At 43.3% G+C, this 57,671-nt stretch carries 57 protein-coding genes and 1 tRNA gene (2 of these 58 cut by a window edge); 27 read left to right on the top strand and 31 right to left on the bottom strand.

Features of this window, described 5'->3' with window-relative positions; translation table 11 throughout:
• Both ACU696_RS19010 and ACU696_RS19005 read right to left on the bottom strand, forming a co-directional pair.
• On the bottom strand, positions 1 to 1,761 hold the 5' portion of the coding sequence (locus ACU696_RS19010; protein ID WP_109911696.1) for a BglG family transcription antiterminator. It extends 210 nt beyond the left edge of the window; the window shows 1,761 of its 1,971 coding nt (coding positions 1–1,761); its start codon is at positions 1,759 to 1,761; the stop codon falls past the left edge of the window.
• 135 nt (positions 1,762 to 1,896) lie between these two features.
• Positions 1,897 to 2,604, bottom strand: a complete 708-nt coding sequence (locus ACU696_RS19005; RefSeq protein ID WP_109911697.1) for a pirin family protein — start codon at positions 2,602 to 2,604, stop codon at positions 1,897 to 1,899.
• A 123-nt stretch (positions 2,605 to 2,727) separates the two neighbouring features.
• Between ACU696_RS19005 and ACU696_RS19000 the strand changes: the two genes are divergently transcribed.
• On the top strand, positions 2,728 to 3,621 hold the full coding sequence (locus tag ACU696_RS19000) for a LysR family transcriptional regulator (protein ID WP_109911698.1): 894 nt from the start codon (positions 2,728 to 2,730) through the stop codon (positions 3,619 to 3,621).
• A gap of 391 nt (positions 3,622 to 4,012) precedes the next feature.
• Here the strand turns inward: ACU696_RS19000 and ACU696_RS18995 are convergent, their stop codons facing one another.
• The 5 genes from ACU696_RS18995 to ACU696_RS18975 form a co-directional block, all read right to left on the bottom strand.
• Complete coding sequence (locus ACU696_RS18995; RefSeq protein WP_004908378.1) at positions 4,013 to 4,408, bottom strand: DoxX family protein; 396 nt, start codon at positions 4,406 to 4,408, stop codon at positions 4,013 to 4,015.
• Positions 4,409 to 4,645: 237 nt separating this feature from the next.
• Positions 4,646 to 4,945 (bottom strand): YqjK-like family protein, encoded by a 300-nt coding sequence (locus tag ACU696_RS18990; protein WP_004908381.1) that lies wholly within the window; start codon positions 4,943 to 4,945, stop codon positions 4,646 to 4,648.
• A complete protein-coding gene (locus ACU696_RS18985) occupies positions 4,932 to 5,339 on the bottom strand; it encodes a phage holin family protein (protein ID WP_109911699.1) in 408 nt (135 codons plus the stop codon). Before ACU696_RS18985 ends, ACU696_RS18990 begins: the two co-directional genes overlap by 14 nt.
• A 6-nt stretch (positions 5,340 to 5,345) precedes the next feature.
• Complete coding sequence (locus ACU696_RS18980; RefSeq protein WP_109911700.1) at positions 5,346 to 5,651, bottom strand: DUF883 family protein; 306 nt, start codon at positions 5,649 to 5,651, stop codon at positions 5,346 to 5,348.
• A 237-nt stretch (positions 5,652 to 5,888) separates the two neighbouring features.
• Positions 5,889 to 6,557, bottom strand: coding sequence for a DedA family protein (locus ACU696_RS18975; protein WP_004908389.1), 669 nt, complete (start codon positions 6,555 to 6,557; stop codon positions 5,889 to 5,891).
• 613 nt (positions 6,558 to 7,170) lie between these two features.
• Between ACU696_RS18975 and ACU696_RS18970 the strand changes: the two genes are divergently transcribed.
• Positions 7,171 to 8,130 (top strand): TerC family protein, encoded by a 960-nt coding sequence (locus tag ACU696_RS18970; protein ID WP_109911701.1) that lies wholly within the window; start codon positions 7,171 to 7,173, stop codon positions 8,128 to 8,130.
• Positions 8,131 to 8,393: 263 nt separating this feature from the next.
• Complete coding sequence (sstT, locus tag ACU696_RS18965) at positions 8,394 to 9,647, top strand: serine/threonine transporter SstT (RefSeq protein WP_209101861.1); 1,254 nt, start codon at positions 8,394 to 8,396, stop codon at positions 9,645 to 9,647.
• A gap of 109 nt (positions 9,648 to 9,756) precedes the next feature.
• Here sstT and ACU696_RS18960 read toward each other — a convergent pair whose 3' ends face one another.
• Positions 9,757 to 11,778 carry an NADPH-dependent 2,4-dienoyl-CoA reductase gene (locus ACU696_RS18960; RefSeq protein WP_164529161.1) on the bottom strand — a complete coding sequence of 674 codons (2,022 nt, stop codon included), beginning with the start codon at positions 11,776 to 11,778 and terminating at the stop codon, positions 9,757 to 9,759.
• Between the two features lie 223 nt (positions 11,779 to 12,001).
• Between ACU696_RS18960 and ACU696_RS18955 the strand changes: the two genes are divergently transcribed.
• The 3 genes from ACU696_RS18955 to ACU696_RS18945 all read left to right on the top strand — a co-directional run bounded on the left by ACU696_RS18955 (position 12,002) and on the right by ACU696_RS18945 (position 14,196).
• The gene (locus ACU696_RS18955) at positions 12,002 to 12,598 is read left to right on the top strand and encodes a GNAT family N-acetyltransferase (protein ID WP_109911818.1); all 597 of its coding nucleotides are present in this window, start codon (positions 12,002 to 12,004) and stop codon (positions 12,596 to 12,598) included.
• Positions 12,599 to 13,216: 618 nt separating this feature from the next.
• Positions 13,217 to 13,293 (top strand) — tRNA-Ile (locus ACU696_RS18950).
• Between the two features lie 408 nt (positions 13,294 to 13,701).
• Entirely contained in the window at positions 13,702 to 14,196 is a 495-nt protein-coding gene (locus tag ACU696_RS18945) for a nucleoside deaminase (protein WP_109911730.1), read from the top strand.
• 121 nt (positions 14,197 to 14,317) lie between these two features.
• Here the strand turns inward: ACU696_RS18945 and ACU696_RS18940 are convergent, their stop codons facing one another.
• From ACU696_RS18940 to ACU696_RS18870, 15 genes are all read right to left on the bottom strand, one after another.
• Complete coding sequence (locus tag ACU696_RS18940) at positions 14,318 to 15,961, bottom strand: thiamine pyrophosphate-binding protein (RefSeq protein WP_110731711.1); 1,644 nt, start codon at positions 15,959 to 15,961, stop codon at positions 14,318 to 14,320.
• A gap of 41 nt (positions 15,962 to 16,002) precedes the next feature.
• Positions 16,003 to 17,472 carry an aldehyde dehydrogenase gene (locus ACU696_RS18935; protein WP_164529130.1) on the bottom strand — a complete coding sequence of 490 codons (1,470 nt, stop codon included), beginning with the start codon at positions 17,470 to 17,472 and terminating at the stop codon, positions 16,003 to 16,005.
• Between the two features lie 13 nt (positions 17,473 to 17,485).
• A complete protein-coding gene (locus tag ACU696_RS18930) occupies positions 17,486 to 18,277 on the bottom strand; it encodes an aspartate dehydrogenase (RefSeq protein ID WP_209101866.1) in 792 nt (263 codons plus the stop codon).
• Between the two features lie 11 nt (positions 18,278 to 18,288).
• A complete protein-coding gene (locus ACU696_RS18925) occupies positions 18,289 to 19,083 on the bottom strand; it encodes an SDR family oxidoreductase (protein ID WP_004908414.1) in 795 nt (264 codons plus the stop codon).
• 10 nt (positions 19,084 to 19,093) lie between these two features.
• Entirely contained in the window at positions 19,094 to 19,933 is an 840-nt protein-coding gene (locus ACU696_RS18920) for an alpha/beta fold hydrolase (protein ID WP_004908415.1), read from the bottom strand.
• 15 nt (positions 19,934 to 19,948) lie between these two features.
• Positions 19,949 to 20,461, bottom strand: a complete 513-nt coding sequence (locus ACU696_RS18915; RefSeq protein ID WP_004257990.1) for a cupin domain-containing protein — start codon at positions 20,459 to 20,461, stop codon at positions 19,949 to 19,951.
• A gap of 25 nt (positions 20,462 to 20,486) precedes the next feature.
• Entirely contained in the window at positions 20,487 to 21,767 is a 1,281-nt protein-coding gene (locus ACU696_RS18910) for an MFS transporter (protein WP_196723855.1), read from the bottom strand.
• 20 nt (positions 21,768 to 21,787) lie between these two features.
• A complete protein-coding gene (locus ACU696_RS18905) occupies positions 21,788 to 23,005 on the bottom strand; it encodes an NAD(P)/FAD-dependent oxidoreductase (RefSeq protein WP_109911736.1) in 1,218 nt (405 codons plus the stop codon).
• A gap of 4 nt (positions 23,006 to 23,009) precedes the next feature.
• Positions 23,010 to 23,927 (bottom strand): VOC family protein, encoded by a 918-nt coding sequence (locus ACU696_RS18900; RefSeq protein ID WP_109911737.1) that lies wholly within the window; start codon positions 23,925 to 23,927, stop codon positions 23,010 to 23,012.
• A 109-nt stretch (positions 23,928 to 24,036) separates the two neighbouring features.
• Positions 24,037 to 24,813: an IclR family transcriptional regulator gene (locus ACU696_RS18895; protein ID WP_004908423.1), complete on the bottom strand. Its 777-nt coding sequence runs from the start codon at positions 24,811 to 24,813 to the stop codon at positions 24,037 to 24,039.
• Between the two features lie 40 nt (positions 24,814 to 24,853).
• The gene (locus tag ACU696_RS18890) at positions 24,854 to 25,609 is read right to left on the bottom strand and encodes an SDR family oxidoreductase (RefSeq protein ID WP_196723857.1); all 756 of its coding nucleotides are present in this window, start codon (positions 25,607 to 25,609) and stop codon (positions 24,854 to 24,856) included.
• Positions 25,602 to 26,642, bottom strand: coding sequence for an aromatic ring-hydroxylating oxygenase subunit alpha (locus ACU696_RS18885; RefSeq protein WP_004908426.1), 1,041 nt, complete (start codon positions 26,640 to 26,642; stop codon positions 25,602 to 25,604). The genes ACU696_RS18890 and ACU696_RS18885 overlap by 8 nt, the downstream gene beginning before the upstream one ends.
• Before the next feature lie 57 nt (positions 26,643 to 26,699).
• Positions 26,700 to 27,008, bottom strand: a complete 309-nt coding sequence (locus ACU696_RS18880) for a recombinase-like helix-turn-helix domain-containing protein (protein ID WP_004908428.1) — start codon at positions 27,006 to 27,008, stop codon at positions 26,700 to 26,702.
• A gap of 2 nt (positions 27,009 to 27,010) precedes the next feature.
• Positions 27,011 to 27,325: a nitrite reductase small subunit NirD gene (gene nirD / locus ACU696_RS18875; RefSeq protein WP_004908430.1), complete on the bottom strand. Its 315-nt coding sequence runs from the start codon at positions 27,323 to 27,325 to the stop codon at positions 27,011 to 27,013.
• Between the two features lie 354 nt (positions 27,326 to 27,679).
• Positions 27,680 to 28,609: an MBL fold metallo-hydrolase gene (locus ACU696_RS18870; protein ID WP_209101868.1), complete on the bottom strand. Its 930-nt coding sequence runs from the start codon at positions 28,607 to 28,609 to the stop codon at positions 27,680 to 27,682.
• Positions 28,610 to 29,094: 485 nt separating this feature from the next.
• Between ACU696_RS18870 and hypF the strand changes: the two genes are divergently transcribed.
• From hypF to hypE, 12 genes are all read left to right on the top strand, one after another.
• Complete coding sequence (hypF, locus tag ACU696_RS18865) at positions 29,095 to 31,389, top strand: carbamoyltransferase HypF (protein WP_196718184.1); 2,295 nt, start codon at positions 29,095 to 29,097, stop codon at positions 31,387 to 31,389.
• A 592-nt stretch (positions 31,390 to 31,981) separates the two neighbouring features.
• Positions 31,982 to 33,100, top strand: coding sequence for a hydrogenase 2 small subunit (gene hybO / locus ACU696_RS18860; protein ID WP_004908437.1), 1,119 nt, complete (start codon positions 31,982 to 31,984; stop codon positions 33,098 to 33,100).
• Positions 33,101 to 33,102: 2 nt separating this feature from the next.
• Entirely contained in the window at positions 33,103 to 34,089 is a 987-nt protein-coding gene (hybA, locus tag ACU696_RS18855) for a hydrogenase 2 operon protein HybA (RefSeq protein ID WP_110731714.1), read from the top strand.
• Positions 34,073 to 35,260, top strand: a complete 1,188-nt coding sequence (hybB, locus tag ACU696_RS18850; RefSeq protein ID WP_109911742.1) for a Ni/Fe-hydrogenase cytochrome b subunit — start codon at positions 34,073 to 34,075, stop codon at positions 35,258 to 35,260. The genes hybA and hybB overlap by 17 nt, the downstream gene beginning before the upstream one ends.
• Complete coding sequence (gene hybC, locus ACU696_RS18845) at positions 35,257 to 36,960, top strand: hydrogenase 2 large subunit (protein ID WP_109911743.1); 1,704 nt, start codon at positions 35,257 to 35,259, stop codon at positions 36,958 to 36,960. Before hybB ends, hybC begins: the two co-directional genes overlap by 4 nt.
• Entirely contained in the window at positions 36,960 to 37,457 is a 498-nt protein-coding gene (locus ACU696_RS18840) for a HyaD/HybD family hydrogenase maturation endopeptidase (RefSeq protein ID WP_004908450.1), read from the top strand. Before hybC ends, ACU696_RS18840 begins: the two co-directional genes overlap by 1 nt.
• On the top strand, positions 37,447 to 37,938 hold the full coding sequence (gene hybE / locus ACU696_RS18835; protein ID WP_004908451.1) for a hydrogenase-2 assembly chaperone: 492 nt from the start codon (positions 37,447 to 37,449) through the stop codon (positions 37,936 to 37,938). The genes ACU696_RS18840 and hybE overlap by 11 nt, the downstream gene beginning before the upstream one ends.
• Positions 37,931 to 38,272, top strand: a complete 342-nt coding sequence (gene hypA, locus ACU696_RS18830; protein WP_004908455.1) for a hydrogenase maturation nickel metallochaperone HypA — start codon at positions 37,931 to 37,933, stop codon at positions 38,270 to 38,272. The genes hybE and hypA overlap by 8 nt, the downstream gene beginning before the upstream one ends.
• Positions 38,273 to 38,362: 90 nt before the next feature.
• Positions 38,363 to 39,403, top strand: coding sequence for a hydrogenase nickel incorporation protein HypB (gene hypB, locus ACU696_RS18825; RefSeq protein ID WP_117162543.1), 1,041 nt, complete (start codon positions 38,363 to 38,365; stop codon positions 39,401 to 39,403).
• Complete coding sequence (hybG, locus tag ACU696_RS18820) at positions 39,394 to 39,690, top strand: hydrogenase maturation factor HybG (protein WP_109911746.1); 297 nt, start codon at positions 39,394 to 39,396, stop codon at positions 39,688 to 39,690. The genes hypB and hybG overlap by 10 nt, the downstream gene beginning before the upstream one ends.
• Complete coding sequence (gene hypD, locus ACU696_RS18815; RefSeq protein ID WP_004908463.1) at positions 39,674 to 40,786, top strand: hydrogenase formation protein HypD; 1,113 nt, start codon at positions 39,674 to 39,676, stop codon at positions 40,784 to 40,786. Before hybG ends, hypD begins: the two co-directional genes overlap by 17 nt.
• Entirely contained in the window at positions 40,787 to 41,812 is a 1,026-nt protein-coding gene (gene hypE, locus ACU696_RS18810) for a hydrogenase expression/formation protein HypE (protein ID WP_071524532.1), read from the top strand.
• A gap of 44 nt (positions 41,813 to 41,856) precedes the next feature.
• On the opposite strand, the gene ureG is transcribed toward hypE, so the two are convergent.
• From ureG to ACU696_RS18775, 7 genes are read right to left on the bottom strand one after another with little or no spacing between them, the layout of a single operon-like run.
• Positions 41,857 to 42,474 (bottom strand): urease accessory protein UreG, encoded by a 618-nt coding sequence (ureG, locus tag ACU696_RS18805; protein ID WP_004908472.1) that lies wholly within the window; start codon positions 42,472 to 42,474, stop codon positions 41,857 to 41,859.
• Between the two features lie 10 nt (positions 42,475 to 42,484).
• Positions 42,485 to 43,150: an urease accessory protein UreF gene (locus ACU696_RS18800; RefSeq protein ID WP_109911747.1), complete on the bottom strand. Its 666-nt coding sequence runs from the start codon at positions 43,148 to 43,150 to the stop codon at positions 42,485 to 42,487.
• Positions 43,151 to 43,171: 21 nt separating this feature from the next.
• Positions 43,172 to 43,648: an urease accessory protein UreE gene (ureE, locus tag ACU696_RS18795; protein WP_109911748.1), complete on the bottom strand. Its 477-nt coding sequence runs from the start codon at positions 43,646 to 43,648 to the stop codon at positions 43,172 to 43,174.
• A gap of 23 nt (positions 43,649 to 43,671) precedes the next feature.
• Complete coding sequence (ureC, locus tag ACU696_RS18790; RefSeq protein WP_117162539.1) at positions 43,672 to 45,375, bottom strand: urease subunit alpha; 1,704 nt, start codon at positions 45,373 to 45,375, stop codon at positions 43,672 to 43,674.
• 2 nt (positions 45,376 to 45,377) lie between these two features.
• The gene (locus ACU696_RS18785) at positions 45,378 to 45,701 is read right to left on the bottom strand and encodes an urease subunit beta (RefSeq protein ID WP_198641632.1); all 324 of its coding nucleotides are present in this window, start codon (positions 45,699 to 45,701) and stop codon (positions 45,378 to 45,380) included.
• A gap of 8 nt (positions 45,702 to 45,709) precedes the next feature.
• Positions 45,710 to 46,012 carry an urease subunit gamma gene (locus tag ACU696_RS18780; protein WP_004908484.1) on the bottom strand — a complete coding sequence of 101 codons (303 nt, stop codon included), beginning with the start codon at positions 46,010 to 46,012 and terminating at the stop codon, positions 45,710 to 45,712.
• A 20-nt stretch (positions 46,013 to 46,032) separates the two neighbouring features.
• On the bottom strand, positions 46,033 to 46,869 hold the full coding sequence (locus ACU696_RS18775; RefSeq protein ID WP_109911750.1) for an urease accessory protein UreD: 837 nt from the start codon (positions 46,867 to 46,869) through the stop codon (positions 46,033 to 46,035).
• Positions 46,870 to 47,316: 447 nt separating this feature from the next.
• Between ACU696_RS18775 and ACU696_RS18770 the strand changes: the two genes are divergently transcribed.
• The 7 genes from ACU696_RS18770 (at position 47,317) to ACU696_RS18740 (ending at position 55,383) form a co-directional block, all read left to right on the top strand.
• Complete coding sequence (locus tag ACU696_RS18770; RefSeq protein ID WP_245211121.1) at positions 47,317 to 48,174, top strand: AraC family transcriptional regulator; 858 nt, start codon at positions 47,317 to 47,319, stop codon at positions 48,172 to 48,174.
• Between the two features lie 240 nt (positions 48,175 to 48,414).
• Positions 48,415 to 49,968, top strand: coding sequence for an ABC transporter substrate-binding protein (locus ACU696_RS18765; RefSeq protein WP_419181785.1), 1,554 nt, complete (start codon positions 48,415 to 48,417; stop codon positions 49,966 to 49,968).
• Positions 49,968 to 50,936, top strand: coding sequence for an ABC transporter permease (locus ACU696_RS18760; protein ID WP_123382280.1), 969 nt, complete (start codon positions 49,968 to 49,970; stop codon positions 50,934 to 50,936). The genes ACU696_RS18765 and ACU696_RS18760 overlap by 1 nt, the downstream gene beginning before the upstream one ends.
• Complete coding sequence (locus ACU696_RS18755; protein WP_110731717.1) at positions 50,933 to 51,745, top strand: ABC transporter permease; 813 nt, start codon at positions 50,933 to 50,935, stop codon at positions 51,743 to 51,745. The genes ACU696_RS18760 and ACU696_RS18755 overlap by 4 nt, the downstream gene beginning before the upstream one ends.
• Entirely contained in the window at positions 51,739 to 52,515 is a 777-nt protein-coding gene (locus tag ACU696_RS18750) for an ATP-binding cassette domain-containing protein (RefSeq protein WP_109911752.1), read from the top strand. Before ACU696_RS18755 ends, ACU696_RS18750 begins: the two co-directional genes overlap by 7 nt.
• 14 nt (positions 52,516 to 52,529) lie before the next feature.
• Positions 52,530 to 53,129, top strand: a complete 600-nt coding sequence (locus ACU696_RS18745; protein ID WP_196718320.1) for an ATP-binding cassette domain-containing protein — start codon at positions 52,530 to 52,532, stop codon at positions 53,127 to 53,129.
• Between the two features lie 196 nt (positions 53,130 to 53,325).
• Complete coding sequence (locus tag ACU696_RS18740) at positions 53,326 to 55,383, top strand: TonB-dependent receptor family protein (RefSeq protein WP_198635227.1); 2,058 nt, start codon at positions 53,326 to 53,328, stop codon at positions 55,381 to 55,383.
• Positions 55,384 to 55,422: 39 nt separating this feature from the next.
• On the opposite strand, the gene ACU696_RS18735 is transcribed toward ACU696_RS18740, so the two are convergent.
• Positions 55,423 to 56,139 (bottom strand): Crp/Fnr family transcriptional regulator, encoded by a 717-nt coding sequence (locus ACU696_RS18735; RefSeq protein WP_109911756.1) that lies wholly within the window; start codon positions 56,137 to 56,139, stop codon positions 55,423 to 55,425.
• A 95-nt stretch (positions 56,140 to 56,234) separates the two neighbouring features.
• Between ACU696_RS18735 and ACU696_RS18730 the strand changes: the two genes are divergently transcribed.
• The gene (locus ACU696_RS18730; RefSeq protein WP_109911757.1) at positions 56,235 to 57,323 is read left to right on the top strand and encodes an ABC transporter substrate-binding protein; all 1,089 of its coding nucleotides are present in this window, start codon (positions 56,235 to 56,237) and stop codon (positions 57,321 to 57,323) included.
• On the top strand, positions 57,316 to 57,671 hold the start of the coding sequence (locus tag ACU696_RS18725; RefSeq protein WP_109911758.1) for a FecCD family ABC transporter permease. Its footprint extends 664 nt past the window's final position; 356 of the gene's 1,020 nt are visible here — the first part of the coding sequence; the start codon lies at positions 57,316 to 57,318; the stop codon falls past the right edge of the window. The genes ACU696_RS18730 and ACU696_RS18725 overlap by 8 nt, the downstream gene beginning before the upstream one ends.

Below are 57,671 nucleotides of genomic sequence, written 5' to 3'. Positions count from 1 at the left end.
TGGGGCCACAACGGTTGCAACCACCGTTTTATTGGCAAGTAAGCCTAAAGAGTGGGGTAATGCGATGCCTTCACCGAGCAATGTGGAAACAATTGATTCACGTTCTTGTAGTGATGGATAAAAATCGGGGGTTACATAGCCTTCTTGCTGTAATTTATGGCAAACCATTTGAAAGAGCTCTTCTTGGCTAATTTTTTCATTAATTACCATGAAGAACCGTTCATCAAAAAAACGCTCAATAATATAAGGGCGAGTTTGATCAACCATAGCTAGGCGGCCAACTTGCTCTAGCTGATAGGGCGTTGGGAAAGGCGCGATTTTAATAACAGGCTTGTTTTTCTCTGAAATTCGTACTGTGGTTATCACGAAATCTTCAGTGACTTCATCCAAGGATTCATACTCTTGTAATGTTAACCCTCGACTAAATTTGAGTTGTGGAAACTCACGCATGATTTTAGATTCAACCACGCGAAACGTGGAGTTTCCTGCATCGGTGACTACCAGTACTTCTGTTTGGCGAATTGACCCTGCGCCATAGTTACGTTCGAGGCTAACACCGATATGAACTGCAAGATAACCCAGTTCATCTTCACTGATTGGGTGGGGGAGTAATTGTTTACTTGCGCTGGTTAATGCGCTGAGTGTGACGTCATAGGCAAACGGATAGTATTGTTTAATATCAGATAATAGCGGATTTGGTGTAGAAATATGATACTGCAGGCGAGTGATTAAGGCCGCAAGATGCGTATTGAGATCTTTTTTGAGCTTTTCATCATTTCGTAAGTCATAATTATATAATTCATTAATATAATTTAAAATATATTCACATAGCTCATTATGAGTACCACTTTTTTGCGTGCTAGAGTCTTGGTTACTAATACGTTGGGCAACAATTTGGTCATGCAAATAGCTGAGTTCCGCCCCAGAAAGGTCATTGCCAAGAAAGTAGATCAAACCTTTGGAGATTTCATCGCACGCTTTACGGATCACTTCTTCACTGTCATCGTTTTTGACCGCAGTGGTGAGCTCATGGCCGCGAGTGATACGCAAAATAGTGACCGCACAATTAAAAACTAGGTATAAATGGCCTTCATTGCTAATCCGAATATCAAAACGATTCAAACTGTTATGTAATACTTTATCGATATATGACAGGTCTAAATTATCCAGACAATCGGGGCGGAAAGTGGTTAAATCAGGCGATATCTGTGCGCAATAACGACGCCATAAAGTTTCAGTCATACAAGCTCGAACTGCCCACTCGCTACCATTCAAACGAATACCTTGGTGAGGAATACTTTCTAATGCAATTTGGTATTTTTGCAGCTGTTCTCTCACCGCCCCCATATCTTGTTGTAAAGTGCCTCGGCTGATAAACCATTCCTCAGCGATATCATCAAGCTTTACGGGAAGTGATAGCATTAAGAGCTTTAATAGCAGTGCATCAATGCGCTCTTTGCTCGTTCGAGGGATATGATCGTCTTCATCATTTTGTTGAGTAAAGGTCGCAAATAGGGCTTCGTCTTCAATGTTCAACCGGTAACCACGACCTCGTTCATACACAATATGTGCACTATATGGCTGTATCAATTCATTGATTTCATTGATATCAGAACGAATAGTTCGAGTAGAAACGGAAAAGTTTTTTGCTAATTCGTCTTGAGGAACAACCTCATTCAGAATTTGAGCAAAAATTTGATTATGTCGCTGTTGAGTGAATAGAGCCACGGAAACACCTTTAAAATCAAAACGAAAAAGCATTTGAGCAATAAAATTACGTCTTTTTTGCTCGCTAATGGCAGGACTCTAACACAAGCGTGTCAATATGTAGGATATGTAAATGATGAAATTTGCGAATCCGTTCGCAAAATTCATGCTGTTATAGCAGGAAAGTGGCTAGTTTTGTTCCCCAAGGTCGATTAACAGGCCTCTAAACGGTTTATCTGCACTAATGATGATTTGATTATCATCTTGGATAAATGCCCCATCATTGCAATTCATCCCGAGTTGTTCGCCTTTTGGTGTTCGTAATGTTGCTCCACCATGTATAGACTGAAGGAATGAATTTTTTCCTTTTAGCGTGATCGCTGTTGATTCATCGGCTGCCAAGTGAATTTGAGTGATCCAAATTTGTTGACGTAATTGAATGCTTTGATCTTCCCCATCAGGAGAGGCGATAAGCTTACTCTCATTTTCACTAATGGCTATTTTTTGCAAGGGTAAAGATTCTTGCTGTGGGCAAGCATTTAGCCAGAGTTGCAAACGCGTTAGTGGTGTTTTGGGGCACACATTTTGTTCGCTGTAGCTAAGATCTGGGCGTGGTGAGAAACGCACACATTCACCTTCATCCGCTTGGATGGTATTACCTAAACTGTCTCGATATTCTGCGTGCCCTTTTAGGATGATATTTAAAATATCAACATGAGGGTAGGTTCTTGGCTGTAGCGCATTTTGTGGCGCAATAACCTCTTGATTCAGCACTCTGAGTGTTTTAAAACCCATAAAATCTGGGTCAAAATAATGGCCAAATGAAAAGGAATAACGCGCTTGCAGCCAACCATAATCAGCTTTTCCGCAATGGTTAGCGGGTCTCAGTGTCATCATAATGGTTAACCCCCATCGAAAATAAATAAGTTAATAATCTATTGTTATAATAAATAGCTGGACGTTGAATTGTTAGCCAGTTAATCTGTTTCCCTTGTTCAAATTTCCTGAAAGAGAAACTTCATGAGTAAAGAGAGAGCATTAACGCTTGAATCATTAAGGGTTATGGATGCAATCGACCGCCGTGGTAGTTTTGCTGCAGCTGCTGAAGAGTTGGGGCGAGTCCCGTCTGCACTAAGCTATACCATGCAAAAATTAGAAGAAGAGCTCGATGTCATTTTATTTGACCGTTCAGGGCATAGAACTAAATTTACGAATGTCGGTAGGATGTTACTTGATAGAGGAAGGATCCTACTTGAAGCCGCTGATAAGCTAACATCTGACGCGGAAGCCCTTGCAAAAGGATGGGAAACGCATTTAACCATCGTGTGTGAAGCTTTAGTTCCTGCTAATTCACTTTTTCCACTGGTGGAACGACTGGCGGAAAAATCAGAAACACAGTTATCTTTGATTACTGAAGTATTGGCGGGAGCATGGGAACGCCTTGAAAGCGGTAAAGCGGATATTGTCATTGCCCCTGATATGCATTTTCGATCATCTTCAGAAATTAACTCTAAATCGTTATACACCATTAATCATATTTATGTTGCGAGCCCGGATCACCCCATTCATCAAGAACCTGAACCATTATCTGATGCGACTCGAGTGAAGTACCGTGGAATTGCAGTAGCTGATACCGCACGTGAGCGACCTGTGATAACGGTGCAGTTGTTGGATAAACAACAACGATTAACCGTGTCGACAATTGAAGATAAACACAATGCTTTATTGGCTGGTCTTGGTGTTGCAACAATGCCGTATCCAATGGTTGAACAAGATATTCGTGAAGGGCGTTTAAAAGTAGTTGGCGCAGAGTATAGCCATGAGACGAATATTATTATGGCGTGGCGGCGAGATAGTATGGGGGAGGCTAAGTCGTGGTGTCTCCGAGAAATCCCCAAACTTTTCCGATTATAACTTCGTCTTACTTCGCACTGTAGCTGTGTTAGCTTCACTCACTAACCCTAGTCACATACTTATGTATGCTCCTAGGGATTAGTGAGCTTGCAGCCTTGCTACAGTACGAATTATTTAGAAGTTAACTTGAGGTTGAAAAATAAACCCATCAACATCAATTTGCTGCCTACCGACAACCCAAACTATTTAGAGCTTACGAGTCGCGTGATATTAGTGGTGATTCAACAAGAATAAATAAAGCTGCCCAGCTTAATTTTCATTTACTGATAACGATGATTTAGTTTCTATTAACTTCAAAACAATTATTTTGAATAAAAAAATACCTCCCGAAGGAGGTATAAGTTGGACAAAAAATGAAGCTAAATTAATAAGGGTGATAATGAAATCGGAATTACCATTTTTTATTTAATAAATGGTCAATACTAAATTTTCCTGGGCCGGTCACAGCTAACAGTAAGAAACCGCCGGCAATAGTAAAGTTTTTCATAAACATTAAGCTATTTGGTGCAACGCTAAAGTCGATATGGAACAGGAGTGCGGTTAATACCGTAAAGCCTGCGGTAAATAAAGCGACAGTCCGAGTTAAGAAACCGAATAAAACCGCTAAACCACCGCCAAGTTCTAATAAAATGGTTAAAGGTAATAAAAAGCCTGGAACACCCATTGCTTGCATGTATTGTTGTGTTCCAGCGTATGCATCTCCCAGTTTTCCATACCCTGCGACAATGAACAGAATTGGCATCATAATGCGAGCTAATAATACCGCACCACTCTCTAAATTTTTCATTGAGATTCTCCAGACTAATAAGTCATTAAATATAAATTAGTTGCGATATATGTCGCTTTGTAGTGTTGTTTTCAGCACAAATAGGTAAGAAAACATTCGATGGGCTTATAATAGTCATTTGCTTATTCAATAAAAAGCAAAGCTTATTCACAAAGATGGTCAAAAAATTTGAACTGTGGTGAGGGGGAAATGAGTTGAAGTGTAGTGGTTAGACTAACCTATTGATTTTAAGTTGAATTATTTTTTTCCTGCATTAATTGTACTTTGAATTGTTCTTACTATGCCCCACATTGTGAAGGCTTTTTTCCCTAATTGAAGTATACGTTGTGGTTTTTTTAGTGAATAAATCGAAAGCAGGCCTGTTGCTGCAATAAACAAAGGACGGAAGGTAACGAAGGCTTTCCATGTACGGTCATAAGGGGCTGTCACATGTAGCCAATCCTCAGAACTGGCAGCAAGGTCATTCCGTTGCTGCTCAATTCTGTTGAGTAACCGTTGTTTTTTTTCGGCAAGTAATTGGCGTTTATTTCTGGTCATTATCCTTACCTGCTAATGCATTTGCATCTTGGCTTAGTTGCTCCCGTGTGGAGCTCAATAAAGTGGACTGTTTCGCTTTTTTGAGCGCCCAACTAGCAAAGATAATGGCGAGTAGAACCAAACTCCCTGTAGTGATAGCCAGTGCTTGATAACGGTAAACAGGGTCTACAGACCAAAAAATGAGCCCAATTAGACACATCAGGCCAAAAGCAGTAAAAAGAAGCGCTAGCCCAACTAATAATAGCAACTGGATAAAATTAATTTTCTCTTCTTCGAGCTCAACGGCAATGAGCTGAAGGCGAGTTTCAACAATATTAACGGTAATACTGGCGATGCGTTGCAGTATTTCAAGGACCCCTTTACCGGGGCCCTGACGTTGTTGATTTTGTTCCATAAGCAATTAACGTTTCGCGAGAAGTACGCCAAGAACTACACCAACGGCAGCACCAATACCGATACCAGTCCATGGATTTTCTTTGACATAGTTGTCTGCGCGACCCGCAATTTCTTTAGTTTGTTCAGTGATCCTTTCGGTGGTTTGGCCGAGCTTAGCACGAGATGAGTAAAGTACATCTTTCGCTTTGGATTTTAAGCTTTCAATCTCTTCTTTCGACTTCTCGCCTGTATCATTCAATACGGCTTCAAGAGAATCTGCTAACGCTTTTAGTTCCGCACGTAGGTCTTCTGATGAATGATTTAATGACATATAGAACCTCCTATCAATAGAAAAGAAACTTCACTGTATTAACAATAACTGTTTTTGCATTAAGTGCAATGAGTTATTCGATAATAAATTATGGGATCAGAAAAAATGTAAAAAATAGTATTTAGGAAAATATTTTTAATATTAGTAGGTTAACTTAGTTGTAAGGGATAGAAATATTAAGACGTAAAATTAGGTAAAAATAAAAATGCGAGAACTCGAAGTTCTCGCATAGGCGGATTAATTTGCTTTTTTGCTAGACAGTTTTTTCTTTACGACAACAGCAATACTACCGATTAACCCAAGGATTAATAAGCCTACAGGAATTAGCATCAATACATTCATAATGTGATGCTCATATTGTAGGAAGATTGGGCTTTTACCAAAGCCATAACCGATAGCCGTTAAAATTAACACCCACAACAGACCACTTAACCAATTAAATACTTGGAAACGGCCATTCTGCAAACCTGCGAGGCCTGCAATTGTTGGAAGCAGTGTTCTAACAAAAGCTAAAAAACGGCCAATTAATAAGGCAGCGAGGCCATGACGATGGAATAAGCCATGAGCGCGTTGGTGGTAGTGTTCGGGTAAGTGTGCTAGCCAGCCTTTAACAATACGTGTGTTCCCTAGCCATCGCCCTTGTATATAACCTACCCAGCAACCTAAACTGGCGCCAGCGGTTAAAATTACGATGGTGAGTGGATAACTTAATGTGCCTTTAGCGATGAGTACACCAACTAAAATCAACAAGCTATCGCCAGGTAAAAACGCTGCAGGTAATACCCCGTTTTCAAGAAACAAGATAGCGAACAGCATGAAATAAATCGACCACACTAACGCAGGGTTAGATAGGGTGACATAATCTTGGTGCCAAAGGGCGAAAAAAAGTTCTTTAACTAATTCCATTAATGTTTCCTAAACGGCAATAACAGCAACAAACTTGTTGTTGGGCAGGGAGAAATGGATTAAGTGAATGCCAAAGTGAAAGTAGTGTTTCCTCAGGCTGTTAGTGTAAAGCACGCTCACTTTAACAAAACAGAAAATAACTAAACAGCAAATTTTAAGCTTATTTTTAGAATTCATTTAAGTTTCGGCCGATTTTTACAAATTACTGTGTGCCATGTAATGATGTAAAGTGCTTAAAAACGGCTTTTAGCCTGTTTTTTGCTTAGAGTATGCGAAATATACTGGTTAATTTATCTTTTAATGTAAAAAAATAACGATAAAACAATAATGGCTAATTATTGCATTTTAAGACTATTTACCGTATCTTATCGCCATAGCAAAGGGGAGTAACTTCTTCTTGTCGGTTTATCGTCATTACGGTGTACTCATTACACCCGGTAGCCGAGCACCACAGTTCCCTGTTTTCGGGTTATTTGTGTTGTAAGTGAGACCTTGCCAGAAGGCGAGGTTTGCTCATAATTTACAACCAAAAGACATAACTTGTGGTTAATGAATTTTAAGCGGCTGATGTCTTCTGGATATCAGCCGTTTTTTGTTTTTAAGGGAAAGGAAAATGCACTCAGTTGGTAACCCAATTTTATGGGGTAGTTTTGCCGTTATTATTTTACTTATGTTACTCATTGATTTGTTCTGGCAAGGGAAACACAAAGGCCAAGCAATGTCGATGAAACAAGCTGCGGCTTGGAGTATCGTGTGGGTAACGCTTTCGCTTCTCTTTGCGGCGGGCTTTTGGTGGTATCTTAATGAAAACGTGGGACGTGAGTTTGCCGATAGCCAAACAATGGCGTTCTTAACGGGTTATTTATTAGAAAAAGCATTAGCTGTTGATAACGTATTCGTTTGGTTAATGCTCTTTAGTTATTTTGCAATCCCTGCAAATTTACAGCGTCGTGTGCTGGTTTATGGAGTATTAGGCGCTATAGTACTTCGTACGATTATGATTTTTGCAGGTAGTTGGTTAGTCACACAATTTAGCTGGATTTTATATGTATTTGGCTTGTTTTTGCTATTTACTGGTTTGAAAATGGCTTTTGCTAAAGAAGATGACTCGCCAATCACGGATAAACCGTTAGTAAAATGGGTTCGTTCTCATTTACGTATGACGGATGAATTGCATGGTGAAAAATTCTTTATTAAACGTAATGGTGTCCTATTTGCGACCCCACTTATTTTAGTGCTGATTTTAGTTGAAATTAGTGACGTGATATTTGCGGTGGACAGCATACCTGCTATTTTTGCGGTAACGACTGACCCATTCATTGTTTTAACATCGAACTTATTTGCCATTTTAGGCCTACGTGCGATGTATTTCTTGTTGTCTGGAGTTGCTGAAAAGTTCTCAATGCTAAAATACGGCTTAGCAGTAATTTTAAGCTTTATCGGTATAAAAATGCTATTGATTGATATTTTCCATATTCCAACGCCGATTTCGTTGGGGGTAATTGCCTCAATCTTAGTCGTAACGTTAATCATTAATGCCATTGTTAATAAACGTAACGAAGCAAAAAGTTAATTTAACTTTTTTATTTTTAAATCCTCTACTGTAAAAGTAGGGGATTTTTTTTAACCCTATGAAAATACTCAACCATTTTACTCCTCTCATTCTACTATAAGAAACAAAACTCTATTGAGATCACAGTTATGTAAAATGTTTGTTAAACAAAGTCAATCATTGTGTATATTTTGAATAATTGCCTTTTCAGGCGACTATTATTCCTTATACTTGCTGTGCAAACACATTTAATTCCTAATAAAGATAAATAATATAGGTCTATTATGGATACAAATAAAACAGGGTTATGGCGAGTTATTAGCCAAGGTAGTCTAGTCAAACAGATACTGGTTGGCTTGGTCGCGGGTATTTTGCTTGCATGGTTATGGCCATCTGCTGCAAAAAATGTCGGGTTGTTAGGGGATTTATTCGTTAGTGCGTTAAAGGCGGTTGCTCCGGTATTGGTATGGGGGTTAGTGATGTCATCCATTGCTAACCATCGTCAAGGGCAAAAAACCAATATCAAACCGATCCTGGTGTTGTATATTTTGGGAACATTTTTTGCCGCGGTTGTTGCCGTTATTGGTTCTTTCCTGTTCCCGTCAAGTTTAGTTTTAGCCGTGGGGGATACACAGTTAAATCCACCGGGTAATATTGCCGAAGTGTTAAAAGGTTTGCTAATCAATATATTTGCGAATCCTGTCGACGCACTGATTAAGGGTAATTATATTGGTATATTAGCGTGGGCGATCGGGCTGGGTATTGCGCTGCGCCATGCAAATGAAACCACAAAAAATTTAGTTCATGACTTTTCTAATGCAGTAACACAACTGGTACGTGTTGTGATCCGCTTAGCGCCTTTAGGGATTTTTGGCTTAGTTGCTTCAACTATCGCAACGACAGGCTTTGCAACCTTAAAAGGCTATATACATGTTCTCGCAGTATTAATTGGCTGTATGTTAATTGTTGCTTTCATTGTTAATCCACTAATTGTGTATTGGAAAATGAAACGCAACCCATATCCATTAGTTTTCGCTTGTTTACGTGAAAGTGGGGTAACGGCATTCTTTACACGTAGTTCTGCAGCGAATATTCCTGTGAATATGGGGATGTGTCGTCGTATGAATCTGCATGAAGATACCTACTCTGTTTCTATCCCATTAGGTGCAACAATCAATATGGCAGGTGCAGCGGTAACGATTACTGTTCTGACGTTAGCTGCGGTACATACGTTAGGGATCCCTGTTGATATCCCAACGGCATTATTATTAAGTGTTGTGGCAGCAGTTTGTGCATGTGGCGCCTCTGGGGTTGCGGGGGGCTCACTATTGCTGATCCCATTAGCTTGTAACATGTTTGGTATTTCAAATGAGATTGCGATGCAAGTGGTCGCAGTTGGTGTGATGATTGGCGTGTTACAGGATTCAGCAGAAACGGCGCTTAATTCTTCAACTGACGTGTTATTTACTGCGGCGGTGTGTTTAGCGGAAGATGAGAAACTGGCGAACGCGGAAGCGCGGTTATCTCACCGTGATTAATGAGCAAGTGAACTAAATAAAAAGGCAGGGATCGTGAAAACAATCTCTGCCTTTATTTTTGAAAATACGGTTAATTGTCAGTGACAAACCTCACCAACAGAACGAGCAATCAAAGCTGATACGCGATTTTCATTCCTTGTTCAATTGCGCGGCGAGCGTCAAGCTCGGCTGCTACATCAGCACCGCCAATAACATGGGCATTAATGCCACGTTCTGCTAATTGTATTTTTAATGGACGGTAAGGCTCTTGTCCTGCACATAAAATCACATTGTCAACGGGAAGGCACTGCGTTTTATCTTGATAGCGAATATGGAGCCCTTCGTCATCAACTCGCATGTATTCAACACCATTTAGCATATGAACACCACGTTTCATCAGTGATAAACGGTGAACCCAACCCGTCGTTTTACCAAGGCCTGCCCCAACTTTACTATTTTTACGCTGTAATAAGTACAATTGACGGGCTGATGCCATAGGGACTTTTTGTGGGGGGAATACGCCACCTTTAGAATGAATTGAGGTATCAATATTCCACTCTTTATTAAATAGTGAAGTATCTAAACTGCTACTTTTCCCTTCCTGGGTTAGCAATTCAGCAACATCAAAGCCAATCCCTCCAGCACCAATAATAGCGGCGCTTTTACCAACAGAACGCTGTTTGGTGATGACATCGATATAAGAAATGACTTTATGGTGTTCAATGCCTTCGAGCTGGATTTTCCGTGGGGTGACGCCCGTTGCAATAATGACCTCATCAAATCCCGATAAACAGTCAACATCGGCTTGGTGTTCAAGGCGTACATCAATATGTAATAGTTCTAGTTGTCGGCAGAAGTAACGGATAGTTTCATGAAACTCTTCTTTACCGGGTATTTGCTTTGCGAGGTTAAATTGCCCACCTATGTGGTTAGATTTTTCAAACAAAGTGACGCGATGCCCCCGTTTTGCCGCGTAAATTGCACAAGACAACCCAGCAGGCCCTGCGCCAACAACTGCAACAGATTTACTCTGTGGGGCTTTTTCGTTGGGGTAATCCATTTCTCTAACGGCTTGTGGGTTAACTAAACAACTGGCCAGTTTGCCACTAAAAATGAGGTCGAGACAGGCTTGGTTGCAGCCAATGCAGGTGTTGATTTCGTCTGCTCTATTTTCTGCCGCTTTACGAACAAACGCTTCATCAGCCAGAAACGGCCGAGCCATTGAAACCATATCGGCTTGATGATTGGCAATAATATGTTCTGCAACAAAAGGGTCATTGATGCGGTTAGTGGTTATCAGCGGAATATTCACTTTTCCCATTAATTTCTGGGTAACCCAACTAAATGCACTACGGGGAACTTGCGTTGCTATCGTCGGTATTCGAGCTTCGTGCCAACCAATACCCGTGTTAATCATACTGGCGCCTGCATTTTCAATTTGTTTGGCGAGTAATTCGATTTCTTCCCATATTGAACCTTCTTCAACTAAATCCAACATGGAAAGTCGATAAATAATAATAAAGTTAGCGCCAACAGCTTCCCGTATTCGCCGTACGATTTCAATAGGAAAACGAATTCGGTTTGTGTAACTTCCACCCCATTTATCGGTTCTATGGTTGGTACGTTTGGTGATGAATTGGTTAATTAAATAGCCTTCGGAGCCCATAATTTCGACACCATCATAGCCTGCTTGTTGAGCGAGTTTGGCTGTTGTCACAAAGTCATCAATCGTTTTTTCAACGTCATCAGTTGAGAGCTCTCTGGGGGCGAATGGAATAATTTCAGCTTGAATAGGGCTTGGGGCAACTAATTTGGGGTGTAGCCCATAGCGCCCTGCATGCAAAATTTGTAAGGCGATTTTACCGTCAGCTTGGTGGACGGCATCCGTGATTTGTTGATGAAATGACAGCTGTTTTTCATCATTTAGTACCGCGCCATGTGCGGTAAGCGCCCCTTCAGGATTGGGGGCGATGCCACCGGTAATGATGAGGCTGACACCATTTTCGGCGCGTAAGCGATAGAAATGTGCCAGTCGTTCACTGCCTTGCGGGTGCTCTTCAAGCCCAGTATGCATCGAGCCCATCAAAATGCGATTTTTTAGGATAGTGTGGCCTAAATCAAGCGGGGTAAAAAGGTGTGGAAAATTGCTCATTATTATACTCCCATTCGGGATTTCATTAACAGGTCAGATGAGTCAACTGTAGCGTAATGAAGCTGCAATTTGGTAAAGATGTTAAAATTTTGTGATTTTTATCATATGTTTTCGGTTAAATAGCTGAGTGTCATAAAAAATAGGTGTTTTTTTATTTTTATGTCATAAACAGAGATTAAAAAAAGAGACACACAGCATAAAGAACGATATAGGGGAAACAATGATGAAAGAGATTTGCCAAGCTATTACTTTAGAAGGTGAATACGTTCGCCTTGAACCTCTATCTCACCAATATGATGTCGAACTGGCAGATATCATTCGACGAGATGGGTTAAATAATTTGTGGTATGCCTTAGTTCCTGAGCCTGAGCATTTTTCTCAAGATGTGGAAAAGCGTCTGGAAAATTTCCAGAAAAAGGAATGTTTACCTTTTGTGGTGATTGATAAACGCACTGGTAAGCCTGTTGGTATTACTTCTTATAACCGTGTGGACCATGCGGTAAGACGGGTTGAAATCGGTGCCACTTGGTATGGGGTCGAAGTACAACGCACTGCATTAAATACAGAGGCTAAATATTTGCTGTTAAAGCATGCTTTTGAGGAATTAAATTGCGTTGCAGTGGAGTTTCGTACGCACTTTTTAAATAGCCAAAGTCGTCGAGCTATTGAACGTTTAGGGGCCAAGCTCGATGGTATTTTGCGCAACCATATGAAAACTAAAACAGGTGAGCTACGTGATAGCTGTGTATATAGCATTATCGAATCAGAATGGCCGTCGATAAAACATCACTTAGAATGGCAGATGGTGAAACCGCGCTAAGATTAGGTGCCAGTAATCGCCCACCGAAAGGTGGGCGATGATGCCAACATCAAGCTTTAACATTTCGCTGCTTTATGTAGCGCTTGTACTTTAACCTCTGTTGGCCTCGCTCCTGTGATTTCGCCTATATTTTTGCCAATAACCGCTTTATTGATTTCAAAAGTCGCCACAACGTCAGCACCATGTTCTTACAAGTAACGGATCAAAAATTTACCCATTTTTCCGCAACCATATTGAACTACACGTACTTTTTTCATCATTTCTGTCCTATATGCGAATTATCTATAAACTATATTGTGAGGTCTGAATGTAAAAATATTGTTTTATATCAATTATTTGAATTAAGAGCTTTTAATAAGTTTAGTTGCCATTATGATGTTGTTTTTATTATTAATTTGATATTGGTAAAAGTTAAATATAGATAAGGTGTGAGAAACTGATTTAAATAAAAAAGAGTAGAGCTCATTAAAATTGCAGGAAACGACTTTCAAATGATAGCAATTGCTTATGCTATCGCATTGAATTATAAGTGGAGGGATTGAGTTGAACACAATTTCAGCATACGGTTTCGAAACACTAGACCTAAGCTAAAACTACACGTATAATCCTCTCCACTTTGGCCCCTTAGCTCAGTTGGTTAGAGCAGTCGACTCATAATCGATTGGTCACTGGTTCAAGTCCAGTAGGGGCCACCAAATTTTAGCTGTTAAATCAGCTCATTAAGCCACTTCATCGTAAGTGGCTTTTTTGTTTTTCTAAAGCATATCACGCTAATTACCCCTAAATACTTTTGTAATTCATTTCAGCTTTTCATTTCTTGTTAATTCGTATATTTACTGGTTTTTTGAAATTATGTGATTGATATTGCAATTCTTTTGGTGACCTAAAGATTGAATCTATTGAAATCCTTTTCATATATTTAAGCTTGATAGTTTCAGTAGCACCCTTGTACTAACAAAACATGGGCAAATGTTTTGCATCTCCCAAATGTGCAAGGAAATTGTGCACACGCAGGTTATTTTGTATTAATTCATAACTAGACTTGATATAACCTATTTAGGTTATTTTAAAATTAAATTAATTTATGCATAAAAGGTGTGTATATGGAAAATAAGCTTAACAACAATGAGCAGCAAAATGCGCTAGATATTCAGTTTATGACGCAAGCTTTGGCTTTGGCAACGGATGCTGCGAAAAATGGCAATGAACCCTTTGGTGCAGTATTAGTTAAAAATAACCAAGTCGTTATGACAGGTGAAAATCATATTCATACTGAAAGTGACCCAACCTATCATGCGGAGTTGGGTCTCATACGCCAGTATTGTTCTGAACATAAAGTCATGGATTTATCCGATTATACGCTGTACACCAGTTGTGAGCCGTGTTGTATGTGTTCCGGTGCAATGGTATGGAGCCAATTAGGTCGGATGGTTTATAGTCTTTCTCATGATGAACTAGCCGAGATTGCCGGTTTTAATATTATGTTGGGGAGTGATGAAATCTTTGACAAAAGCCCCTTTAAACCTGAAGTGGTTAAAGGCATCTTAAAAGAGCAAGCGGTTTCTATTTATACGCAATATTTTAAGCCAAATTTATAATCTTAGTCGGGTGCTATAGTTCCCCACTATAATAATTTAAAAAGCAGATGGCTTTAATCGTTTGCATCATTATCTATCAATGAAATAGGGTAGCTTATTGCCACCCTAACCATGGTGAAAGTTAAAATAACTTTTTCTGTGGGGGGCCTGAAAAATTCATTGTACCAATATGATTCATTAACACTTCAACGACAACAGGTTGCTTCAAGTCGACAGCTTGGCGGAGCGTTGATTGAAAATCGGTGGCTTTATCTATCGTAAATGCTTGAATCCCCATCGATTGAGCTAATTGACTAAATGAAGGGGTGAGTAACTCATTATAGTATTGGCGGTCTGAGAAATATTTTTCCTGAATACCTCGCATTACGCCATAACCTTGGTCATTCATAATAATCAATACAATTGGGAGCTGCTCTTGTGCCATAGTGGCCAATTCGCCTACGCCTAACATTAACCCGCCATCACCAACTAAGCCAATAACAGGTACATTAGGGTTTGCTTTGGCACTGCCAATTGCCATGGCGAGTCCTAGCCCGATTGCGCCTGCTAAGGAGTGAATGTTGTGCATTGGCTGGGTCGCTTTGAGTAAACGGCTTCCCCATAAACTCCCTGATACCGTAATGTCGCGGACAAAAATACCATCGCTAGGTAAGACTTGCTCTACGGCATCACTGAGTTGGCTATAAGGGCCACATTGTTGCCTTAGTTGTTCTTCAGCCTGCTGTACGGCCTCTTGCACTTGTTTTTTCCACTGAGTAGAGATAGGGCGCTTGGCTTGTTCGATTTTATCGGCAAGTGCTTCAAGTAAACTTTTACAATCCCCAGTTACCGTCAAGTCAGCTAAATAGTTGCGATTGGCGGCGAGTGGGTTTATATCGATTTGAATGATGGGGTGTGGCAAAGGTAATGACCATGTTTTGGTTTCATTACTGCGTAAACGTGAGCCTGCGACGATAGTTAAATCGCATGAACGCATTAATGCATCAACGGAATCTGCATTATGAAAAGCGCGTAAGCTGAATGGATGGTCATCCGATAAAATACCTCGTCCATGGGTACTGCTGATGACGGCAATACCTGCATCAGCAAGGCGTTTGACAGCATCTTTTGCTTGTAGGGCTCCTGCGCCAACCCACAATAACGGCTGTGCAGCGTGTTGAAGTTTGTCCCAAATTGCATTGACTAACGATGTACAACTGTCAGGCAACCTATAAGGGGGAAGTGGTGCACTCAGTACAGATAATGGCACTTGCGCACTTTGAATATCAATTGGGATCTCGATAGAGACAGGGCCACAAGGTATAGTTTGAGCAACTTGAATGGCTTTATGCAGCGTGGCGACGGCTTGTTCGGGGGTATGAACACGAAAAGCGTGCTTTGAACTCGAACGTAAAAAGCCGAGTTGGTCATGTGTTTCATGAATAAACCCTGCGTCCATATCCAGATAAGCTTTTTCAACTTGGCCTGTAATGTGGATCATGGGGGAGCATGCATTCATAGCTTCAATCATTGATCCTACAGCATTTCCAGCACCTGCACCTGTACTGGTTAGCGCTACCCCTAAGCCACTAAAACGGCTATGGGCATCCGCCATGGTGACGGCCCCTGCCTCCCCACGACTTGGCGTAAAATCAATCACGTCCCGGCGCCCGATAGCATCTGCTATGGGTAAGTTATGAATTGAAATAACCCCATAAACCGTTGTGACTTGGTATTGTTCAAGTGTTCTGGCGATAGCTTCGCCAACTGTAATCATTTCAGACATTTTATTCTCCTCAATGCTGCCATAATCCGGTGACGGATTTGCTATTCACACCAACGGTTTGGTTGTGGGTTAAGTGCCAGAAATAGGCTTTTTTGTTGCATATAGGCTTTGAGGCTTTCAAGGCCTTTTTCACGGCCAATGCCACTTTCTTTAAAGCCGCCAAATGGCGTTGAAATAGAAAAAACTTTGTAGGTATTGACCCAAACAGTGCCGACATCAAGCGCATCGGCGAGCTTAAATGCTCGAGTGTAATCTTTTGTCCAAATACCTGCGGCAAGCCCATAAACAGAATCATTAGCTTGCTGAATGAGGTCTTCTTCATCATCAAATGGCATTACGACGAGCACGGGGCCGAAAATTTCCTCTAGGCAAACCGTAGATTGGTTATTTAAGCCTTCGATAATCGTCGGTAAAAAGTAGTTGCCATCTTTGAGTGCCGGGTCAGCGGGTGCAGTTCCACCAATACGGATCTTCCCCCCTTGCTGAACGGCTTGTTCGACATAGTTTCTGACGCTATCTCGGTGCGAAGGGGAAATTAATGGCCCTAGATGAACACGCTCTTGCCTTGGGTCACCAATAATCAGGTTGCGGGTCAATTGTGTTAGCTTTTCCATAAAGGATGAGTAGATATCTTTAGCCACAAATAGGCGCGAACCGGCGATGCATGCTTGCCCCATCGAACTAAAGATACCGTAACAAACACCATGTGCAGCGATATCAAGGTCAGCGTCTGACAACACGATAGTTGGGGATTTTCCCCCAAGTTCAAGTGACGTGGTGATAAGTTTATCCGCTGCAATATGAGCCAGTTGTCGTCCGGTATTGGTGCCACCTGTAAAGGAGATTTTTTTCACCAGAGGGTGGCGAACCAGTGCATCACCGACAATCGAACCTTTACCCGGTAGCACACTCAACAGGCCGCTGGGTAAACCTGCTTGCTCAAATAACTCAGCCAATTTTAATGAAATTAGAGGTGTGGCTTCCGCGGGTTTTAAGATGACCGCGTTACCGGCCGCAATCGCTGGGGCAATTTTTTGCATATCACTGGCAATCGGGGAGTTCCATGGCGTGATTGCAGCGATCACGCCAATAGGTTGGTAGGTACTTATGGTCATCAGCTCTGGCTGGCGACGAGGAGGAAGTTCACCACCTGAAACTTCACAAACCGCCGCAAAGTAGCGAGCGGTTGCTGCTGCGCTCATCACTAAGCCACGTGCTTCTGCCCAAGGCTTGCCGTTATCCAAAGTTTGTAATTGAGTTAATGTTTCGCAGTTTTCATCAATTAAGCGACTCACGTTGTACAAGATAGTTGCCCGCTGGTGAGCGGGAAGATTACGCCAAGAAGGCGATCTCCATGCCTTATCTGCCGTAATTACGGCATCTTCGACATCTTCCAAACTTGCACTGTTAAGGATTGCAATCACCTGGTTATCCCCCGGAAAACGCGATTGCATTTCAGGCCCGCGACCTAGCTGCCATTTACCGCCAACAAAAATATCCATTTTGTTCATAATAGGGCTCCTATTAAATAGCTCGGTGTTCAGCGACTCGACGACAAATTTCAACAGCACTTAAAGCAGCTAACATCGATGTTTTCGGATTTGAAGGTAGTGGATTTCCATTGAGTTCAATGCAGAAATGGCCAAAATCGCCCGTAACATCAATGCGGTGTGAGTTTTGTGTGGTAGTCGGGTCAACAACCAATTGTACTTGGGTGGCATCCATCCCTATGCCATACAGTGCAACAGTGGCAGCCACATTGGCATTCGCTGGAAAATTCAGTGCCGCTTCACGGGCACTGCCACTAAAGAACACCGTGGGCTGTGTCACTTGTGATAAATCGACATAACGCTCAGCCGCGCCATTGCGCCAGCTTGCAGGGCTTTTACATGACAGGTAGGTCACATGGGTGATATTCGCCTCTTTTGCGGCACGTAGGCCATCAAGACCAGCAACAGCGCCAGTTAGTGGAATTAACTGGCTGTGGTGGCGTTGGGTTAAGGCGACCAAGTGTTGTTCAAAGTCCGTGTCAGCAAGGGCTCCCGTTGAGATAATGGCCAGTGTCCAGCCTCTTTCTAGTACCGTTGGTGCATATTGTTTAACGGCTTGGTGACCCGCACATTCCAACACTAAATCCGGTGGAATGATATTATTGTCAAGGTTATCGATGGGGGTGACTGCCCCTTTAAAGCGTTCCAAAATGGCTTGATGGTGATGGGGCCGGGCAACAATGTAACGCAGGGCTATCTCATTAGGTAAGCGAGTAATCACTTCTTGAGCCATTGCACCATAACCAATCAACATGAGTGTTTTCATCGTTAAATCCTTTAAATATGGTGGCTAAAGCCACCAGAAACATCTAAAGCGGCACCCGAGGTAAACGACGCCATGGGGGAGGCTAAAAAGACTAAGGCACGTGCGGGCTCTTCGGGTTTTCCTAAACGTTGCATTGGAATGCCGCGTTTTTTAGCGATATCACCAATCCATTGTTCCCAATCGAGATTTTTATCACTGCGATTGTCGAAGCGGCGTCGCCATTGGTCGGACTCCACCATGCCAAGTAAAATAGAGTTCACACGGATCCCTTTGGGTAACAGTGTTTTCGACAAGTTTAGCGTCATGTTTAATAATGCTGCCCGAGCCGCCGAGGTGGCGACCATATGTGGTTCAGGCTGTAAGGCCAGCAGTGAATTGACACAGGTGATAGAAGCAATATTTGATTGCTCTAAGAGTGGCAAGAAAGCATTCACCGGGTTAATTACACCAAATAGTTTTAATTGGGCTTCGTGTAACCATGCTTCTTCGGGGGTATCGCTATAGCTTGCGACATAGCCTTGTCCTGCGTTGTTTATCAATATATCGACGTGTCCATATTGTTGATGAACCTGTTTTGCGAAAGCTTCGGTTTGTGTTTTATCAAGAACATCACAAGGTTGTGCGATAAAATGCCCTTGAGGGTAATGTTCTCGTAATGTTGTAAGCGCTTGCTGGAGTTTGTCTTGATCACGACCGCAGAATGCCACTTTACAGCCTTCATCCAGTAAGAGTTTGACGGTTGCAAAGCCGATGCCGGAGCTTCCTCCTGTCACGACAGCAACACGGTTATTTAACTGTAAATTCATGAGTCTTCCTTTATTCTGCTTGGCAATAGAGCGTCTCTAAAAATTGTTGTAAATGGTTGTTAAAGGCATCTGGCGCATCTAAATAACTGGCGTGCCCCGCTTGGTTTATCAGGAAATAGGGGCAGTTTTTTTGGCGTGCGAGTTGCTCTACTTGTGCTGGTGGCGTAATGGTATCTTCTGTGCCAACCAGTATTTCCAATGGGCCATCATAGCGATTTAAATATTGGCTGATATCGTCATGGGCTAGCATCCACGCCGCGGCTAAGAAGCCTTTAGGGTTGAGCTTCTTCATGTTCTGTTGAACCCAATTGACTTTCTCAGTGGTTGCGTTGGCGGATAACAAAGCAGCAGCACGATTTTGCGCATATACCTCAATACCAGAACTCAAAACAATATCTTGCCGCTGTTGGTAAACTTGTTTTTGTTGGTCAGGGCTTTTTGTTGCATAACCTTGCGCGGGGTTCGCTAAGATTAAGCCTTTAACTTTATTGGGATATTGCGAGGCAAAAGCACTTGCCATTATGGCGCCAAGAGAGTGTCCCACTAACACGATGTTTGATAAGGCTAATTTGTCAATAAAAGCATTCAATGCATTTGCGTAATCAATAGCGGTAGGCGTTGTCGTCTCTAGCTCACGGCTTTCTAAATAGCCGGGCGCATCCCAGCTATAGAGATGATAGTGTTTTGTCAGTGATGGACTGGTCAGTTGGCTTACCCATGAAGCAGATCCAGAGCTGATACCATGCAACAATACCACTGGGTGCCCTTGGCCTGCTTCTCGCCAATTGAGACGATATTGGCCAAAGTCTGCTATCAGTGGTTCCGGGAGTTTTTTATTGAGCAAATTCATCACTGACGACTCCTGTTAGTTACGTTTAACTTTTGATAAAGGGTGATCTTCGGGATATGTTGGGATCGCAGGTTTTGGTGTCCCTATCATGACGCACATTAAGGCTTCTTCTTCCCCATGGTTAAATAAACCACGATAAATGCCCGCAGGGACTGAAATTAGGTCACGCTCTTTCAGTACGGTTTCATACTCTTCATTGCCATCTTTTACAAACAACGTGATAGTGCCTTTCAACATAAAGAACACTTCTTCAACATCGGGGTGGAGGTGTAATGGCCCCTCGCATTTGGCAGGGAGAACCATGGTGGAGAAAGTAAAGTTCTCTGCGGGAACGGTGTTGACATCATTAGCAACGCCAGTCGCACCCGTGCCGATATAGCGCATTTGTGCGCGGCGATATTTAGGGTCGTAATCCGCTTGGAATTTCAGGGCATTCCAGTCATATTTACGCCCTTCAAGGCGAGCAATGCGTGACTCAATCCATTGTGCCATTGGAATATCTTGTGGTTTGATTTGCGGTTGTGACATGGTGTTATCTCCAATAAAAAATGAATTAATATTTTTTCAGTAAAGGCACTAGTAACAAGCTGCCGAATAAACCTATGACGACGATAAATAACAGCCCGCTATCCATAGTGTGAGTGACGGTAATAAGAACTCCCATTGCCAGCGGTGCAGCGGCGCCAGCAAGGTTTCCTAACCCATTGAAAATACCGCCTGCTAATGCACTGACTTGCTTTTGTGTGGCTTTTGCGAGTAGAGCAAAGATATTTGGTGCGCCCGCCCCCCACATGAACATGCTAAATGCCATCATAAGAATGATGCTGTAGGTGCCAGTGAGAAATAACACACCAGCAAGGCCTAACACGGCACCAAGTAGTGAAATAAAACAAACGAGTGCGCGGCGATCGTAGCGATCTGATAACCACGCTCCGATGGCTTCACCAAATAACATGGCGATAAAGGGAAGGGATGACAGAATTCCCGCATGTTCTAAGTGAATGGATTTACCTTTAATTAAATAGCTGGGTAACCAACCATTCATTCCCCAAAGGTAGATAAGAAAAGCGATATTAAACATGCAGATAATCCAAAAATGGCTATTTTGGAATAAGCGTTTTTTATGGGCTCGCATCACAGCCAATTGCTCCGCTGGAAGTGTTTCACCTGCTGTGTTTTTAGTCTGAGCTTGACGATTGACTAAGTTGGGATGGCGAATACCAATCACCACAAGCCACCAAACAGGAACAGTAAAGGCGGCCATGACAAAAAATGTACTTTGCCAACCATAGTTATTTAGTAAATACAATGAGATAGGAAAGCCTAATGCTGCGCCTAACGGTGTGCCTAATAACCACATCATGGTGGCACGCGCTTGCATTTTTGGCGGAAAGGTACGGCGCACAATGGCGTAAGCGATTGCCAGCAAAGGCCCTTCGGCAATTCCTAGCAATACACGCAGAAAAACCATCGTGCCATAGTGGTGTGTGAATCCCATAAAAATCATGAGAAAACACCAGCTACTGATCATAAATAGCAGCATTTTGGTGGGGTGAAATTTATCGCCAATACCGCTTAGTAGCATGGAAGAAACACCATAAGCGAATAAAAATGCGCTCATCAGTAACCCCAAACGGGTTGGGTCAAAATCAATTCCCAGAGCTTGCTGAAATTTTTCGTCAGAAAATAGAGCTGCAATACTGATTTTATCGAAGAAAGCCAGTAGTACACAGGAAAACAGCCCGATAGGGATCAACCAATTGATCTTTTCAGGAACATCTTGCTCGACTTGATCATGCTCTGAATTTTGTAAGGTTATAGTCTGATTAGCCATGAGATTTCTCCTGCTGGGCACTATTTCAGTGACATTAATGAAAATGTGGGATCAGCAAGTTGTGAAGGGTCCAATTTGCGGTGGCCTTGTATCCAACGTTTACCTAGCTTGATGGCTCGTGCATCATTAAATGCAATCATTTGCACCAATTCATTGCTTTCATTTAAAGCAAAATGAACCTCTGAATTAGGGGTATACCGTTGAATATGTTTTAATTTTTGTGAGGTTGGGACACCTAAAATTTGGATGTTGTCTTGGTATTGATCTGACCATAACCAAGCGAGTTCATTGAACCCTTCAGACTGCGGGTTTAGCATGGCTTTTGCTGTGGTGATGGCTTGGTTTTGCGCATAAGCCCATGACTGTAAACATAAGGACAGTGTTGGATGGCAAGCGACGTCGCCCGCAGCGTAAATATTTGGGTGAGAAGTCTGCCCATGGTGATTAATCACAATACCGTGGGTAACATCAAGACCCGCTTCTTTGGCAAGTTCGAGATTTAATTCAACACCAATCCCCATAACAGCGAGATCGAAATTTTGCGAAGGCTGTTTTTGGCAACTAATTTGTAATCCACTTGTTGTCGGTTCGCCAAGTTCGATATCTCCACAATCGGTTATGACATGAACACCTGCTTGTGTGTGGCGTAATGCAAGAGCCTCTGAAACATTCTGCGGTACACTTCGTTCGCATAAGCGGCTTTGCCGCTCAAAAATCGTGACATCAATCCCCATTTTTCGAGCGGAAGCGGCAACTTCTAAGCCAATCCAACCACCACCAATAATGGCAATTTTTTGTGCAGAGAGCAGCGCACTACGTAATTTCTGCGCGTCATCCCATGAACGTAAGGCAAATACTTGTGGATGTTGCTGCCAACGATTCGACAGGTAGCGAGGCCGACCGCCTGTCGCGAGCAGTAATTTGTCAAACGTAATGGCACGACCATCACTTAAATAAATACATTGGGTTTGGCTATCAATTTTGGTGGCACGTAGTGGGCGAAACCACTGTAAATTTAAGGCATTAGTTTCTTGTTCGCTGAATAAGCGCGATAATGAAAAACTCTCCTGTGTCAATGCGGCTTTAGACAGCGGTGGGCGCTCATAAAAATCATGGTTTTCATCGCTGATCACCGAAATAATACCTTGATAACCTTCATCGCGTAGGGTTTTTGCTGCCCAACCACCTGCCTGACCCCCACCGATAATGACAATACCGCCTTGGATTAATGAGCTCATGGCGTTACTCCTTAACTTGGCGGCGAGTTTCATAATCGAGACCACCTTCCACAGCCCATTCCGTAAATGAAACTAAGGAATGTTCCAGTTCGCGTGGCTGCCATTTATCGGTTAGGTAATCGTCATTGGTGTAATATTCGAAAGCCCCACCTGTTGGGCTGTTGACATACCAAAAGTAAGCGGATGAGATAGGGTGCCGGCCTGGACCAATAAAGGTGCTCCATTGATGGCGGTTCATTGCCAGACCGCCGCCAATCACTTCATGGATATCACGAACCGTAAAAGCGACATGGTTGAGGCCGCTGCCACGATGAGGAAGCTTCAGCAAAAACAGGTTATGGTGGCAACCGTTTATTTGTGTCCGTAAAAAGACGGCACGGTCGATATAACGGTCTGAAACTTGAAAACCCAGTTTTTGGCAATAGAACGCTTCTGTAGAAGGTAAGTCATCAACAAAAAATACTACGTGACCGACGTTAATTGGCGTGGCTTTTTCGTAAACTGGGCTGGGTTTATCAATGCGGCGAATATCCCCCCATTGGTTGATAGCGGTGACCTCTAATTCAACCGTTTTTTGTTTACTAATAGTGAAAGCGACCGTCATGCCATTTGGGTCACGGCACTGTGCGCCATTTGACGTCAGTTGAAAACCATCACAAGGCCTAATTTTCTCAATGATCTCCTTGAGTTTATCTGGGCTTTCAACTCCCCACGTAATGCGACGCAGTGTTGAACCTGCTTCAAAAGGTACGGGTAAATTTGGATCTTGGTAGGAAAATAACTGTATTTCAGCACCCGATAACGTGGTGAATAACGAGGCGTTATCAGAGGCTGCTTGAAGGCCAAAATCATGTAAAAATTTCTGGCAGCTAGGGATATCTTCAACACCAAATTCTAATTTTTCTATTCCAATCACTGACATTGTAAAGTCCTCTATCGATTGGTGTTATTGCCAAAGGTTTTTTTGGGCAAAAAGAACCTGAGGCTTATGGCAATAAACCTAAAAATGTGTGGATGATATTCGGTTAACGCTAAACGGCTTTTGCTTGGCTCATGCCACCTATAAATTCAGTGAGTTTTTGGGCTGCATAGCTCACTTCATTTTGTAATCGCCGGCACTCTTGTGCAGGGATGCTATTCATTGGCACCATGATGCTAATCACCGCTTCTACGCCATTCGCTTGGTTATAAACAGGGTAAACAATGGATGAAATTCCTCGACGATAAAATGATTCACCAATCACATAGCCTCGCAGTTTGTCAGCTTGGATCATTTGCCAAAATTCCTGCTTGCTGCCTGCGTTGTCGGGTAGCTCATCGTCTGGGTAAAGTGCATCGAATTCAGCGCGAGTTAACCCACTGAGTAGCATACGACCGAGTGAGGTTCGATGGGCTAATAAACGCGTGCCTACGCTAACATGGTTAATTTTTGATTCTGCGCCACTGACTCTGGCGATGTAAATAATGTCTCGGCCATCTCGAATGACTAAATGGCTGTTACATTGGCTTCGGTCTCTGAGTTGCTCGATAATGGGCTGGCCTAACTGGGTTAAATCGAGCGATGCAATATAGCCAAGACCAAGGCTGAGTACTTTGCGGCCTAATGAAAATGCCCCAGTACGCGGGTGTTGGACGAGGAAATCCAAGTGCACTAAGGTTTGGATCGCACGGTAAGCCGTTGCTTTGGGCATATCGACTAAGCGAAGGATCTCGGCAAATGTGAGCTCACGGTGCTGTTCTGCAAGTAGCAAAAGAAGCTGTAGCCCTTTTTCCAAACCGGGTACCAGATATTTACATGTTGAATTCATGGTCCTCGGTCCTCACCTCTTTACCGACAAAATGGCGAAATTAGTTAAAAATAAAGCCACCATTAACTGGGATTAGCTGTCCTGTAACAAAATCAGCCATAGGCGAAAGCAAGTACAAAGCGGTTCCTGTAACGTCTTTGGGCATCTGCTCCCCTTGTAATGCTCTGCCATTTTCATATAGCTGGTGGCGCTCGGCTGGGACGTATTGGGTCGCTTCGACTTTTGTGAGTCCCGGAGCAATCGCGTTGACGCAAATACGGTGAACTCCGAGTTCACGTGCCATTGAGCGTGTCATACTGATGATAGCCCCTTTACTGGCGACATAGGCCATCAGCTTGGGAGCTCCCCAAAGTGCGGTGTCAGAAGCAATATTGATAATTTTCCCGCGGGAGCTCTGCTTTAAAAAAGGAAGAGCAGCTTTGGTGACTAGCCACGTTCCTCTGACATTGACGGTCATAACCTTATCCCATAGCGCCAAGTCATATTCATCGAGCAGTTTTCCACCCACTCCTGTTGCCAGAGCCGCATTATTAATCAGCCCATCAATTGCACCTTGTTGGCCAATACTGTCGAATGCATGAGTGATTGAGTCAGGATCCGCTAAGTCGAGAGAAACACCTTGGGCTTCAAAACCTTGTTGTTGTAAGGACTCGACACTTTCTTGTAATCGCTGTTCGAGGATGTCACACAAGATAACTTGAGCGCCTTGCTCTGCAGCGGCTTGTGCAAAGCTAAAGCCAAGCCCTCTTGCAGCGCCTGTGATTACGATGCGTTTTCCTGACAAGACATCATGCATTTTCAGTTTCCTTATTGTTTATTAAGTCAAACTGTTTCTTCGCTTCACGTTGCATAATGCGGCGTAGGCGAGATAACCCCACATCGTGTTGATAAAGAAACTCTTTATCCCGTGCATTTGGTGTGAGGTTTTCCAAAATAATGCGATCTTGTTCTAGGACATCCCAATGTAGCCCTTCTAGGCGGTTGCGGTACATAAAGCGCCATAAATCACGTTGCCAGTCTTTCACTTTGCGAATACGCCAAAAGAAAACTCGAGTGTGATGACGGTCTTCAGGTACGACCATGCCGATAATCCAAAAGTGCCCGCCAGGGCCGAAGCGTTTTTGATATGGGATAGATAAACGTAGCCAATTTGCTCCTGTACTCGCAAATTCCACCCAGTCGAAGTTGACACCAATTTGGTCATTTTTACGGAAAATAAACCCATTTTTTGTTGCTTCTAGGATCATTTCTGATTGTTTATCACCTTCTGCCATTGAGTGTGATGATGAATGGAGATAGGTGCCATGCATTGGGTCCATCACGTTTTCTAATGCATATTGGTAATTGCATTTCCACGATGCAGTGCAGAGGAAATTGCTATGGTTTTCGTCATCAGCTAACTCTTCAGGAAACTCAAGGGCTGGAGGTGTTTCACCGTCAACTACCGCAAAATAGAGGAAGATAGCGCCATGAATTTCTTGAACGGGATAGGTTTTTAAACATTTTTGACCTTCAAGAGGGCATTGACTGACCGCTGGAACATCTTTAACGACGCCATCACCACCGACTTCGACGCCGTGGTACCAACAGGCAATACGTTCACCTAGGTTCCAACCCATTGATAAACGGGCTCCGCGGTGTGGGCATCTGTCTTCTAGTGCGTGAATTTGGCCTTTATCATCACGCCAAAGGACAATTTGTTCTTCTAAACGGGTAATACCGATGGGGTCGCTGCTCACTTCCCAACTGGATAATACGGGGTACCATTGCCCTCGTAATCCGACATCGAGGTAATCTTGATAGTTTTGAAGTTGTGTATTCGTTGTCATCATTTGCTTCCGTTTATCAAAAGTGTTTTTGTTTTATTTTCTTTTTATGACAATGTATTAGTAACCATTGACAAGAAGAAATTCGCGGAAACTGCTGGTAGACCAAGGGTGCCCTTGTCGGTCATATAATTGTTGTTGATTTAATGCGCTAACTAATTCTTCAAGTGATTCAGTGCCTGCGGCGAATAGCGTTTCCAGTGCAAAAATAAGTTTATTTTCATATTCATCTGGGAGACGTGAACGTGTTTGCCAAACGATATTCGGTGCACTTCCTGGTGCCTGAATACTGCCTTTACCGCCTTCTCGCGCTGGGATGATTTGGTTATTCGCCGGCAAATACGGGTTAAAATTTTGAATGGGTTCCATTTCTACTCCTCAATCAAACTGATTTCGATTTGGTTGTCGTGAACGCGTGTTTGGTAGGTTTTGAGATCTCGCCCACCGGGTTCGCGTAAACATTTACCTGTTTTAATATCAAAAACGGCTTCATGTAATGGGCATTCCACTTTGCCATCTTCAACAAAACCTTGGCTTAACAGAGCGTAGGCATGTGGGCAAACATCTTCTAAGGCATAATATTGGTCTTCAACTAAGAAGATCCCAATTTCGGCATTATCAACTTTGGCGGAAAAAGGAAATTCTTCTTGAACTTGTGAGATATCGCAGACTGCAACCCAGCTCATGGTTTTCTCCTTTTGAATGTGCTGTAACATTTTGTTTCATAGGTGAAACATTGTTTTTTATTTAAAACCAGATTAATTGTATGGATGATTATTAGTCAATCGAATGTTGACTATATGTAAAATATTCGTTTCAAAATGTGGGGTGTGTCGAGGTTATGATGGAGTTTGGTTTCATATGAGAAACTTGTGAAAGATTTATTCAAATAGGACTACTCATTTACGGTGTTTGGGGGGATGAGTTATGGAGAAAAGTGAAAAATAAGCTATAGGATAATAGGCTCAGTATATAAGTTAATATCAATAGGATATTAAGAGATTACATGCAATATCCTATTGATGATATATTCAAATAAACTATTTCACCTCAAAACGTTGTAAGTCCTTACTGACCGTTACTGGACCTGAGTATTGTTTTCTCACTTCATTAATCCACACATCGTCGGTAATGGATGGGTCATCTGCAGGAACTAAGTGGGTAAGTACAAGGTGTTTTACATTGGCTTGTTGGGCTATTTTGCCGACATCTTCTGCGGTCGTATGGTGGGAAATAATCGCTTTTGCCAGCGTTGAACCGTTGCCGATACGATTTGCTAAATTTTCCACCCCAGAAACTAAGACGACTTCACTGATTAAATAGTCGGCATCTTTAGCAAATTCAATGATTTGGCTATTATCAATCATATCACCAGTAATAACGATAGTTTTTCCGCCAGATTGTATTTTATAAGCGAGGGCTTCGCCTGAGTTAAAAGGTGGGTGTGGAACAAATAAGGCACTAATTTCGACATCATCATTCTTGAGTACAGACCCTTCTTGAATATCTTTTGCTGTAACCATTTGGCGCAAATCAGGTTTACCTTCATCTTTAACGCGTAAATCAATATCGCGACTAAATGTATCCCAAACACCTTTTGTCATACTTTCCGTTCCAACAGGGCCATAAACAGCGATATTATGGTTTAAACCACTGTTCCAGGCATTTAACAGTAGGGCTGGGTAATCGGCAACATGGTCACTGTGAAGGTGGGTAATAAAGATAGAATCAAGGTTTTTTAATGGGGCTTTTGATTGAACTAATCGCAAACTTGCTCCGTATCTCGCATCAAATAGGTATATTTTATCGTTCTTGATAAATGCTGTAGATTGCGGCAAGCGTTTTTCATTTAATAAGGAAGGACCGCCTTTTGTTCCAAGCGTAATAATTTCATCTGCACTAGCTAGATGGCTAGCACCAAATAGCGCAGCACCGATAGAAAGAGAAACGAAAAGTTGTTTTAATTTCAAAGTATCACCTCTTTATATTATTAATAGATTGAGTTTTTTTATGAATAATATTCATTTATCCCAAGATGTTGCTATATTGTTAATATGTGAATGAGTCTACGTTTATGTATGACGGGATACTATCGTTCTTATGGACTAGGTGAATGATTTAGAAAGGTTATTTATGTTGATTTATAGAGAATAATTCTGAAAATAATTAATCAAATTAGCTATAATTCTAATATTATTTAATAGAGAAAGTTATATTGTTTACGCATTCAAGTTAAATTGGATTTTAAGTTTATATTTAAGACTGTTTAGAATTCTTAATGAATAAATGATAGGCTCTATTTTTTAATGCAATCATTATTGTATTGCTAATTAATGAATCGGTTTTTGAAAAATGAATCGGTCAATTGTACTTCCACGACTTTTCTTGATCTCAAGTGAAGCTTTTTTTATGTTTTAGCGCGAAAATATCCTTACAGTGGTAAGAGGATATCTCAGTGAAAAGTGGTATACAGTTACGCATTAAAGGGAAAGTTCAGGGGGTCGGGTTTCGCCCTTATGTTTGGCAATTAGCCCACCAATGCAAACTATTAGGTGATGTCTGTAATGATGGCGAAGGGGTGCTAGTGCGCTTATGTATTGATTCGGATATCACTGAATTTACCCAGTTATTGTACCAAAACTGCCCACCGTTAGCCCATATAGAAAGTATTGAACCGCAATCTTTTCAATGGGATAAATTACCCAACGCATTTACTATTCGCCGTAGTGGTGAAGGCAAAATGGATACCCAAGTGATCCCTGATGCCGCCACTTGCGATGCATGCCAACAAGAGCTTTTCACTCCATCAAATAGGCGCTTTCATTACCCATTCATAAATTGCACGCATTGCGGCCCGCGTTTCACGATAATTCGCCATATGCCTTATGACAGGCCCAATACCGCAATGGCTGATTTTCCCTTGTGCCCTAATTGTTTAGAGGAATATCAATCCCCAGCAGATAGACGATTTCATGCACAACCCAATGCGTGCGCGGTGTGTGGCCCTGAAATTAAATTATGCGACTCATCAGGAAAAACGATTGCAAATAAAGAGAACGCATTACTCTTGGCTGCTCAACAGCTATTGGCAGGGAAAATTGTTGCTATTAAAGGGATCGGGGGCTTTCACCTTGCTTGTGATGCGAGTCATGATGAGACGGTAGAGGCTTTGCGCGTTCGTAAATGTCGCCCAACTAAGCCACTGGCGGTAATGATCCCATCACTGAATTGGTTAGAGTTGCACAATATGCCGCCTAGTGATGGGCTATGTGCATTATTAAAAAGCCCAGCAGCCCCGATTGTATTGATCAAAAATTGGAAAAATCATGTATTAAGCCAATATATTGCGCCAAACCTAGCGGAAGTCGGTGTCATGTTGCCGTCTAATCCGTTGCAACACCTATTAATGGCACAAGTTAATCGCCCATTAGTGATGACGTCAGGAAATGTATCTGGAAAGCCCCCTGTGTTGAGTGAGCAAGCTGCGCTGGCAGATTTAGCCAATATCGCTGACTTTTACCTCACTCATAATCGCGATATCGTCCAACGTGCAGATGACTCATTGGTGCGTTATCATGATGGGAAAGCGGAAATGCTCCGCCGTGCGCGGGGCTATGTTCCTGATGCCGTTGACTTACCTGAAGGGTTTGAAAATTCGCCATCAATACTGGCCTTAGGGGCGGATCTTAAAAATACCTTTTGTTTATTGCGAGACAAAAGTGCGGTAATGAGCCAACATTTTGGCGATCTTGATGACATGGATATTTTCGAACAATATCAGTCTGCGATTGCATTATTTGAATCTATTTATCGTTTCACGCCAGCAGCGATAGTCAGTGATAGGCATCCTAGTTATGTGAGTACGCGCTATGGGGAGGCGTTATCACAGCAATTACAAATTCCATTACTAAAAGTGCAGCATCATCATGCGCATATTGCTGCGGTAATGGCCGAGCATGGCTTACCGTTAAATAGTAATAAAGTTATTGGGTTAGCTCTCGATGGGTTGGGGTATGGCGATGACGACCGCTTATGGGGAGGTGAATGCTTACTGGTGGATTATAAGTCCAGTCAATATCTAGGGGGGTTACCTCCAGTTGCACTACCGGGAGGGGAATTAGCTTCTCGCCAGCCATGGCGTAATTTCCTTGCTCATTGTTTACAGTTTGTTCCCCAGTGGCAAAAGCAAGAAAGTGCCGCTTATTTAATGTCATTTCCTTGGCAAGGCTTACAAAAAGCAATTGAAAAAGGAATTAATAGCCCAATGGCTTCATCCACTGGGCGGCTTTTTGATGCGGTTGCTGCAGCGTTAGGTATTTGTACGGCGCAAACCAGTTGGGAAGGGGAAGCCGCTTGCCAACTTGAGGCGATTGCAATGAAGTCACCTGTGACTACGCATCCGGTCACTATGCCGTTAGTTGGTCAACAATTGGATTTACACACATTTTGGCAACAATGGATGACGTACTGTGCGCCTAAACCACAACGGGCGCATGCATTTCATGTGGCATTAGCGCAAGGTTTTGCCGAGCTTGCAAGGAAATCAGCGAACCAATATGGTACTAAGCAAATTGTTTTGTCAGGTGGTGTGATTCATAACCAACTATTGCGAGAGCTATTAGTGAATAATCTATCTGAGTTCGATGTGTTATATGCAAAACAATTTCCCATGGGCGATGGGGGGCTATCACTTGGGCAGGTAGCTATCGCTTCTGCAATATTGAAACATGAATCTATTATTGATGAATAGTATTATATTTATAAGATTGTATATCCACTTATAACTTTGCAGTTTATTATATTTAATGGATTATATTGTTTTTTTTGATATTGATTCTTATTTAGCATGTTCATGTTTATATTAATGGATTGTTTATTATTAATACACACATTCCGCTTAATTAATTAAGTTGCAATAATGAATTTCAATATTGCAATGAAAATAAAAGAATTTTATATTTTAAATGATGTGATATATAACGCATTATTGAAAATTAAATCCATTTATTTATATTTCTTTTCTTTTTTCAATACGGTTTACTGAATCGATTTTTCTAGCAAATATATAAAAAAATTAAAATTTCTTATTGCCTCTTGATGAAGATCAAATGATTTGGACGCGGTAGGAATAGGATCTTATTTTATATTTATGCATCAGGTTACTTAAATAAGAATTTATTTCATTAGACTTAGTTTTGTTAACTTTTTAAATAGAAAAATACAAGCCAAAGGTGTGTGCCTCATTTGTACACAGGGCTTTGTGGTATCTATAACCTTAAGATAATAAACAAAAATTGCCTAATGAATAGGTTCTAAGCCACCCATAATAATAGGAAAAAAGAATGATAGGAGATAACTCTATTATTTCTTCGCATGGCATTAACCGCCGTGATTTTATGAAGTTATGTACAGCACTGGCCGCGACAATGGGATTAAGCGGTAAGGCTGCAGCCCAAATAGCGGAATCTATTAGTGACCCAGCACGGCCACCGGTCATTTGGATTGGTGCCCAAGAGTGTACGGGATGTACAGAATCTTTGTTGTGTTCCACTCATCCTACGTTAGAAAATTTAATTCTCGATACCATTTCATTGGAATACCACGAGGTGTTGTCTGCTGCCTTTGGTGAGCAAGTTGAGCAAAACAAACATAACGCAATTGAAAAGTACAAAGGAAAATATGTTTTAGTTGTCGATGGTTCTATCCCACTAAAAGATAACGGTATTTATTGCATGGTAGCGGGTAAGCCGATTGTTGAGCATATTCGTGAAGTGGCTGAACACGCCGCAGCTGTGATTGCGATTGGTTCTTGCGCTTCGTGGGGCGGTGTTGCTGCAGCAGGCGATAACCCAACAGGAGCTGTGGGTTTAAACCAAGTGATTAAAGATAAAACAGTTATCAATATTCCAGGTTGCCCGCCTAATCCACATAATTTCCTTGCGACAGTCGCGCACTTAATTACGTTTAATCGCCCACCAAAATTGGATAGTAAAAATCGTCCAATGTTCGCGTACGGTCGTTTAATTCATGAACACTGTGAGCGTCGCCCTCATTTTGATGCGGGCCGCTTCGCAAAAGAGTTCGGTGATGATGGTCATCGTGAAGGTTGGTGTTTATACCATTTAGGCTGTAAGGGGCCTGAAACTTACGGGAACTGTTCCACATTACAATTCTGTGATGTTGGCGGTGTCTGGCCTGTGGCAATTGGTCACCCTTGTTATGGCTGTAATGAGGAAAATGTCGGCTTTCACAAAGCGATCCATCAGTTGGCGAGCGTGGAAAACCCAACACCACGGGTGGATAAACCGGATGTCAATAATCGTGAAGGTGGCCAAATTTCATCTACTGCTGTGGGATTAATCGGTGGTGTTGTCGGGTTAGTGGCTGGCGTCAGCGTGATGGCGGTACGTGAATTAGGCCGTCAAAAACGCCAACAAGATACTGACTCACGGGGAGAATAACCGTGAATAGACGAAATTTTCTGAAACTCTCCGCGGGGGGAGCATTACTTGCGGGAAGTTCACCCAGTTTGGCGGGGCCTGAAAACCGTCCGCCGATTCCCAATTCTTTGGGAATGCTATATGACTCGACCCTGTGTATTGGGTGTCAGGCATGCGTGACAAAATGCCAAGATATTAACCATCCGGAACGTAACCCGGTCGGGGAACAAACTTGGTCAAATAATGACAAACTAACCCCTTATACCAACAATATTATTCAGGTTTGGAGTAGCGGAACAGGCGTTAATAAAGACCAAGAAAAAGACGGTTACGCCTACATTAAAAAACAATGTATGCATTGTGTTGACCCTAACTGTGTGTCGGTTTGCCCTGTTCAAGCCCTGAAGAAAGACCCAAAAACTGGCATTGTTCATTACGATGCCAGCGTATGTACCGGCTGCCGTTATTGCATGGTGGCGTGTCCTTTTAATATTCCGAAATATGCCTACGATGACAAATTTGGCGCAATTCATAAATGCGAGTTATGTAACCAAAAAGGTGTCGAACGTTTAGATAAAGGCGGCTTACCCGGTTGTGTTGAAGTTTGTCCAACGGGCGCGGTGATTTTCGGAACGCGAGAAGAATTGCTCGCGGAAGCCAAAAAACGCTTAACACTCAAAGTGGGTGATGAGTACGGTTACCCACGACAAACCTTACATAGCAATGACCCGAATGTCATTAAAGTACCGAAATATGAGGCTCATGTTTATGGCGAGCTCGAAGGCGGTGGCACGCAAGTTATTGTTCTTTCAGGTGTACCCTATCAAAACCTTGGGCTGCCTGAGTTAGAACAGTTGTCCACAGGAGCCCGTTCTGAGTATGTGCAGCACACGCTTTATAAAGGCATGGTACTGCCATTGGCCGCGTTGGCTGGCTTGAGTTTCTTGGTGTATCGCAATACCAAGAATGACAAACACGAAGGAGATGACTCAAATGACGACGCATCATAAAGAACAGCCGCTAGGCGGGCGTTTAGTCAGTTGGCCAATCATGGTATTTGGGCCCTTAGTGCTGATTTGTGTCATCTTGATAGTTAAACGTTTAGTCTTCGGCCTAGGTTCAGTTTCTGACCTAAATGGTGGCTATCCTTGGGGAATTTGGATTGCTTTTGACTTACTGATTGGAACCGGTTTTGCTTGTGGTGGTTGGGCGCTGGCTTGGGCAGTATATGTATTTAACCGCGGTGAATATCATCCGTTAGTGCGTCCCGCACTATTAGCCAGTTTGTTTGGTTACTCTCTCGGTGGGTTGTCCATCACCATTGACGTAGGTCGCTACTGGAACTTGCCTTACTTTTACATTCCTGGTTTCTTTAACACCAATTCGGTGCTGTTTGAAACTGCGGTTTGTATGACGATTTATATTGGTGTGATGGCATTGGAATTTGCCCCCGCACTGTGTGAACGTTTTGGTTGGAAAGTTTCGTTAAAACGCTTAAATAAAGTGATGTTTTTCATTATTGCGCTAGGAGCGTTATTGCCGATGATGCACCAATCATCAATGGGTTCATTGATGATTTCGGCAGGGTATAAAGTTCATCCTATTTGGCAAAGTTATGAAATGCTGCCATTACTCTCATTACTAACCGCATTCATTATGGGCTTTTCGATTGTCATTTTTGAAGGGTCATTACTCCAAGCCGCATTACGTGGGCAGGGCGCAGATGAACGACCACTGTTTGTTCGTATCACTCGTATCTTGCAGGTACTGTTAGTACTGTTTTTGGTCTGTCGTTTTGGGGAGCTGATTTATCGAGATAAATTGCACCATATCTTCAATACCGATTTCTACGCCATGATGTTCTGGATAGAAACCGCATTAATGGTTTTCCCATTGATTATTTTCCGCATGCCATCACTAAGAAATGATTCACGGTGGTTATATGCAAGCGGTTTAAGCATGTTGATTGGCGCTGCCATGTGGCGGATGAGCTATTCCCTCGTTGCATTCAACCCCGGAGGCGGATACGACTACTTCCCAACAACAGAAGAACTTTTAATTTCAATAGGTTTCGTGGCAATAGAGGTATGCGCTTATATCTTATTGATCCGCTTATTACCTGTTATTCCAGCATTGAAAAAAACAACGATGAGCCATTCAGAGGCCCGAGGTAAAGCATGAGCCAACGTATAACAATAGACCCAGTCACTCGTATCGAAGGTCACTTACGCATTGATTGTGAAATTGAAGATGGAAAAGTCACCAAGGCTTGGGCTTCAGGCACGATGTGGCGCGGTATGGAAGAGATAGTCAAAGGGAAAGACCCCCGTGATGCTTGGATGATTATGCAGCGTATCTGTGGGGTTTGTACTACAGTGCACGGTATTGTATCGGTACGCACCATTGAAAGTGCCTTAAATATTGATGTCCCTGTTAATGCGCAGTATATCCGTAATATGATTCTAGCCGCGCATACCATTCAAGACCATATTGTTCATTTCTATCAATTATCTGCGTTAGATTGGGTGGATATCACCTCTGCGCTGAATGCAGACCCCAATAAAGCGGCCGAAATCCTAAGAGGCGTTTCGACGTGGCCACTGAATAGCCCAGAAGAGTTCACACGAGTTCAAGACAAAATTAAAAAACTGGTTGCCAGTGGGCAATTGGGTATTTTTGCTAATGGGTATTGGGGGCACCCAGCGATGAAGCTGTCGCCTGAGGTAAACTTAATTGCCGTGGCCCACTATTTACAAGCCCTTGAATGTCAGCGAGATGCTAACCGTATTGTGGCGTTATTAGGCGGGAAAACACCGCATATTCAAAACCTTGCAGTTGGTGGTGTGGCAAACCCTATTAACCTTGATGGTGTCGGGGTTCTGAACCTTGAACGTTTGATGTATGTGAAATCCTTTATTGACCGTTTAGGGGATTTTATTGAGCAAGTGTATAAGATTGACGCAGCGGTGATTGCCGCGGGCTACCCTGAATGGCTCGAAGTCGGTCAAGGCGCGAAACATTACATGTGCATGCCTGAAATGCCAATGGATGGTAAAAACGGGAGCTTCCTATTACCGGGCGGTTATCTTGAAAACAGCGATTTTAGTACTTATCGCCCCATTACTAGCCATACAGACGAGTATTTGATCAACGGTATCAAAGAAAGTAGCAAACATGCATGGTACAAAGAAAATGAACCTCAAGCACCGTGGGAAGGTACCACGAACCCAGATTACACCGGTTGGGATGATGACGGTAAATATTCATGGGTAAAAGCACCGACTTTCTATGATAAAACCGTCGAAGTGGGGCCATTAGCAGACTTACTGTGCAAACTAGCGGCAAAACATGAACCGACAGAAAAACACTTTAATGATGTGGTAAACCTGTATCAAACATTGACAGGTAACAGTATTAGTGTGGATCAACTGCATTCAACATTGGGGCGGATTATCGGACGTAGTGTTCGTTGCTGTGTATTGAATGAAACCTTGTCAATTCAATGGCAAGCGCTGGTGGACAACATCGCAAAAGGGGATCACACCACCTTTGTAAAACCAATTTTCCCAGAAAATGTCACTATTAAAGGTGTTGGTTTTGGTGAAGTACCTCGAGGTTTGTTATCCCACTGGGTGGTTATCAAAGACGGTAAAATTGAAAATTACCAAGCGGTAGTACCTTCTACTTGGAACTCCGGCCCTCGTAATTTCAATGATGAGCCGGGCCCTTATGAGCAAGCATTGGTAGGAACTCCCGTTGCTGACCCATCTAAACCCCTTGAGGTGGTGCGAACCATTCACTCATTTGACCCTTGTATGTCTTGTGCGGTGCACATTGTTGACCCTGAAGGTGGCGAAGTCACTAAGGTTAAGGTGCTGTAATGCGTATTTTAGTCTTAGGTGTTGGCAATATACTGCTCAGCGATGAAGGTATTGGGGTACGCATCGTTGAGGCTTTAGAACAGCGCTATCATCTACCTGAATGCGTAGAAGTACTTGATGGCGGAACGGCAGGAATGGAGCTAATTGGCCCAATGGCGGATAGAGACCATTTAATTATTGCTGACGTCGTGTTATCGAGCCAGCAGGCTGGCTCGATTTTAGTCTTGCGCGATGACGAAGTTCCTGCGTTATTTACGCGTAAAATCTCCCCGCATCAACTCGGTTTATCAGATGTGCTATCGGCTTTGCATTTAACCGATGAATTCCCACAGAAGCTAACATTAGTGGGTGTTGTGCCTGAATCCCTCGAACCGCATATTGGTTTGACAGCAACTGGGCAGGCCGCTTTAGAGCCTGCTTTACAAAAGGTCATTGAGGTTTTGCGAAGCGAAGGCTTGGAAATCATAGCAAAAGAAGAGAGTTTGCATGCCGGATGAAATCTTAGGTTATGACACTAACCCTCGGCCTCTGGTGGAGGCCGCATTTACGCGCGTTGCTGAACAATCAATGCATGATTTGTCATTTTTGCATCCAACGATGCCAGTGCATGCCAGTGAATTCTCACTGTTTGACGGGCAATGGGTGGGCGTGGTGATCACGCCATGGATGCTCAGTGCGATTATTCTACCGGGGCCTGAACAATATTGGCCTCACCGCGTGGTCGGTGACAAGGTTGGGTTAATTCTTCCCTATGGTGAAATGACGTATACCGTGGGTGAATTAGACGGTTTAACTCAATATGTTGCTTGCTCATTAATGTCACCATTAGAAAAGAAAATGACACCGGAGCAAGGTATTCACCTAGTGGATGATTGCCAGCGAATATTGCTATCGCTCCCAGTGAGTGACCCAAATATTCCTCAAGCACCTGAACGCAGGGCATTGTTTACCCGTCACTTAAGGGGGCAGGATGCATGAGATTTCGTTATGCCAAAGTACGATAGAAATTATTGAGCAGCAGGCGAAAAAAAATGCAGTTAGCCGAGTCACTGGTGTTTGGCTTGAAATTGGTGCGCTCTCTTGTGTTGAAGAGAGTGCCTTTCGCTTCAGCTTTGATGTCGTTTGCCGTGGTACGGTTGCAGAAGGCTGCCAGCTCCACATCATTTACTCGCCCGCACAAGCATGGTGTTGGGATTGCAGTGAAACGGTGGAGGTAGACAGCCACCAATCGGTTTGTCCACGCTGTCAGGGGCTGAACCTGAAAGTTGAGAGTGGAGAGAGTTTGCGCATCAAAGAGTTGGAAGTGGAATAGCTTTTGGAACTGACTTTGAGGTGTATCAACCAGGCTCAATAGATTATGTATTAATCTAATTTAACAATTTAGCGGTTGGGAGTGAAACTTATGTGTAGTACTTGTGGATGTGCATCGGGAGAGCGAAAAATTGAGGGGGATGACCATCATCATGGTCACGATCATCATCACGACCATGACCAGCATCATGGTCACGACCACCACCACGATCACGACCATCATGACCACCACCATGATCATGAATCTCACGGGCAAACAGTGATTATTCATCACCATTACTATCATCAAGGTGATGTGCATAACCATTATCACCAATATGAACCCGCACCTGCTGAAAATAAATCTAAAAAGCATAAACACAAACATAAGCATAAACATATTTATCAAACGGCAGAGGCGAGTTTTAAACCAGCTGGGGAACACCATGACCTTGATTATGGTCACGGTGAAGCGGGTACCCATGCACCGGGGATCAGCCAAAAGCGCATGCTACAAATTGAGATGGATGTATTAGATAAAAATAACCATCTGGCAGAACATAACCGCGAGGATTTTAACCAGAAAAATATTTTGGTATTGAACCTCGTTTCTAGCCCAGGTTCTGGTAAAACGACCTTACTCACAGAAACCTTATTAAGACTACGTGACAAAATCAATTGTGCAGTGATTGAAGGTGACCAACAAACCACTAATGATGCACAACGGATCCGCGAAACGGGTGTGCCTGCGATTCAAGTGAATACAGGAAAAGGCTGTCACTTAGATGCACAAATGGTACACGATGCAACGGCACGTTTAGATTTAGCAGATAACAGCCTGTTATTTATCGAAAATGTTGGGAACCTCGTGTGCCCTGCCAGTTTTGACTTAGGGGAGCGCCATAAAGTGGCGGTGCTGTCGGTCACGGAAGGGGAAGATAAACCTCTCAAATATCCACATATGTTTGCGGCAGCAGATATTATGTTATTGAATAAAATTGACTTATTGCCATACCTGAATTTTGATGTCGATGCGTGTATTGCCAATGCCAAACAGGTGAACCCCAATATCCAAGTTATTCAAGTGTCTGCGACACGTGGCGAAGGGATGGATGCATGGCTGGCATGGTTGGAGACACAGCTATGTGCTTAGGTATTCCGGGCAAGATAGTTGCAGTTGGTGAAGATATTCACCAACTCGCTCAAGTGGATGTTTGTGGTGTAAAACGCGATGTTAATATTGGCCTAATTTGTGAAGGCGACCCCACTGATTTATTAGGTCAATGGGTATTGGTGCACGTCGGGTTTGCCATGAGTATCATCAATGAAGAAGAAGCACAATCTACCTTGGATGCCTTAACCGCGATGAGTCAATTAGACCATGAAGTTGGTGATTTTAGCGGTTTAAATGCAGGAGCAACAGATGCAGTACGTCGATGAATTTCGCGACCCTGTTCTTGCAAAAGCGCTATTGGCGCATATTCATCAACGGGTGAATGAAATACCTCAAGCGAAACGACGTCCATTGCAGCTCATGGAAGTCTGTGGAGGCCATACCCACGCGATTTTTAAGTTTGGTATTGACCAGTTATTACCCGCTGAAATTGAATTTGTTCATGGGCCAGGTTGCCCTGTGTGCGTTTTACCAATGGGACGAATTGATGGCTGTATTGAAATTGCACAGCACCCAGAGGTTATCTTTTGTACTTATGGTGATGCAATGCGAGTGCCGGGCGAAAAGGGCTCTTTACTTGACGCCAAGCGTAATGGGGCGGATGTCCGCATCGTTTATTCACCGCTAGATGCTTTGGCATTAGCAGAGCAGCATCCCCATCGCCAAGTGGTTTTCTTTGGCTTAGGCTTTGAAACCACCATGCCGAGCACCGCAATCACCTTGCAGCAAGCAAAACGCCGCCAACTAGCCAATTTTAGTGTGTTCTGCCAGCATATTACGATTATTCCCACCTTGCGTAGCTTACTTGAACAACCGGATGTGCGTATTGACGGTTTTTTAGCGCCAGGGCACGTGAGCATGGTGATTGGCGCGCATCCCTACCAGTTTATTACCGAAGACTTCCATAAGCCTTTGGTTGTCACAGGGTTTGAACCCCTAGATATTTTGCAGTCATTAGCCATGTTAATTGACCAAATTGCCGATGGCCGTTGTGAGGTAGAAAACCAATATAAACGCATTGTGGCTAATGAAGGCAACCTGTTAGCACTTAAGGCGCTAGAGGAAGTTTTTGAACTCAAACAAACCAGTGAGTGGCGCGGATTGGGGGAAATTGCAGGTTCAGGGGTTCAATTAACCCAAGCTTATCAATTTTTTGATGCCGAGAGGCGTTTTCAGGTACAGCCCCATAAAGTGGCGGATGACCCGCAAGCGCGCTGTGGTGAGGTTTTAACAGGGCGCTGTAAGCCCAGCGAATGTACGTTATTTGGGCGTCGTTGTACGCCACAAACTGCTTTTGGTGCATTAATGGTTTCTTCTGAAGGTGCTTGCGCAGCTTATTATCAATATCGTCGGGAGGCATAAATGAGTCGTAATGCTAACAATGTAGTGACGATGGCTCACGGAAGTGGTGGGCAGGCGATGCAGCAATTAATTGAACAACTGTTCTTGCAGGCATTTGCTAACCAAGCGTTGAATGAGCGGGAAGACCAAGCTCGGCTAGCACTGGCAGAAATGACCGTATTAGGCGACCGTTTGGCATTCAGTACTGATAGCTATGTCGTCGACCCGATTTTCTTTCCCGGGGGCAATATTGGTAAATTAGCCGTTTGCGGCACAGTGAATGACGTTGCAGTCAGTGGTGCGATCCCCAAATACCTTTCTTGCGGCTTTATTTTGGAAGAAGGCTTTCCACTTTCTGAACTTACCTCAATTGTGGAATCCATGGCGGCAACGGCAGCGGCTGCGGGGGTGGATATTGTGACCGGCGATACCAAAGTCGTGCAGCGCGGGGCGGCAGACAAAATTTTTATCAATACGGCCGGTATTGGTGTGATTCCGAGCAATATCCAGTGGGGAGCTCAGCATATTCAAGCGGGGGATAAAGTGATTGTTAGTGGTACGTTGGGTGACCATGGTGCCACTATCTTAAACCTACGCGAACAACTTGGGTTAGAAGCGGAGCTTTGCAGTGATTGTGCAGTATTAACGCCATTGATAGCACCGCTACGTGAAATTGACGGCGTTCGGGCATTACGAGACGCAACTCGTGGTGGTGTAACGGCAATCCTACATGAATTTGCCCAAGCTAGCGGCTGTGGAATTGCTGTTAATGAAGGCGATTTACCTGTCTCTTCTGTGGTTAGGGGGGTGTGTGAGCTATTGGGCTTAGAGCCGTTAAACTTTGCGAATGAAGGCAAATTAGTGATTGTGGTGAAACCTGAAGCGGAAAGTGCGGTGATTGCTGCACTACACCAACACCCATTAGGGAAAGATGCAGCCACGATTGGTTGTGTGACTGAGCAAAAACAAGTCAAATTGGTTGGGATCTTCGGTACATCAAGGTTATTAGATTTACCCCACAGTGAGCCTTTACCCCGTATTTGTTAATTGAAAATGCCCTATAGATAAAACCTATAGGGCGTTCAAATCTATTAACGTCTTAACATACCTTTATCGATAATAAACTCGATAATGGTTTCTAAGCCGACTTTTTTCTTTAAGTTAGTAAACACATAGGGCTTTACTGGGCGCATTCTTGCGGTATCGGCTTCCATCACTTCTAATGAGGCGCCGACATAGGGTGCAAGGTCAATTTTGTTAATCACCAATAAATCGGAATGAGTGATCCCCGGGCCGCCTTTACGTGGGATTTTTTCGCCTTCAGCAACATCGATAACATAAATAGTTAAGTCTGCCAGCTCTGGACTAAACGTCGCGCTGAGGTTATCGCCGCCGCTTTCCACAAACACGATATCAAGGTTTTTATGGCGCATGGCTAACTCTTCAACTGCCGCTAAATTCATTGATGCATCTTCACGAATAGCGGTATGAGGGCAGCCACCAGTTTCAACACCAATAATGCGATCTGCATCTAATGCTTCGGCACGGGTTAAAATTTTGGCATCTTCTTGGGTGTAAATATCATTAGTGACAACGGCAATTTGGTAAGTGTCGCGCATGGCTTTACATAACACTTCTAATAATGCGGTTTTTCCTGAGCCGACTGGCCCACCGACACCAATTCTTAAGGGTTGATTATATTCTTGCATAGCATTTTTCTCATGAACGAAAAAGTCGTGTGTATTGGGTTTCATGCCGACTACTGGCAATAATTTGTGCAGGTGTAAAACTGCCAATATCGTCTATTGGCCAGATTGCCGATTGCGTAACCACTTCGGGTATGCGCTCAGCAAGGGTAAATAAAATATTTTGCCCTGCGCTTTGCCCTAAAGGGATAAGCTTAACACCGGACATCACCGTGTTTTCTAGCCAACCCCATGCATACGCGGTGCACAATTTTTCAACGTCAATCTGCCAATTTACTGCGGCGAGAGCGAAAGCCATTAGCTGGGTTTGTTTCACGCAGGTTTGCAGGTTAGCATCCAGTTCAATACCTAGCTGAGGAAGTAGTCGGGCAAAAGCAATTCCTCGTTGCCGTTCTTCTTGACGCAATTCTTTGGTTTCACGGCTGGCAATCATAAATTCACACCAATATTTCACCGCTTCAATATCACCAAGGGAAAGGGAAGTATGAATTTGCCGTAAAACAGGGAGTTCCAATGTCGCAATCGCATGGGTCATTTGTGCGGTTAGCCAGCCAGCAAGGGTATCAGGTGTCGTTACCCAGCCTTTTTCAATCGCCCATTCTAGGCCTTGTGAATAGGTAAATGACCCAACAGGTAAAGAAGGGCTAACTAACTGGTATAAGCGTAGATCTGCTAACATAGGCAAACTCCCTGAACCCGATTAGTGGTGGTGATCATCGTGGCCGTGATGGTGGTGATGACCACCTGATGAGCCGCCATAGGCCCCTGGTTCTGGTTGGTATTTTTCTAAACCAACACTGACGGTAGCGCCTAATCCACGGGCCATATCATCTAGCACATGGTCATGAAAATAACGGCACCAGCCCGCTTCAATTTGCAATGGAACATGGCGGTTACCTAAGTGATAGCAAACGCGAGCAAGCAACAGAGCGTCATCACTGTAAACCGTAGAAACTTGCTCTTTCGCGGCTTCGATGGTGACTAACTCGCCGTCTTCAGTGGATAAAACATCGCCTTCCTTCAGGATGGTTCCGCGCGGCAAAAATAGCCCCGCTTCTTGCCCATCGCTTAAAGTGACTTTTAAACGGCTTTTGGTGCGCTCATCCATGGTTAAGCACAGGGTTAACGCGGTTGGTGAATGCGGTTGTGGAGCAACCACTTTAATAAATTTTTTCATTCTCAGGCTCTTTTAATTAGGGGTCAGAATAAAAAGTAACGTTGTGCCATCGGTAACTCAGTCGCTGGTTCACACACTAGTGGGATGCCATCGGCTTTGACAATATAAGTTTGTGGGTCAAGTTCGATGTGCGGCACATAACTGTTGTGAACCATTGAGGTTTTGCTAATGTTTCGACAGCCTTCAACCCGGCCAATTTTGCTCTGTAGGCCTAATTTTTCAGGAACACCTGCTTCAATACCGGCTTTTGACATAAAAATCATCGAGGTATGGTATTTTGCTTTACCTAACGCCCCAAACATCGGGCGGTAATGTACTGGCTGTGGCGTCGGGATTGCCGCGTTAATATCGCCCATTGGCGCATAGGCGACCATTCCCCCTTTCATGATAAGGGCGGGTTTGATACCAAAAAATGCAGGGTCCCATAACACGATATCAGCTAATTTGCCGATTTCTACCGAACCGACTTCATGGGCGATACCGTGGGCGATAGCGGGGTTAATGGTATATTTCGCCACATAGCGTTTGATACGGTTATTGTCGCTATCGAGAGTGTCGCCTTCTAACGTCCCACGCTGTAATTTCATTTTATGAGCGCATTGCCAAGTACGAGTAATCACTTCGCCAACGCGTCCCATGGCTTGTGAGTCTGAAGACATCACAGAAATTGCACCCATATCGTGTAAAATATCCTCCGCAGCAATGGTTTCACGGCGAATTCGAGACTCAGCAAAAGCCACATCTTCTGGAATCGATGGGTCTAAGTGGTGGCATACCATTAACATATCCAAATGCTCATCAACGGTATTGATGGTGTATGGCATCGTTGGGTTGGTCGATGCAGGCAGGATATTCGGTTCCCCAACAGATTTGATGACGTCAGGGGCATGGCCACCGCCAGCACCTTCAGTATGGAATACGTGGATCACTCGCCCTGCAATAGCTTTCACGGTTTCTTCATAAAAACCACCTTCATTTAGCGTATCTGAATGGATAGCCACTTGCACATCCATTTCATCGGCCACATTCAAGCAGTTGTGAATAGCCATTGGGGTAGCGCCCCAGTCTTCGTGAATTTTTAAGCCTATTGCGCCCGCTTCGATCTGTTCGCGAATCGCTTCGGGCTGACTGACACAGCCTTTACCAAATAGCCCGACGTTGATCGGCAGTTCATCAACGGCTTCTAACATGCGGTACATATTCCAAATACCGGGGGTGACGGTCGTGGCATTAGTACCCGCCACAGGGCCAGTTCCACCGCCTATAAAGGTGGTAACACCGGAAACCAGACCTTCTTCTGCCTGTTGTGGGCAAATAAAATGAATGTGAGTATCAACGCCACCCGCGGTGATAATTTTACCTTCACCAGCAACCACTTCTGTGCCGGGGCCGATAACGATATCAACATTGGGTTGAACATCGGGGTTGCCTGCTTTACCAATCCCCGCAATACGGCCGTTTTTAATTCCGATATCCGCTTTAACAATGCCCCAGTGGTCTAAAATAATGGCATTAGTGATTAACACATCGACACACTGGTCACTGGTGACTTGGCTTTGACCCATGCCGTCACGAATAACTTTACCGCCACCAAATTTGACCTCTTCACCATAGGTGGTGAAATCTTTTTCGATCTCTAGAAATAATTCTGTATCAGCTAAGCGCAAGCGGTCACCGGTTGTGGGACCAAACATATCCGCATACGCTTGACGAGAGATTGTTTTCATTATTAATTCTCACTCTCTAACTTGCCCATGACTTTGCCATGGAAACCATAAATTTCTCGTTTGCCACTAAAAGCGACGAGCTCAACAGTACGACTTTGTCCAGGTTCAAAACGCACCGCCATACCCGCTGGGATATTCAAACGAAAACCCAGTGTGCCTTCGCGCTCAAATTTTAGGGCGTCGTTGACTTCATAAAAATGATAGTGAGAGCCAATTTGAATCGGGCGGTCACCATGGTTGGCAACTTGTATTGTTTGGGTTTCTCGACCTGCATTGAGTTCGATATCGCCTAAAGCGTGGTTGACTTTAATTTCACCGGGGATCATGTTGTTACCTATACAATCGGGTCGTGAATAGAAACCAGTTTTGTGCCATCAGGAAATGTACATTCCACTTGAATGTCTTTGATCATTTCTGGCACGCCTTCCATTACCTGCTCTGCGGTTAACACGGTTCGGCCTTCGCTCATTAATTGGGCAACCGTCTTGCCATCACGGGCGCCTTCCATAATCGCACAACTGATCAATGCGACCGCCTCAGGGTAATTGAGCTTTAATCCACGGGCTAAACGCCTTTCAGCAACGAGGCCTGCCGTAAAAAGCAATAATTTATCTTTTTCTCTGGGGGTTAATTCCATTTTTTGCTCCTAAAAAACGTTTAAGTTGCCCAAATACGCGGCGGATCAGGGTAATAACCTAACCAGTATTGTCTTGTTGCCTGCCAAATATGGGCGAAGCAAGCCATCATGGGCTCGGTTTGAGAACCTAATAACCGCAATACTAAAATACCGTCTACATCAGTCAGTCCATACTCAAGCGGCTTCACTTCCGTAGAGAAAAACACGGCCAAACTCTCGTGAAGTTCAGCTTTTAATTCATCGCTGGCGGGGTAGATATACAAGGAACCTACCATAGGAAATTCACGCATGACGGCTGACTGTTTTTGTGAACCCTCGATAAATATGGATTCTGCCAAGGTGAGTTTGTCATCAATATAAAACTGCAAGCGGCCCCGAATATCACCGTTGTCGAATTGCTCGTTTAATACGGGTCGGCCTAAACATTGGATTTCCCAGCCGATAAATTTTGATGAACTTGCGATTCGAACATGAGTCTCTAAGCGAACTTGAGCCTCAGGGAAAAAAATATTTTCTTGAGGTAACCATTCTAAGAACCCATTGGGCGCGACGGTTAAGCTTTGTAGTTGTCGTGCAACGCCGCCCGCACTACGATAAAATTTTGTTGCACCAGGCGTGGTCAATAACGCATGGGCATGTGGTTGAACATCAATATTGATAAGGAGTTTATCCCCCCCGACAACGCCACCGGGTGGATGAAGTAAATACGTGTGTGCAATTCCTTGCTCGGGGTAGAATGGCCGCTGAACCATTAAAGGGCCGATATGTTGTTTGTCCGTTAAGCGGGTGACGCCACGTTTTAGTTCATATCGTAAAAAAATTTCAGCTAACCAGCCTGATCCTGAAAAATCAGACATACTTTCTCCTGCAACTCAGTCAACTAAAAATACGCGAACATGTTTAGCTATACCCCAGCAAAAATTGGGTATTTATGATGTAAAAGCTAATGCAAGTAGGGTAGGGTGTGAGTGAATACCAAAATCATTATTATTATGCAGTGTTGTTGGCTGCATGTGTCTGCCGCGCGATTCTACACCTTATATCGAAAATTGCCTTTCAATTAAACAGCATTTTATTTAGAAAATATAACAACCATCAAAATAACAGTAAAAAATGAGCGTATATCTATATTGCGATTTCAGCGTAACGGGACTATATTCTCATCCGCACTGATATGGGGTTGATATGCTTTTGCTACGTGGCTTTATATCTATTCAACAATCCCTTTTCTTGGGAAGTCATTCTGACATTAACTGCAGTTTATAGAGATTATGGAATATAAATTCTTTCTTTCGGAAAGCCAAATGGTGTTAAAAGCGTTTTATATTGAAAACGCGATGATAGCCATGTTAACTGGCGCGAAAGGAAATGTCGTGATCAACGGTCAATCCATTGAAATTGAAACCGATGTCACCTTAATTATTCCTAAATATAGCCAAGTTTCTTGCAATATTGTGTGTAACACCGTGAATCAGCCGCTTGAATTACACACCTTGTCGATGTCAGAAGAAGAATTACAATCGGTATTTTTATTACTAAAAACATTGATGAAGTCGGGTGAGCCACTGACTAGCCACCAACCCATTTACCATGTTTCTCCCCCTGAAACGGTGAGAGATAACTTTAGTTTATTAAAACAATGCTTACCATTAAAAAAACAGAGTGAATCCCAAGAAGCATTGTTAATGAAACAGAGCCTATATTTTATTTTAATGGCTGTATATCAAGAAGGTATCGATATTCTTAACCTGTTTCGTTTTAATTATGATGAACCGAAAAACCAAGCAATTACCCATTTGATAACCCAAGAACCGCAAAAAAAATGGCATTTAGACGATGTCGCGAAAGCGTTATTTACGACACCTTCAACTTTGCGTCGCCATTTGAACCGTGAAGGGGTGTCATTTCGTCAATTACTGCTAGATGTTCGAATGGGAATGGCGTTGAATTATTTAACATTTTCGAATTATTCTGTTTTTCAAATTAGTCATCGTTGCGGTTTTGGCAGTAATGCCTATTTTTGCGATGTATTTAAGCGAAAATACAATATGACGCCTTCTCAATTTCGGTTGCAATCAAGGCAGTCGAACGACCCGAATTTTATTACCAATTTGTCCTTGCACTCTAACCTAATTGAATTTGACAAAGAAATTGATGAGTAGTTGTTAAGGTAAGTCAAATAACGGCTTAATTTTGACGGTTTCTCGAATAAATTCGCTGTTCTATTGATGTAGCGCCTAGCAATCAGGACGTTAAATTTAATATAACTCATATTGGTTACTCTACACATAGTGAATATCTCACCAATAGCGACATTAATGAAAATAACGTCATTAATTATATGAAATAAAAAATAAAATCTGTCTATAGAGGGATGTATGATTAAAAATATCGTTGCCGCAATGTGCTTGATGGGGCTCACACTGCAAGCACAGGCGGCAGAACCGGCTCAATCACAAACTTTACGTTTAGCGATTGGCTCAGAGCCAACAGAGGGTTTTGACCCCATGCTCGGGTGGAGCCACGGCAGCTACCTACTGTTGCATAGCCCATTACTGAAACAAAAGGCTGACCTTTCATGGCATAGCTATATGCTTGAAAGTTATCAACATAATGCAGATGGTAAACAGTGGACACTCAAGCTGAAAAAAGGCTTAAAATTTTCCGATGGCTCACCGTTAACGGCAAAAGATGTTGTATTTACCTATAACAATGCTGCGGCAAGTGGCGGTAAGGTGGACATGGGGAATTTTACCAAAGCAGAGGAAATTGACCCACTCACCGTAAAAATCACCTTATCTTCCCCACAAAGTACCTTTATTAATGTACTTGGTTCGTTAGGGATTGTTTGTGCCGATAAATATGATGCGAAAACCTATGCACATAACCCAATTGGCGCAGGCCCTTATCGTTTAGTTGCATTCCAGCCGGGGCAGCAACTGATTGTCGAGCAAAATCCGTATTATGCAGGGCCAAAAAATGACTTTGGTAAAATGGTCTTTGTTTTCCTTGATGAAGATGCGGCCTTTGCGGCGGCACAAAGCAATCAACTGGAAATTGTTCGTATCCCTGCTGCGGTAGCGGCGAATGCTAATGATGTGAAAAACATGAAATTGGTTGAGCGCTATAGCGTGGAAAACCGCGGCATTTCTTTCCCAATTCCACCTGCCGGTGAGAAAGATGCTCAAGGTAACCCTATCGGTAACGACATCACTTCAGATGTTGCTGTCCGTAAAGCCATTAACTATGCTCTTGACCGTAAACTATTAGCGGAATCCGTGTTGGAAGGCTTTGCCGTACCGGCTTATACCGGCGTTGCAGGGCTGCCATGGAATAGCCCAGACTCCGCTTTTAAAGATGGTGATCTTGAAAAAGCGAAATCCATTTTAGAAGATGCGGGATGGAAGCTGAATAAAGAGGGCTTACGTGAGAAAAATGGCAAAGTGGCAAAACTGACATTATGGTATGCCAGTGGTGATACCACACGTCGTGACCTTGCGCAGGCAATCCGTTCAAGCTTAAAACCGATTGGTATCGAGATGGATTTAAAATCGGGGAGCTGGGAAACCGTTGAGCTACACATGCATGCTAACCCAACACTTTTTGGTTGGGGAAGCTTAGACCCGATGGAAATTGTCCATAATTACAGCAGCAAAGCAGCAGGTGTTGGCTTTTATAACCCTGGTTATTATAAAAATGCAGTCGTTGATGAGTTAATCGAAAAAGCGTTAGCGCAAGCTGACCAAGACGCAGCGATTCCGTTATGGCAACAAGTAGATTGGAACGGTAGCACGGGAGTTGGTATTAAAGGTGATGCTCCGTGGGCTTGGTTGATGAACCTACAACATATTTATTTACTGAATAATTGTGTTGATTTAGGTACCAGTGCTCCTGAAATTCACGGATCTTGGTCGGTGTTAAATAATGTCGATGAATGGGCGTGGACCTGTCAGTAATGCGAACCGCACTTGGGCTTTTATTGCGATTTTTTGGTTTATTAACCGTAACGGCAGCGGGGATTTTTATCCTGCTGAGTTACTCGCCTATCGACCCAATAAAAGCCTATATTGGCAATGACTTACTGCACGTGCCTCCTGAGCAATATGCGCTAATTGCTGCGCGATGGGGGCTTGACCAGCCTTTATGGGTACAGTTCTGGCGTTGGTTTTCACAAGTATTACAGGGGGATTTGGGCTATTCCATGCTCTATAATACCCCTGTAATTCAAGTGATTGCAGACCGCCTTGTGCCTTCTTTAGCATTGCTTATTTGTGCTTGGTTGTTTTCTGGTATTGTGGGTTTTGCGCTAGGGTTAGTCGCTGGGCGTTATTTAAACCGCTGGCCAGACAAACTTATCTCAACATTATGCTATTTACTTGCTTCAATTCCTGTTTTTTGGGTCGGTTTGCTGTTGCTGTCTTTGTTCGCGGTGACATTACAATGGGCTCCAATATGCTGCGCTTGGCCGATAGGCTTGGATGAGCAAACGGCAACTTTTTCACAGAAACTTCATCACCTAATTTTGCCTGTAATTGCGTTGGGTATGCTAGGCGTGGGTAATATCGCATTGCATACACGAGCCAAAGTTGTTGAGGTGATGAGCAGTGAATTTATTCATTACGCACGGGCTCAAGGGGATAATGGCTGGTCAATGATGGGTTTCCACGTGTTGAAACATGCCATCACCCCCGCAATTTGTTTGCAGTTTGCTTCTGTAGGTGAATTATTGAGTGGGGCATTGCTAGCTGAAAAAGTATTTGCCTATCCAGGCTTAGGTCAGGCAACGATAGATGCGGGGCTACGTGGAGATATTCCCTTGTTGATGGGGATCGTCATGTTATGCGCTGCGCTAATATTTTTAAGCAATACGGTAGCAGACAGCCTGCTAAAAAAAGTGAATAAGGGAGTGATGAGAGGATCATGACCTATAACCCTAATCGCGCCTTATTTAAGTTAGCTTTCTCATTACTTTTATTGGTCATCGTTAGTATTTATGCGTTTGGCCTCTCCCTTAATGATATTGAAATGAATTTACTCGATAGGCGCTTGCCACCTTCGTGGGCGCATCTATTTGGTACAGATAATTTAGGGCGTGATTTATTTGCCAGAACCTTTCAAGGTGTGGCAACAAGTTTGCAAATTGGCCTTATGGCTGCCATTACCAGTGGTTTCATTGCTCTTGTCATGGCGGGGTTATCTTCAATAAGCAAAGTTATGGACTACGTGGTGCGTGGCATTATTGATGCTATGTTGGCATTGCCGCATCTTTTATTACTGGTATTGATTTGTTTTACGCTGGGTGGTGGAAAAATGGGGGTGATTTGGGCCGTTGCACTGACACATTGGCCAAAATTAGCCTTAATTTTACGTTCGGAGTTACAACGAGTTAGTCAGTCAGATTACATTATGTTATCTCAACGTATTGGTAACAGTGCGTTTTATCGTTGGCGTTATCATTATTTACCCATGATTTTGCCGCAATGGATGGTAGGAACGTTGTTAATGTTTCCCCATGCGGTTTTACACAGTGCGGCATTAAGTTTCTTAGGTTTTGGTTTGTCGCCCCATGAACCCTCACTGGGTATTTTATTATCTGATGCATTGCGCTACCTCAGCACAGGTGCTTGGTGGCTGGTGGTTTTCCCAGGCGTTGCATTAGTCGGATTAGTGTTATTATTTGACCAATTTGCTAAGGCCTTGCAGCAGCTATGGTTGAAGGGGGGCGTATGTTGAGTCTTGATAATCTCACCGTAGATGTCGCGCAGTTTCGTTGGTTAGGGCGTAAACGTTGGGCTCCGTTACTACAAGGAATTTCCTTAGATATTCAGCCCGGTGAGATGGTTGCACTCGTAGGTGGGAGCGGGGAAGGTAAGAGCTTGTTATTACAGAGTGTTTTGGGGTTACTTCCCCATAATATGCGCTGTCGTGGCGGTATTCACCTTAATGGTAAAAGGCTGACGGAACAAAACAAAGCTCAGCACCGTGGTAATGCATTATGCTATATTCCTCAAGGGGTTAGCGCGCTTAATCCGCTAATTCGTATCGGCCCACAATTAGAACGTGCCGCAGTGTTAAGTGGGCAGCATATTAAAATGCACGATGTTGCACGGCACTTACAGCAATATAATTTGCAAAGCTCACTAGTGTATAGCTACCCAAACCAGTTATCCGGTGGAATGGCAAAACGGGTACTCGCCAGCAGTGCGACACTTTCCCGCGCACAATATATTTTAGCGGATGAAATTTCATCATGGTTGGATGACGACCATGCGATGCAACTGCTCGAAAATATAAAATCACTGTGTCACGTTGGCCGAGGTGTTTTATGGGTCACCCATGATTTATCCATGGCTGTGCGTTTTGCTGACCGCATCGCCTTATTACGTAACGGAGAGTTGGAAGAAGTGCTAAGCAGCCAACAACTGCAACAAGGCGGTGGTGGAAAATGGCTACAATCGTTGTGGAATGCGTTACCTGAACATCAATTTATGGCAAGTAAATGAGTATTACTGAACCTATTTTACAAGTAAATAATTTATGTATTGATCAAGGTGGGCAACGGCTGTGGGATGATTTTAGTTTGTCACTGGCTAGAGGTGAACGCCTTGGAATATCTGCGCCCAGTGGTTTTGGTAAAACTACGTTAGGCCGAGTATTAGCTCAGTGGCAAAAAGCATCCCAAGGAACCATTCTATTTGAAGGCCAACCATTGCCTCGACATGGTTATTGTCCGGTTCAATTAGTCCCTCAGCATCCAGAGAAAAGTTTTAACCCATACCGTAAGGTCGGTGCGAGTGTATTTGATGCTTGGCAGCCAGACTCTCACTGGTTAGCGTATTTTTCGATTAAACCTGCATGGCTAGAAAGGCTTCCCAGTGAGTTATCCGGTGGTGAGCTTGCTCGTATCGCCTTATTGCGAGCCCTTGACCCGCGAACGAAAATTTTGATTGCTGATGAAATCACCGCACAGTTAGACGCCAATTTGCAAAAAGAGATTTGGCAGTTGTTAGTGAGATTATCGGAAGAGCGGCCACTGGCGATGATTATTTTTAGCCATAACAAAGCGTTATTAGAAAAAGTGTGTAGCCGTATTTGGACTGCGAATTCACTACTATGAAATAAAATGGGCTATTAATACTTTGATAGCCTCAGTAATTCAAACTGCTCTTTTGGTTAATTACATGTGTGATTAGCCTGAAAACGAAGTTCACTCTAGGCATTTTTGACAAATGTCATAGGGATATCTATACCCATCCTCTATTTTAAATCCCTCAAATGAAAATGATAACCATTACTATTATTGGGGTGAATATATGTCTTATCGTTTAAAACGGCACCAATTGGCGCATTGTATTGCACTCACTTTAGGCATAGGTACTTTGGCGACACCAATTGGGTTCGCTGCACCAGCAGGCACACCAGACAAACTGATCGTCACGTCTTCAACAGGCCAAAGCCGTTTGTCACCGAGTGAACAGCAAGAAAAAGATAAACTTGAAAAAGTAGCTGGTGGAACCAATTTAGTTGTTATCGAAAAAGAAACTCGCCTTGCTACCTTACAAGACGCCTTGGATTACCAGCCTGGGTTGGTTATCCAAAATTTCTTTGGGGGGATTGACCAGCCGCGTTTAAATATTCGCGGCTCTGGCGTGCAAAGTGCACCGCTTGCTCGTGGTGTATTGCTGCTGCAAGATGGCTTACCCGCAACGGATGCAGACGGCAGTTTTCACATCAGTACCTTAGAAATGCGTGATGCGCGGATGGTGAGCGTACGCCGCGGCGCAAATAGCCTTAACCCACAAAGTAACAGCTTGGGCGGTGAATTGGATGTGCTCTCTTACACTGGCCGAAGTGAGCAAGGGCGCCTACGTTATGAGTACGGCTCCCATGGGCGCGAAGGGCTACAAACTGCCTTCGGTGGTGTTTCTGATGATGGGTTATTTGATGGGCGTATTAATTTCACTTATGACCATTTTGATGGTTATCGCAAACACTCTGCTTCCCAACGTAAAACGTTACGCAGCAACTTTGGTTATGTGACTGATAACTTTGAAAACCGAACTTGGCTGAGTTGGACAGATTTGCGCTTTGACGTTGCGGGGCCAGTTTCTGAAGAGGTATTAAATAATAACCCAACAGAGGTGTACCCAATGGTTTGGTTGCGTGATCCTCACCGTAATGTTGAGCAATTCCGAGTGGCTAACCGCTCTGACTGGCAAGTGGATAACCAAGCAATTGGTGCAGGAGTTTGGCACATTCGTACTCATGATAATTTTACTACTCCCGCTTACTACCGGTTTAGCCGCAGCCACAGTGAAGGGCTGCAATTTACCTATAATATTGAAACTGAGCCCGTGACATATCGTACAGCTCTTGCATGGGACCAAATGACCTTGCAGACTGAATTAATGCAAAATCGTAAAGGGACACCCGCAGACAAAACAAAAATAGGTAAATATGATGGCCGAGCTGAAAACCTCTACGGCAGTGTTGGGGTAGACTTACATATTACGCCAACAGTGACCGTTAATTTAGATGTGAAAGGCACACATGCGCGCCGTGATGTAGAAAAACGACAGAGTCATTTGTCGTTAGACCAAAGTTGGACATTTTGGACACCAAAAGCGGGAGTGATTTGGCGACCAACGGAAAGCCAGCGTTACTTTGCTAATATCAGTGCGAGTGAAGAACCTGCAACATTTTGGGAAATTATTAACTCCAGCAATGGAAAATTGACGAAACTCTCACCACAAAAAGCCATTACTTATGAAATTGGGGGAGAAGGCGATGTCACCGATGGGTTGAAATGGAGCCTTGCGCTGTACCGTAGCCAAATTAAAGATGAGTATATTACCACTTATGACAGTGCAGGAACTGTCGTTGGTGTGTTTAATTATGCCGCGAAAACTCGCCATCAAGGCTTAGAAGCTGGGCTTACAGGACGTGTTGGCGCAGGTCCGGGGGATATCAATTACCGAGTTTCTTGGACTTATAATGATTTCCGTTTCATGGGCGGTGAATATAATGGCAACTATATCGCGGGTATTCCACGTAATATTGTTGCTGCCGAGGTGTTATATGAAATTGGGGATTGGAGTGTTGGGCCTAATATTCATTGGGCACCTACGGGTATGGCAGTTGACCACCAAAACAACCTTGATATTCAAAAACGTAAACATTATGCCGTACTGGGGCTGAAAGGTAGTTATAAGCCTACAGAGCAGTGGTCTGTGTATTTATCGATGGATAATTTAACCGATGAGCGCTATGCAACAACATCGGTTGCCAACCAAACCGTCACAGCAAAAGACAGCACTTTATTCCCCGGTATGGGGTTTAATGTGAATGGTGGCGTAACCTATAATTTCTAATAATGAATAAACGCATTAATATTGGTTAATGCGTGGTTGTTAAAATGGGCGCTGTGCAGAAATAGATAATTGCGTTAAGTAGTTTTCATTATGGATATGCACAGTGTCTTTCTCGATATCAATAAACCCTTTTTGCCGCCACCCAGAAACTAATCGGCTGAGCGTTTCGTAGCGTATGCCTAATTTAGCGGCGAGCTGGCCCCGTGATAAAGGTAAAACAATATCTGAAGTTAGTTGTTTATGTTTTAAATCAAGAATATAAGCAGCCAAGCGTTGTTCAGCAGAACTTGAAGTTAGCCAATCAATATGGTTAATGTTTTCATACAGTTTGCTACTAAAACGCATGAGTAGCTTTTCCATAATTTGTGGGCAGGCATGGCAAAGCCGTAAAATATCACGTTTATCGAGTAGCAAGGCTTCACCGTCGGTTTTTGCCCGTAAACTCATAGGATAGCGGTTATGTGGCATAAAAACGGCTGCGATGGCAACAATTTCCCCTGTGCAAAATAAACCAAAAATTTTTTCCTCGCCCAAATAAGTGTGGCGATACACCTCGATTTGCCCGCTTATCATCAAAGGGCAATGCTTAAATGGTTCTCCTTCATGGTTCAGGATTTCACCACTTTTAAAGCGAATATGGCCACAATTTTCCAGCAGTAATGCCAGTTTTTCATCTTCTATCCCATTAAACAGTAAGCACGATTTTATGGCATTGAGTGATTGTGTATGGGGGAAAACGTTTTTGACAAATGTCATAGGTCATCCTCTTACGCCGTCTTAGAATGGCATAAGTATAAATGATAATCATACACATTATCAATTGAGATCTTAGCAGAGAGCTGAATAACCCTATGATAAATAATGCTTTTAGACTCATCGCCGTTTTTCTGACCTTGTGGGGGATGGGCAACGTATATGCATCACAAGCCGTTGATTTCACAGATATGTCAGGGGATAAAATTCATTTGTCAGCCCCTGCAAAACGTATTGTCGTGATCCCAATCCCTGCCGCTTCGATGTTAGTTGGTATGGATGAAAGCAGTGAAAAATTAGTTGGAATGCATCCTTTTGCAAAGGTTGCTGCGCGAGATGGCATGTTAAGCCAAATGTTTTCTTCTGTTTTACAGGTGAATTCAAATGTCGTAGGTAACAACTTTACACCAAATATTGAAGCATTGCTTAATGTGGAGCCCGATCTGGTATGGCAATGGGGTCATCGAGGGGATGATATTATTTCCCCTATGCGTGATGCAGGGCTGACTGTTGCTACGTTAGATTATGGGCAAGAACGCTATACGCAAGAGTGGGTTCGCCTAATGGGACAAACACTTGGCCACAATGATAAAGCACAGAAGATGATCCAGTGGCGCCAAGAAGTTGTCGATACACTCTCAGCAACTACCGCTGAAATACCAGAAGCGCAGCAGCCTCGTGTTCTGTATCTCTCCCATTTTAACCAGAGTATTCAAACATTTGGCTCAACATCACACAACAACGCGGATTTTGCATTGGCGGGTGGAGTGAGTTTAAACCGCGACCTCACTGGGCCAAGAACGCTCAATATTGAGCAAATTCTTGTTTGGGACCCTGACATTATTCTATTGGGTAATTTCGAAGAGGGGTTATCGCCAGCTGACGTTTATCGCAATCCCATGTTAAGCGAAGTCACTGCAGTGAAAAACCAGCGCGTATATAAGCTTCCTATTGGTGGTTTTATCTGGGATGCACCAAACCAAGAAACACCGCTGTATTGGCAATGGTTATCAATGATTTTTCATCCAGAAACGATGAAAATGCCATTGCGTGAGGAAATTCGCCTGAGATATCAGCAACTTTATGGCTATGACGTGTCTGATGAGCAAATTGACGGCATTTTGCAAATGGAGATGAACAAAAATAGCCAGCACTACATCTCTTTAATGGGGAAACCGCATGCGTAAGCCCCAATATCTTTGGCTCGTTTTCGCCATTTGCCTATTGTTGACGTTTGTTTTGGCACTAAGTTGTGGCCGCTACCCGGTTTCGTTTTCTGCGGTTTGGCATATTCTCTATGACACCATTTTGGGTAACGAGATGATGGGGAACTATAGTCGTACGGAACAAAATGTCGTGTTAAATGTGCGCTTACCACGAGTTCTGATAGCAGGTACAGCAGGGGCTGGGTTGGCGGTTGCGGGGGCGGCTTTGCAAGGCATTTTCCGTAACCCATTAGTTGGGCCGCAAATTATTGGCGTCTCATCTGGAGCCGCATTGGGTGGCGCGCTAGCTATTTTGTTATTTTCTTCTTT

It is taken from the genome of Providencia sp. PROV_01, assembly GCF_053098325.1.
The sequence above is the reverse complement of the archived record's forward strand: the minus strand, read 5'-3'. Positions and strand labels throughout refer to the sequence as shown.

Bases quoted from the DNA above. Each gene is read 5' to 3' on its own strand.
- ACU696_RS19005 (WP_109911697.1), bottom strand. From the start codon at position 2,604: ATGATGACACTGAGACCCGCTAACCATTGCGGAAAAGCTGATTATGGT.
- ACU696_RS19000 (WP_109911698.1), top strand. From the start codon at position 2,728: ATGAGTAAAGAGAGAGCATTAACGCTTGAATCATTAAGGGTTATGGAT.
- ACU696_RS18995 (WP_004908378.1), bottom strand. From the start codon at position 4,408: ATGAAAAATTTAGAGAGTGGTGCGGTATTATTAGCTCGCATTATGATG.
- ACU696_RS18990 (WP_004908381.1), bottom strand. From the start codon at position 4,945: ATGACCAGAAATAAACGCCAATTACTTGCCGAAAAAAAACAACGGTTA.
- ACU696_RS18985 (WP_109911699.1), bottom strand. From the start codon at position 5,339: ATGGAACAAAATCAACAACGTCAGGGCCCCGGTAAAGGGGTCCTTGAA.
- ACU696_RS18980 (WP_109911700.1), bottom strand. From the start codon at position 5,651: ATGTCATTAAATCATTCATCAGAAGACCTACGTGCGGAACTAAAAGCG.
- ACU696_RS18975 (WP_004908389.1), bottom strand. From the start codon at position 6,557: ATGGAATTAGTTAAAGAACTTTTTTTCGCCCTTTGGCACCAAGATTAT.
- ACU696_RS18970 (WP_109911701.1), top strand. From the start codon at position 7,171: ATGCACTCAGTTGGTAACCCAATTTTATGGGGTAGTTTTGCCGTTATT.
- sstT (WP_209101861.1), top strand. From the start codon at position 8,394: ATGGATACAAATAAAACAGGGTTATGGCGAGTTATTAGCCAAGGTAGT.
- ACU696_RS18960 (WP_164529161.1), bottom strand. From the start codon at position 11,778: ATGAGCAATTTTCCACACCTTTTTACCCCGCTTGATTTAGGCCACACT.
- ACU696_RS18955 (WP_109911818.1), top strand. From the start codon at position 12,002: ATGAAAGAGATTTGCCAAGCTATTACTTTAGAAGGTGAATACGTTCGC.
- ACU696_RS18945 (WP_109911730.1), top strand. From the start codon at position 13,702: ATGGAAAATAAGCTTAACAACAATGAGCAGCAAAATGCGCTAGATATT.
- ACU696_RS18940 (WP_110731711.1), bottom strand. From the start codon at position 15,961: ATGTCTGAAATGATTACAGTTGGCGAAGCTATCGCCAGAACACTTGAA.
- ACU696_RS18935 (WP_164529130.1), bottom strand. From the start codon at position 17,472: ATGAACAAAATGGATATTTTTGTTGGCGGTAAATGGCAGCTAGGTCGC.
- ACU696_RS18930 (WP_209101866.1), bottom strand. From the start codon at position 18,277: ATGAAAACACTCATGTTGATTGGTTATGGTGCAATGGCTCAAGAAGTG.
- ACU696_RS18925 (WP_004908414.1), bottom strand. From the start codon at position 19,083: ATGAATTTACAGTTAAATAACCGTGTTGCTGTCGTGACAGGAGGAAGC.
- ACU696_RS18920 (WP_004908415.1), bottom strand. From the start codon at position 19,933: ATGAATTTGCTCAATAAAAAACTCCCGGAACCACTGATAGCAGACTTT.
- ACU696_RS18915 (WP_004257990.1), bottom strand. From the start codon at position 20,461: ATGTCACAACCGCAAATCAAACCACAAGATATTCCAATGGCACAATGG.
- ACU696_RS18910 (WP_196723855.1), bottom strand. From the start codon at position 21,767: ATGGCTAATCAGACTATAACCTTACAAAATTCAGAGCATGATCAAGTC.
- ACU696_RS18905 (WP_109911736.1), bottom strand. From the start codon at position 23,005: ATGAGCTCATTAATCCAAGGCGGTATTGTCATTATCGGTGGGGGTCAG.
- ACU696_RS18900 (WP_109911737.1), bottom strand. From the start codon at position 23,927: ATGTCAGTGATTGGAATAGAAAAATTAGAATTTGGTGTTGAAGATATC.
- ACU696_RS18895 (WP_004908423.1), bottom strand. From the start codon at position 24,813: ATGAATTCAACATGTAAATATCTGGTACCCGGTTTGGAAAAAGGGCTA.
- ACU696_RS18890 (WP_196723857.1), bottom strand. From the start codon at position 25,609: ATGCATGATGTCTTGTCAGGAAAACGCATCGTAATCACAGGCGCTGCA.
- ACU696_RS18885 (WP_004908426.1), bottom strand. From the start codon at position 26,642: ATGACAACGAATACACAACTTCAAAACTATCAAGATTACCTCGATGTC.
- ACU696_RS18880 (WP_004908428.1), bottom strand. From the start codon at position 27,008: ATGGAACCCATTCAAAATTTTAACCCGTATTTGCCGGCGAATAACCAA.
- nirD (WP_004908430.1), bottom strand. From the start codon at position 27,325: ATGAGCTGGGTTGCAGTCTGCGATATCTCACAAGTTCAAGAAGAATTT.
- hybO (WP_004908437.1), top strand. From the start codon at position 31,982: ATGATAGGAGATAACTCTATTATTTCTTCGCATGGCATTAACCGCCGT.
- hybB (WP_109911742.1), top strand. From the start codon at position 34,073: ATGACGACGCATCATAAAGAACAGCCGCTAGGCGGGCGTTTAGTCAGT.
- hybC (WP_109911743.1), top strand. From the start codon at position 35,257: ATGAGCCAACGTATAACAATAGACCCAGTCACTCGTATCGAAGGTCAC.
- ACU696_RS18840 (WP_004908450.1), top strand. From the start codon at position 36,960: ATGCGTATTTTAGTCTTAGGTGTTGGCAATATACTGCTCAGCGATGAA.
- hybE (WP_004908451.1), top strand. From the start codon at position 37,447: ATGCCGGATGAAATCTTAGGTTATGACACTAACCCTCGGCCTCTGGTG.
- hypA (WP_004908455.1), top strand. From the start codon at position 37,931: ATGCATGAGATTTCGTTATGCCAAAGTACGATAGAAATTATTGAGCAG.
- hypB (WP_117162543.1), top strand. From the start codon at position 38,363: ATGTGTAGTACTTGTGGATGTGCATCGGGAGAGCGAAAAATTGAGGGG.
- hybG (WP_109911746.1), top strand. From the start codon at position 39,394: ATGTGCTTAGGTATTCCGGGCAAGATAGTTGCAGTTGGTGAAGATATT.
- hypD (WP_004908463.1), top strand. From the start codon at position 39,674: ATGCAGTACGTCGATGAATTTCGCGACCCTGTTCTTGCAAAAGCGCTA.
- hypE (WP_071524532.1), top strand. From the start codon at position 40,787: ATGAGTCGTAATGCTAACAATGTAGTGACGATGGCTCACGGAAGTGGT.
- ureG (WP_004908472.1), bottom strand. From the start codon at position 42,474: ATGCAAGAATATAATCAACCCTTAAGAATTGGTGTCGGTGGGCCAGTC.
- ACU696_RS18800 (WP_109911747.1), bottom strand. From the start codon at position 43,150: ATGTTAGCAGATCTACGCTTATACCAGTTAGTTAGCCCTTCTTTACCT.
- ureE (WP_109911748.1), bottom strand. From the start codon at position 43,648: ATGAAAAAATTTATTAAAGTGGTTGCTCCACAACCGCATTCACCAACC.
- ureC (WP_117162539.1), bottom strand. From the start codon at position 45,375: ATGAAAACAATCTCTCGTCAAGCGTATGCGGATATGTTTGGTCCCACA.
- ACU696_RS18785 (WP_198641632.1), bottom strand. From the start codon at position 45,701: ATGATCCCCGGTGAAATTAAAGTCAACCACGCTTTAGGCGATATCGAA.
- ACU696_RS18780 (WP_004908484.1), bottom strand. From the start codon at position 46,012: ATGGAATTAACCCCCAGAGAAAAAGATAAATTATTGCTTTTTACGGCA.
- ACU696_RS18775 (WP_109911750.1), bottom strand. From the start codon at position 46,869: ATGTCTGATTTTTCAGGATCAGGCTGGTTAGCTGAAATTTTTTTACGA.
- ACU696_RS18770 (WP_245211121.1), top strand. From the start codon at position 47,317: ATGGTGTTAAAAGCGTTTTATATTGAAAACGCGATGATAGCCATGTTA.
- ACU696_RS18765 (WP_419181785.1), top strand. From the start codon at position 48,415: ATGTGCTTGATGGGGCTCACACTGCAAGCACAGGCGGCAGAACCGGCT.
- ACU696_RS18760 (WP_123382280.1), top strand. From the start codon at position 49,968: ATGCGAACCGCACTTGGGCTTTTATTGCGATTTTTTGGTTTATTAACC.
- ACU696_RS18755 (WP_110731717.1), top strand. From the start codon at position 50,933: ATGACCTATAACCCTAATCGCGCCTTATTTAAGTTAGCTTTCTCATTA.
- ACU696_RS18750 (WP_109911752.1), top strand. From the start codon at position 51,739: ATGTTGAGTCTTGATAATCTCACCGTAGATGTCGCGCAGTTTCGTTGG.
- ACU696_RS18740 (WP_198635227.1), top strand. From the start codon at position 53,326: ATGTCTTATCGTTTAAAACGGCACCAATTGGCGCATTGTATTGCACTC.
- ACU696_RS18735 (WP_109911756.1), bottom strand. From the start codon at position 56,139: ATGACATTTGTCAAAAACGTTTTCCCCCATACACAATCACTCAATGCC.
- ACU696_RS18730 (WP_109911757.1), top strand. From the start codon at position 56,235: ATGATAAATAATGCTTTTAGACTCATCGCCGTTTTTCTGACCTTGTGG.